Below are 57,671 nucleotides of genomic sequence, written 5' to 3'. Positions count from 1 at the left end.
CGTGAGGTGAGAGATATTAGTGATTCGAACTCAATGCGGAAACTCTGCAGGGAAGTCCCTTGAAGTGCGGAATGCCCTGTTCTCGATCCAGATAATCTTCATCATCGGGTAATAGGAGAGCGTCTGCGTGAATCAGCGCTCCGCTTAGCGTACCGTCGCCTTCTGGATGCTCAGGCAACCACCAGCCATGAGGGACACGCACAACGCCAACTGGCATGTCATCTCGGATCGTCGTTCGAAGCTCTATCGAACCGTGTGGTGTGGTTACCGATGCCCAATCGCCTTGTTGCAGGCCGAGCCGTTCTGCATCTTCTTTGCATAAAAACATGTGAGGGTCTGGCGAACGACGGCGCAAGGATTTGATGTGACGATGCCCAGTCTGAAAGAATTCGTCTTCACGCACGCCAGTGAACATCGTCAAAGGCCATTCGGACGTCCTCGGAGGGTCCCCTCGCCAATATGGGAGTGGGTCAAATCCGAGGCCTTCAAGTACGCTGGAATACAACTCCACCTTCCCAGACGGCGTGGCAAATCCAGTCCGATCGTATTTTCGGTGCGTGAGCTCCGGCATATGATACGGATGCTTCTCTGCAAAAGTCTCAAAGTCCATGCCCAGCCGAGAGACCCTCTTTTCAAGCACTTCCTCGTTTGTCTTCCACGGAAAGTGCGCACCGAATCCCATCCGGACAGCCAGGTCTCGCCAGAAGTCGAAAACTGACTTGCATTCACCGGGGGGCTCTACGGTTTTTTGAGAGGGTCGGTAAATTGCCGTCCAGCCAAATGAGTCTGAAATGCAATTGCGCTCAAGCCAGGCATCTCCCGGAAGAATGTAGTCTGCCAGCTGTGCCGTCGGCGTCCGGAAATGTTCCACAGCCACTACCAGATCTTGAGCACGCATCGCCCGCTCGATGAGCTGCATGTTCGCGAAGCTAAGCAAGGTGTTGTTGCCAATCGTAATGAACGCCTTTACCGGGTAAGGAGCACCATCCGCCATCGCGCGGAACACCGCGCTTGGGGTCGCCATGTAGTTGCCCGAGATGATATTCGGCCATTCATAGCCCCAAACGCGTTTTGCCGGCTCCCGGAGCTTTTCCATTCCTCTATATGTAAAGGCCGGATGATCGACGGAACCGAGTTGCTTCTTTCGTTGCTCATCCGCGAGCGCCTCGTGAAACTCCAGTTCGCTTTCGTGGATGATGTCGGGATGGAACCCATGCAGCATCTCACCGCCGGGAACATCTACATAGCCACAGACGGCTCGAAGGCTGCACATCAGGCGAATAGCTGATGTTGAGTTGCGCTGTTGGTCGGTGATAGGTGTCCACGGAATTACTGCCGGCCCTGATGTCGCATACATCCGCGCCGCTTGCGCAATAAGCTCCGCGTCAACGCCAGTAATTTCTGCTACACGGCTGAGCGGAAACTCATCGACGCGCCGACGGAATTCGTCGAATCCAACAGTCCATTTTTCGACGAAATCTTTGTCATAAAGCCCTTCGTCGAAAATGACTTTGAGCCATCCCATACACATGGCCGCATCTGTGCCAGGCCGAAGCGGAAGCCACAGATCCGCGCGCTCCGCACTCTCGCTGCGGCGCGGATCAAGGACAATGAGCTTGGCGCCCCTCTCCTGAGCACGCCGGATTGCGTTATAGATTGGCGTCCATGAATGCTGCTTCGGATTATGACCAAAGAGGACAACGCATTTCGTATTCGGGTAGTCCGGGTAGGGATACCAGCCATAAACCATGCGGTTAATTGCTGATGTATTCCCAGCGCAAAGAGCAACGCCGCTGATCCAGTTCGGCGAACCCAGCAGATTCATGAATCGTCGTCCCGAGCCGTTGTCGGTTTGGGTATTCCACTGCGAGGTGGATACCGCGAGCGCTTCGGGACCGAACTCTTGGACCACCGTCTTCAGCTTTTCTGCGATCTCGTCCATCGCCTGCGACCAGCTGATCTTCTCCCAAAGTCCGGAGCCACGCTCCCCTTTTCTCTTCAGCGGATGAATGACTCGATCAGGATGACTAAATCCCTCCGGCGCATGAACGCCCTTCATACAAATGTTCGCACGTAGTGGCCGGGTATCTAGCGCTTTTACACGAACGTCCTTAACGAGTCCGCTTTCAGGCACCTCCGTCTCTACCTGGCAGTAGATGTCACAACTTGAGCAAAGCGTGCGCTTTGTCGAACTCTTCTTATCCGTCATGGCTCCTCCGGTCAGCGTCAGTTACTGATCTATCGCAATGGCCTCGAGCCGCGACGAGTTGTGAAACTCAATCTCTGCAATCGCTGCAAAAGCGTTGGAATCAGCCGCGCCTCTTCGGCACAGCTAGTCACTTCCCTATGGGAAGTAATATAGGTGAAGCACTTGGGAGTGTCAAACGATGATTGCATCTGTTTTTTTAAGCAAATGCATACGTCAGAGTAGATCGGATGATTTTCAGCGGTTTGTAGCGAATAAAGGATTTGAACAATCGAGGAGGTGATGTGCTGCTGAAGCGGCAACGGTACATCCCGGGGGTGTATGTCGTTGCAATGCACAAATCCTGAGGGTCCTGCTATTGAGGGTCTGTCAGTAAATGTGACGCTGTGTGCGCCAAGCGGCTAAGCGCTAGCTTCCTCGAAAAACCGCGCACGCGATTTTTCCGGCGTTTCTTCGGTTGCTGCGGTCTCGGTATTGGAGCGTCTCTGGCGCCGAGATAAAGCATCGTGATGTCACGACATATGGGATGGCAAAATCGGGAACGCTATCGCTGTAACGTGCTCTCTTCGCCTATGAACGACGGAAAGCACAAGTCGAGACCGTCGAACTGGCGAGCTGGCCGCGTATCCGCAAAGGCGCGGCATCAGACCGAACCGTTATGCGTGGTATCTCCAGCACGCCATCGTCCTGCGTTATTGGTTCAAAAGCGAGGACAACCGCTGCCACAATGAGCGGGTCAAGATGCGGGTCGTGGCCGAGATGATTGTCGCGCGGCTCGATTACCGCGGTCTCGAGTCGAGTCGCTGGTTGAAGAGATTGCTCTCGAACGGTGGCGAGATGTCGTCAACGTCAAGCTGAACGAGCTCGAAGAACGTTTGAAATTAAATGTAGGAAAGTCACGCCGCGCATCTCTCTCAGGTAGGTTCGGCCTGCGGATACGCGGGGAAAAGAAAACTACAGAGACCAGGCGATATTTACGAGCCTGTGCTGTGATCACAAACAGCACACCAAGGTCTACGCGGCGCGTAACAAACCGTCTTGCCCGTTGCAGCAGGGGCCGCACCAGCCGCAGCCCGTACCGTGTCATGCTGATATCGGTGGTGCCCACCCATGGTTCGGCAGAAAGGCAAGAACAGTCCCTGCCGATGCCAGCGTCGCAGCGTGCCTACTGCAACGCCCAGCTGCGTTGCTGTCTCGCCAATTGATAAGAGTCGCATCCGATATCTCCCGTGTGATATCGGGTGTAGCCACCCTTTTTAAACGCGATGATCGGGTCTGTGCAGACTCAACGACTACTGCTAGAAACCGGAGGCTGCACAGCGCGCGTTTCGCACCGTGATGCAGACTCGGTGATGCTAACCAGACCTTAGGTCAAATATTTTGCGCACGTTAGTCCGGCTATCCCTCTCCGTTAACATCGGAAGTGTCTGCGTATTCAGGTTCCGCCCGCTTCCTGTGCAACTCGCTCTTCATCGATTCGCGCTCGGCAAGGAACGCGGTACTCTGTATCGGTTCAATCTCTTGCGGGTTGAAACCCTCCCCGCAGCAGCTGCAGATCAGCGCAGCTTCGGCAACGTGACCGCAAGTTTTGTGTCTGAATTGAAGCGGTGGTGTCTTCTCGCCGCGGGGTTTGCGCCAACGGTTTCCCCACTGCGTTATCGTCACCATCACGGGATGAAGCTCGACGCCCATGCGTGTCAATCGATACTCGTAGCGTTTCGGTTTGTCCATATACAAAACGCGCTTGACCAAGCCCGCGGCCTCGAGCTTTTTCAGCCTTGCTGAGAGCAACTTCGGCGCCATGCCTGTTACCGCGATAAAGTCGTCATAGCGGCGCGTGCCGAGAAACAGTTCCCGAACGATCAGCAACGTCCATGCGTCGCCAATAAGACTCAGCGAGCGCGCCAAAGAACAGGTCAAATCCCCGATCTCAGATTCTTTCATCGTGCGCCTTTCAGGTTTTCGCAATCGTCAAAGCTGTCACCTTCCGTGCCGTTCCATCAGCCAAGCACGTATGCAGCGGATCTGTCGCGAGCGATTGAGACCGAGACCGTCGGCTGGCCAACGCAGAGCAAGCTGTGCGCCTCGTCGCGAATGCAAGACCTTCACAGCCACTCGCGGCGAGGTCGTCCACTGTCTTCCCTCACCGCTGCGAGACCCGTACACCAACCCTTAACGTCTCGACAGTCAGCATTCCGCCATTGACAGAACGCCATCTGCTTCGTATATTAAGTTCCCAAAAGGAAGTTGTAAAGCGGTTCTGCAGACCAATGCAGATACGCCGGGCTTGTTCAGCGCGGCGACCAACCGCGCGACTCTTGGCACCTGGACGCGAGCAATTGGAGACGGCGATGGAAGCAGCAAAGAAGTATCTCGAAGACATGCGCATTGGAGACACCTTCGAGAGCAGGGAGTACCGGGTTGACCTTGATGAAATCCGCACATTCGCGCAGTCTTTCGACCCCCAAGTGTTTCATCTGGACGAGGCGGCGGCCGCCCAAACGGTATTCCGTGGACTCGCCGCTAGCGGATGGCACACGGCTGCAATCACGATGCGATTGCTCGTGGAAAGCGTGCCTATCGCTGGAGGAATGATTGGGGTGGGGGGTGAAATATCATGGCCGAGGCCGACGCGACCGGGAGACTCGCTACATGTCGTGACCCGGGTAATCGAAATTATTCCATCCCAGTCCAAACCAGATCGCGGCATTGTCGTGCTGCAAGGCGACACAATCAATCAAAATGGCGAGATCTGTCAGCAAGTGACTCCTCGCATGCTCGTCTTCAGGCGCCAACCCGCCGAACCTGATAGCAATCGGGCGGGCGCTGAAACGCTGGTCGGGAAGCAATAGTCGCAACCTGCTGATGGAGTCGTCCAACGAAGCAATCCGTTTTCTAGTAGCTCGGCATGGGCAACAAATCTTTACCGCGTGTAGCGCATGCGCTCCCCCGCCCTCCACGATGTGCCGCGGAAGGCGGGAACTTCATCACTTCACCCAGTTCGCAAACGAGTTGTAGCCGTCATCTGCGGACCAGCAGTACGTCTTAAATCCAAGAGACGATAACGATAGAGTTTTTCCCCAACGCTCGCTCTTTGCTACGTTTGCAAGTTTGTATTCGCCAAACTCACCAAACTCAACCCACTTGCCGTCTTTTGCTTCCATTGGTGTCGCCGAAGTCCCATCTGCACTGTACTTTAGCGCCAGGTAATCAAACGGATTGGGCCCGTTCGTCTTCGTTTTGCCGTCCTTCCCTTTGATCTGGTTGATGTGCACGCCAAACACATGATTGTGACGCCAGATGCTGTAAAAGATCTCGTACCTGACCCAAGGACGCGCATAGGTTTGCGAACCGATTAACACGCAGGTGTTCGATGTATTTTCGAGTCCGGTACGGATGAGCTTCCTGAGTTCAGAAGAACCTTTTTTCTTGCTCTCTTCCCAGATAGACGCATCAAAAAAGCCCGCATCCTCGCGGTCGTCCTTCGCTACCCAGTGATTTCGAACAACGTTCGCTCGAAAGTCGATCACATCTTGATAGTGGAAACTGAAAAACACTCGCTTCGCCACGAAATTTCTCCTCGGTGAGTTACATCTACTGTCGCCTGTATCAGAGTCGAATGTCGCGAATTCGACTCATACTGCTGCTTTGCATGCAGGGTCAGCCTTTCATGCGCCTGATCGCTCCAATCAGGTTAATAATCGTTGCGGTAAGCTCGTCCGGATCTTTCTTCGCTGAAGGACCGATTGCCGAAAAAAGCTTCCTCACAGCCTTTGTTGCCTGCGGAAAATACACGTCGAAATCGGCATCTACTCGCCGCCACAGTTCCTCAGCAGCATGCCCCGTTGCCCCAACAGGCACAACTTTCAATCCTTTTTCAACGGCAACTTCGAACTCGCGCAGCACACCGCTGGCATTTTTTGTTTCCTTGCCTTTCCGCTTGTTTCCAAAGATAAAGATTGCGATGCCACACGCATCCACCATCTGTTGGCGATAAGCTTCATGAACGCGTTCTCGTTCCCGCTTATCTTCAATCGCGAAAGGAAACGGTCTCGCGATCAACTGGGATTGCCGGAATTTCAGACGCTCGAGGAGAATCGGCTCTAAAGCGCCCGCGATGACGCTCGGGCCGATACCCAAACCGATTCCCGTAACGATTGAATAATGCTTCTCAATCAGCGACCGGCTAAGATTCGCCACGAATCGATTTGCATCACGCATCTCCCAAGGCTGAAAGTCGTCCGCACTGCCCGAAACCAGAATCGTCCGCTGCCTGTAATCGCTTTCGATGCGTCCAAGAATCCGCGTGATGTCGTCGTACTCGTCGACCAGCAGCGTATGCACACCAATCCGCTGAAGATCCTTGATAAGGAACGTCTGTTGATGTTTGCGGTATGCGAAGCTTTCTTTCTTCTCCTTCGCCGCCTTTTGCTCCCGTCGCATGATGCAATACTGTTGCTTCGGTGCGTTGTGCAACATCACACGAACCCGACTCATCACATAGTCGATGTTCGGATCACTGAAGCTGAAACCCAGAAACAGGAATGTTTTCGAAGTCAGATGGCCGCTCAGAGCCGTAACGAAAGGCTCATGTTTCCGGAAGTATCCCTCGTAGTCGTCTTTCGTAAGGACCGCCTCTTCCGCGTGGTCAACGTCCCCATGCATCTTGTAGAGTACGACATCCCGGTTAGGCAGCGTGGTCTTGAGCTGTGCAACGTCATATTTGACGTCAACAATCTTTCCGCCGTTCCGGAGAGACGTCTCAATCAGTTTGTCGTAGTTTGTCGTCCAGTACGTAGAAATCGGCAGCCGCGCCAGAATCCTGTGATTCTCAGACGGCTCGCGGGTATCACTAAACTCCGCGACAATGCGTCGGTTGAGCTCCGACCTGTTCCGCCGCTCGTTGAGATGAAACTGAGCGAGTGCAACGAGGTTCGTTTCCCGGTCTACGTCGAGATTCAGTCCCTCTGCAATTCCGCGAAGCAGCTCCTTCCAGTTGACGTACCCTCTGGATGCGGACAACCCGGCCCCTGCGAAGATTGCAGCGTTATCGTTAATCAGTTCCTCGACAAACGTTCGAATGAACGCTTCAATTTCCGACGAAAAAGCGGACTTATCCTTACGTCTTACGTTTTTACTCATGGCAGCGATAGCAAAACTTTCGAATGGGATACGTCTACTTCGTTTGATTCTTGAGAGGTTTGATTTGATACAACACGTCAAGCTTGCTCGCGACCTGAGCATTAGACGAATGTGCCTCCCACACCTCAAGGTCTCTAATAGATAAAGGGGTGAGAAGATTCAGTTCCTCGCCAACCGCGTAACGAATGGGGATTGTTCCAGCCGTCGCTTGCCGCTTCATGAGACCATCGTCGTATGATTCCGTGACCGGATGTCGTACTGGCTCTTTCTTTCGGATCAAGCGACTGGCCACCAGTTCAGCATAGATCCACGGTGAACCGGTTTTCTCGTCGCCAACCTCAGTTATCGCATCTTCGACGACGATGGATTCTGGAGTATTCAAGAAGATGATGCACTCAGTACGATCGATCATCTTCGACAACGCCGTCGACAGCATCATATGTACATGGCTTGTTGACCGATTCCGCGAGTCATAGTCGTAGGAACCTTTGTCATCCATCCAGCAATACTTCTTGTCGAGAATTTTTAGCAGTGTGTTTGCGTGCCCCCAAACCGAGGAGTCGACAAAAGAGCTCAGACCAAACTGCGAACTCAACCATCCCGCCACGGATAGCGCAAGATCAAGGTCGCTGTGCGAGTGGGAAATAAACACTTCTGCGTCGACCTGACCGAACCAATCACCCTGTATGGCCGCGGCATCAATCGTTTTCTGACTCAGATAGTTTGTCATTCTCGTTTTCAGCATGCTGGCTGATATCGAGTTATTTTGCTGTCCAATCCCATGATACTCACGAAATGGATTCTTCCCTTCCAGCCTAAGATTAAATCCCCGATACATCAAAAGCTCCAGATATTTATTTGACAGCAAAAACTAAAACGGCCACTGCGGGTGCTCAAAAAGCCAATTCCATGACATCGACCTGGCTGTCATGCCGTAGCACTTCTTTGAAAACACACCAGACCCGTCCAAGTGCGCAATTTCGAGGCGGTCTCATCAAGAGACGCTACCAACCGGAACTTCCGCGGGTGCGCGCATCAACTGGTGCCGCGACAGACCAGTCAATACATCCTGTCTTCAACGTTTGCAGGTTGGTCCGCGGGGCGTGCATACCGTCTCTCTTTCACCGAAATGTTGAGGTGCCGATGAAACAGCGATACGAAGTCGAAGTCTTGCGACAAGTCCTCGCTGTGCGATGGCATTTCCTTGACGATATCGAGAACCGCACCTCCTGTCGTTGCGACAGGAATTACGGTTGCGGCCGGCTGAGCCTGACGAAGGAGATGGAATTCGTCCACGATCCCTGCCATACCTCCGATAAACACTGCAGAATCAAACTGGTTTTCACCAAAAATGCGCTCCCGCATGTGCAACAGACTCTTCGGCAGATGGTGCTCAATGTCGTCGGTGTAGACCACGTTCTGGAAGCGGGCGTTGTCTTCAGGAAATTCGTCGACAAAGTAGTTTGACTGATAGAGTCGCACCCATGCCCCGTAGTCGATGCCGAGACTATCCGCAACTACCCAGATCATAGGCGTGATAGCCGGATGCCCGCCCCATACCAGGACTCGACGACCGAGCGTCACGTGAACTAACGCGGAAACCGCCGCCGTAATCGCAACGGAATCCGCTGTGGCCGCGAATTCTGGCCCTCTAACAGGATCGGGAATACCCGCCGACAGAAAGATCGCGTTCGTCATTCTTCGGTTTCCCATTCTGGCAACTTGTCTGCTGCATCTACCACCGCGACCGCACGAACGGAAGCAATGTTCGCGTCGAGCCATTCCAGATGGTCTCGCCATTGCTTACCTATGCCCAGGTGGTCGTAGACGAGCATAGGCGTTTCATCCTGATGTGCCTCGCGCGCTTTCGTCGCCACATCGTTCAGCAGTTCCGCCGTCGGCACCCCAACCACCGGGTATGCCCAGATGGTGCGCCCGTCTTCGAGCAGGATCGAGATCGCACGGTGTGCGCCTATTCCCGTAACCTTGGCCCCAACCCGCTCCACCTCTACGCGCAATTTTCCCGTAATAGACATATAGCGAGAGGCGATACTTCGACTGCGAAGACCTTCGACGGAACGCACGATCCTTTCCGCAGTTTCAGGGACGATCGGACCGTCGGCACCGCTCAAGTCCTCCGGAGCGAGATACACGGACTCCCCGAACTCCATCACGCGATGGGATTTGTGATCTGGCCATATGACTCGAAGCACGTGAATCTCTTTTGCTCGGGCGCGCCCGAGTTCTTGCCTCGTCCATTTGCTCGCGAAATAGGTGGGCGTATCGAGCATAACCATCACGTCAGAATCATAGAGCCGCTGCCAGAGCACCTCCTGAAAAGGCTCACCTGGTCGAACATCATGAGTATCGAGAAACACGTCGAATCCGCATGCACTCAGCAGGTCATGAAGCTGCATGGCAGCCGAGCGGGCCTCGATTCTCCGATAGCTGACGAATACGCGCCTCTGCCGACGCAGCAGACCAACACACTCCAACATCGCCGACGCAAGCTCATCCAGCTTTTTGTCGCCCGGTCGGAGATAAAACGCGTTCGCATGCTGAAGGAAATCTGGAATGCATGCAGGAAAATCGTCTCCCTTCGAAACGACGGGAATCACAGGGCTGCTGGCGCGCACCATCGCCCGAGCGATCTCCTTTTCAGGCTGATCGGGCGATCCAAAATAGACGCTCACGACAGCCGCATGACGATTCCGCTCCTTCACTTCAGCACCATAGCGAATCATAACGTCACGTCCGACTTCAAGGCCGAAATCCGTTACGAGCCCTGTGAGCGATACGCTCAGGGCTTCAGCCTGTGTTGGACTCACGTTCCCAATCACGCCAATCTCGTAAATGCTCACGTCATCACCCCAGTCGCTCTTCTGTCGCTCGCACGTCTCGAAACTGCGCGCAATTCTGCAATGAATGCCTCCATCGCGAGCTCGGTTCACGCCGCGCAGTGAAAGCCTTCCAGTTCACTTGAATAGACCAAGCTGTGACGGTCCGGTCACAACTCGCTCAACACCTCCAAACGGGCGTGAGTGAGATCTGAGCAGTGGACGGCCATCTGGACGATCACAGTGGCGCAAATCGCGCATCCGGAATGATGCCGATAATCACGCATAAAATCTATATCTTTTGCGCGAGGACAACGTACATCTGAATTGCAATACGCCTGCCTATCGAAAATCGCCCAGATATGCCACATCTGAGCGATCAGGCGCGCTCGCGAATTCGTAATCTTGCCGACTCCCCTTCTTGACCTCGCGCTCACCGCATCTCGCGGATGCCGGCCATGCAAACCGATGAATCTGTTCTTGAATTTTCTCCTGGATTAGCAAGAATGGAAGGAAGCTCTCTGCTAACGTCGCTCGACCGTAAGCTGCCGCATCCACGCCACTGCGTACTTGTTGAGCAGCGGTGTACTCATTATCATGGGGGCCCCCCCGAAAGAAAAGTCGCGTCGTGAAGGTCAGCAAAGAACAAAGTAACCAGAACCGTATTAAGCTAATCGAAGTCGCGTCACGCTTGTTCAAACTGCATGGATTCGATGGCGTGGGCGTAGCCGACATCGGCAAGGCTGCGGGGCTCACCCATGGCGCTTTGTACGCACACTTTAAGTCCAAGGACGAACTCATCGCGGCGGTTTGTCTACACTCGCAATCAACAAGTCTCGACCTGTTCCTGGAACAAATGAGAACCGGCGGCGACCCACTGAATGCGCTAATCGATCTTTATGTATCTGGGGAGAACGGGCAGCTCACGCCAGGCAGCTGCGCAATGCCAGTCTACACAGGTGAGATTGGGCGTCAGCAAGAAGCGGCGCAGCAGAATTACGCACAAGGCTTCGCACGCATCGTGAAGGTCGTCGAGGAATCGATGCCCTCCACATGGTCTACACAGGAAGCGCGTCGAAAAGCCGTCGTGCTGGTGGTCTCGATGGTGGGCGCCGTATCCATGGCCCGTGCAACCGCGAAGACATGCCCAGCCGTTTCAGCCGAGATCCTTGAGTCGGCGCGTGCCGAACTCAAGGCAATCGTGGGAGGGAGAAGGTAACGTTGCCCTTGTCTCGAGCTCGGGCCGTCTGGGACAAGCTCAATTCACGAAACGCTACCAGTCAGCGCCATTGAATGCGACACGCTCCGCATCAGGAGAAAAGCCAATCTTGTAGGGCAATGATTGGCTATCCAGGAAAGACTTGATCATTTCCCAGCGCAGCTGGGAAACCATCGCCTCCCATACGCCACTCCGATTCCCAGAAGGCCCTGCGGCACTGATAAGTCGGACGTCAATTAGCGCGTGCATGGTTCGAGATCTCATTTCGAGACTAATGAACTCTTCGTTAATCATCGCGTTCTTATACTCAGCGTCCGCCTTCATCAAGACCGATCAGAGATATGTCAACAACTCGCTTAACTGACCTTGACGAGAACTTTCCCGAAATTCTCGCCCTTTAGCATCCCGAGGAAGGCTTGAGGTGCATTCTCCAGGCCCTCGGTAATGTCTTCTTTGTACAGGATCTTGTTATCCCGCAGGTTTTGGGAAACGCTACCGTAGAACGTCGAAAAATGCTCCTTTTCGAACTCGTAATTGATGAAGCCGCGTAGAGTCAGACTTTTCGACAAAACGTCCATCATCGTCGATGACAGAAAGTCTTTCGACCGATCAAAATCCTCACTGAAGTACGAAACCAGTCCGCAAACAGGGATGCGTGCATAAGTATTAAGCAACGGCAAAACCATTTGCCATACCTGACCGCCAACATTTTCGAAATATACGTCAATGCCATCGGGACAGGCAGTAGCCAACAGCTTGGCCGCGTCCGCTGAGCGATGATCGACGGCCGCGTCGAACCCCAACTCCTCAACAAGATATCGACACTTTTCTGGTCCACCTGCGATGCCTACAGCGCGCGCTCCAGCAAGCTTGGCAAGCTGGCCCACCAATGATCCAACTGGCCCACTTGCAGCAGAGACCACGACAGTTTCGCCCGCCTTCGGCCGGCCAATTAAATGCAATCCCGACCATGCCGTGAAGCCCGGCATGCCCAACACGCCAAGCCTGGTAGTAACAGGGATATCGTCCACCTGAATTTTTCGGACTTCCGAGGCATTTGCAACTGCGAAATCGCACCAGCCAACACGAGATTGAACGAGGTCACCTTCCTTGAATTGAGCGCTATTGGTGCGCACAACCTCTGCGACGACCTCCCCGACCATCTTCTCTCCGACTTCGACCGACGGTGCGTACGACTTGCGCGCCGACATCCGTCCGCGCATATATGGATCAAGCGAGAGGTATTTCACCTTCAACAGCAACGAATCGGGACCGAGTTCGGGCAACTTGATGGTTTCCAGACGGAAATGACTTTCATCTGCGGGCCCGGTCGTCGGGCGGGAAGCCAGAACAATGGCACGTGCGGTCTGCTGACTCATGATACGAATATCCTTAAATTTTCAACTAAACGAATGCGAACAGGCCTTTCAGTCGCTCGCGTTGGATGGCCTTGTCGCGGCTGCGGGCCAGCCCCCAGAAAAGTCAACGATGGCACCCGTCAGGAACCTGGACTGGGTTGACGCGAGGAAGGTGATCAGTTCACCGATCTCCTCAGGATCACCCAATCGACCTGCTGGTACCGAAGCCTTCACATATTCCCGCCCCATCGGGTCATCGATGAAAATTGCCCGGGGATAATAGGCTTCGCTGTACAGGAAGTTCGGAGCGACTGCATTCACCGCGATATTGAGCGGTGCCAGCTCAATGGAAAATGAGCGAACCAACGCGTTGGCCGCGTCTCTAGCAGCGTCGGGAACCGCGCCGCCGTACATCGGAAGCTTGGTGCGGCATGAAGTGATCATCACGATATTCCCCCCGCCCTGTTCCTTAAAGCGGGGGATTGACGCCTTCACGAGCGCAAACGGATTGATTACCAGTTTCTCGAGGGTCGCTCGCATGTCGTCCAGCGATACATCTGCCGTCGCGCGGTGGACGGCCGGAAAATGGTCGTTACTGACGATGGCGTCCACTCGTCCGTGAACGGCCCAGGCCGCTTCAACTATCTGCTCGGGATTTTCGCCCCCGACACGTACTACTCCCGCGTGCTTTTCGAGAAATTTCGCCAATACAGACTCGTCGTTAAACGACTCGTCACCAACCAGCACGTGGTATCCAGCGCTTGTCAGCGCGGTAACCGCAGGCTGGCCGGCATAGTCCGAGGCATTTGTCACAAGCGCAACTTTTTTCTTTTCCTGCACATCCATCTCCTTGTCCAGCCTTCCTAAAGCGCACCCTTCGGATTTGCGCTCACACCCTTGATCTACAAAAATCCCCGACGCGACAGACGCCCATGACCGAAGGGATTCGAACAATTCCGTTGATCGCCAGCACATGAACAGGTTGAACTCTGTGGCCCCAGCTACTACGAAAAAGCCGACACTACTTATTTTTCGAACACAAGCAACGTCGATGAAGCTGAGGCGTACAGCTTGCCACTCTCGTCGCGAAGCGTGGCTTCGGCAAAGGCAACCCTTTTCCCAATGCTCACGACCTTGCCTTCCGAGCGCACTTTGCCCGTTGTTCCTGTGATTGCCTTGTGATACGCAACCTTTAAATCCAACGTTGTATAGCCTTGCGAGTCGGAGAGTAGTGAATGAGCGGCGCAACCGCATGCAGAATCGAGCAAGGTCGCAATGTATCCACCGTGCACCGTGCCGATTGGATTGTACAAACGAGATGTTGGCACGGATTCGAACGCAACAAAGCCTTCGCGAGCTTCAACGAGTGCAAAGTCAAGAGTTTCTCCGATTGGTGCTCGCCCACCCGCCCGGATGAACAGATGCAATTGTTCGAGCCCGGTCAGCTTCCTTGTATTCTGTTCATTGGTATTCATTCGCATCACCCAAATTGAAACGAGACTCGATCGATGAGCGAGCGCTTATCAGGAATGACTTCGCGGCCTTCCGATTGGGTTCCGCGCGAGCAAGCATCAGCGAGCCGACGAGCTCTGCCAGAAGCTTGTTCGCCTGCGGATCGGCATCGTCGCCCCCCATCCGCTCAAAGAGTTTCTCGAGCCGATCCTTGAGTCGATCCTTACCTTCCGAAAACGCCTCACGGACAGCAGCGGCACCCCGCGGGATATCAGAAAGCAGTGCGGCAACTGGACAACCTTTCGCCTTGCCATCGAGGTGTTCGAGAGACAGATAATATCGGACGAACGCCTGAAGCCCATCCGAAGGGCTACGCCCTTCAGTCCCTCGACCGAACCGACTTTCGCTTTCCAAGAACATGTGACCGATCGCCTCGACCACGAGTACCTCGCGAGATGCGAAGTGGCCATAGAATCCGCGATGCGTTAAACCGGCCTTAGACATGACCCCAGCAACGCCGACGTGCTGCAAGCCATCTTGCCTGATCGAATCGGCCGCAATCTCAAGTAGTCTGAGCCGCGTTTCCTGTTTATGACTCGCGCTGTATCTCACAAGGTCCTTCGCCGTAGCATGATGGTTATCATATGAAACCATGGGCCGTCTCGCAATGCAGATCAACAATCCATATTTTTCGAATTCGCGCTGCTTCTCGATGCAAACACGGGCCAAAACCTTGAGGGAGCAACGATTTCGACCTTTTTCAACCATCGATTCTGATTGTTGCTCGCGATCGCAATGATTCCTTGTTTGGAACGGCATTTATTGGCATCAACCGCTCGACTACACTCGCCCCGACGATGACGCTCGATTTCGAGTCGAGACTTCTACAAAACGGGATTAGGATGAAGCCCTTTCTTCATTTGGCAATCGTGGCCTCTGCCTTCGCCGCCTCGGCACATTCTTATTCGCAGGCTACCGATAGTTCGCTCACGCGAGCACAGGTTGAGGCGCAGTTGGTGCAGTACGTTCGGGCCGGTTATTCGCCAGCGAAAGACCATATCGACTACCCAAGCGCTGCCCAGGAAATTCAGGCACGCATGCTGGTAGACGACGAGATGGACGGTAGCGACACCGGGTACGGCGGTACGTCATCGTGGTCTCGTGATTTCAAGAACACAGTGTTCAAGCACGAGTAAGCGCGCTTCGGGTACCCGTAACCATTGGTCCGCTTCTCGCCCACCTCTATCCGAGAGGCCTTTCTGAAGCTCCTGCAGCCGCGAAAGCCGCGCTACACGGATATTTTGTTTTGGCGTGGTGCAGGTTGCGCAGAGCCGTAGGTTGCGATTCGCCCCAAGCGTCCAAGAGTCGGTAAAACGACCCTTCCGGGTCACATAAAATAATTGAAAAACGACGATTTCGTCTGGTGCAGCTCGTGAAATTACGGTCGACACACACCAGAATTAGCCTTGTGCGTTGGATTGGCAGGCTGTGCGACGCAACAATTCAGGCTCTCGACGTTCTGATCGACGCCGCATTGACGCGGCTTGATTCCGGCATACCCGCCGCATGCGAACGCGGACGACGAGGTACGCCGGCTAGTAGAGCTTCTCGTTCACGACCATCCCGGCTAAAGCGTGAAAGCGCCCGATCGTAATCAGGCGAGGAGCGTGAGACCGTCTCATTCTCCAGTCAAGCCCGTCGAATCTGAATCGCACGCGGCATGCGATTGGAACTCCAGCGGGGCCGCAAGAATCCCGTCGTCACGTTGGCTGATCAATATCGATCAAGAGTTGATGCGAGTCAACGGTAAGCGCCTTGCGCGGATCTCGTCAAAAAATTGAGTGGCGTGATCGATAAACGCCCGCACTCTGGCAGGCATCAAAGTCTTGTTGCTATACGCGAGCGTAATATCAATCTCGCCATCGATGATCTCGTAGTTTTCAAGCACCCGAACAAGCTTTCCACTAACCAGTTCCGATTCAAGGATCGCAATGGGTAACACGCCGATCCCGAACCCCTGCATCACTGCATCCTTTCTGAACTCGGCATTGTTCGAGGTGATGTCGACGTTGATCGGAATATGAATGTCGTCATTCTCAGTACGAAAGCTCATGCATGGTCGACGCAATGCCGGTAGATTGGATACAAATCTGTGCGGAACAAGGTCGGATGGATGTTCGATTACAGGATGGCTCTTGAGATACTCCTTCGTCGCGACGATCACGAGTGGAATACGCTCCAGCAGTTTGGTAACCGTCAGATCTGAACTCAGCATATATGGTAAGACGATACCAAGGTCAAAACCGTCGGCGACCAGATCAGTCGGGAGTTCAGTAAGCGTGAGCTCAAGCCGCACATCGGGATACTTGCGCTTGAAAGTCGAGACCAATGGCACAAGACGGTTAAGTGTGGCTGTGGTGTGCGCAACCAGTCGTAACATTCCGGTTGGCACGTGCATGTCACCCGCAGTTTCCGCCTCCAGAGTATCGAGCTCATCCAGTATCCGACATACGCGTTCGTAGACGCGGCCTGCGGAATCGGTAAGGGAAATCTGTCGTGTCGTGCGATGAAAGAGTCGGCTACCGAGCTGCTTTTCCAAGCCGGCGATTCCTCTCGAGATGATCGGAGGCGTCAAGCCCAGCATATCGGCTGCGCCTTTGAAACTGTTGGCCTCAACCACCGCCCGGAAAACCCGCAGCTTTTCGAAGTAGTCCATCGATCACTCCTTATTCTATATTGCTGCGCGTCCGTTGGGTCCGGCTATAGACCATCCCATCCTGGAGTTTTTAACACTTCACGGCAAGACTCGTCGACGCGCTTGGAGTCGGCGATTATACTTGCATATGCACACTTTTAATATCGGATTTACCTCAGGTATGACAGCGGTGTCCAGCGCGGGTAAATTTGATGCGTAGGGCCTCGAACGTGCAGGTCGGAATTACCTTCGGCACGGTGGATGACGGGAGTCGTAGTCAACTGCGCACACATTTATGTGCGAAACGCGACAGAGTCAGTCGGGACTCTTCACGATTGCAATTCGTGCGGTTGATTCGCCGAACGCATCAAGACCGTGACGTGTAACTGCCGGGCACGCCGAAATCCAAGCGCCCGGTACAAACGCATTGCAGATATGTTGGTCGTAAAGACATGCAGCAACGGAATTGCGCCTCGACGTTGAATGCTCGCGCCCAAATACTCCATCAAAATGCGTCCAAGTCCCTGCCCACGCCAGTTCGGGTGAGTGCAGACAGCGCTAATTTCAACATAGTTTCCTGCCATCATCCGCTCGCCCGCCATTGCGACGAGTTCCCCGTCAAACCAGATGCCGAAATAGTTTCCCATCTCGTGGGTGCGCGGTCCGAATGGGCCAGGCTCCGTCAGCTTTACTAGTCGCATCATGTCGACCGCATGCTCAGATCTTAGAGGTCGAACGAGTTGAGAGTCGTCTGGCGACGAGAATGCCTGCGTCGCGATCATCTGGACGGCGACAGCATCGCGCACCACGTCAAACCCTTCCGGTAAGCCTGGTCTTGATATTGTGAACATCGTGAGTCGCTCTCTGGCTTGCAGCATCTCTGCAATCTCACGCACGCTTTCAACGGAGTAATCTGCAGCGGCGCCAAATGGCGCAAAGTCCGGCGTGTACCGCGCACCACCGGCATTCCGCTGCGCCAACCCAGCTTGCGGCCCCGTCAAAGCAGTCCAGACGATATTGTCCAACTCAACACCAGTTTGGACTTCAACTTCGACTTGTGAGTCACGCTTGGCGGGCTCATTGGGTTGAGGCACGAATAGTCTCCCGATTCAATATCAAAACGCGGGCAAGTGCCGAGTTATCCTCAAGTCTTCCTTGTCACCATTGTGACTCGTGAGTAACATCGAAATCTCTCGTCTCGCCAGGAACAAACAATACATTCGTTCAAATATCGTTGTCAATGCTGTCTAAAATGACTATAGTGTCAACAATCGCACACATGTCCTGCTTTGATAAGTGCGTGTACACAAGTGCTTCGAAGTACGAGGAGATTCAACCGGTGAAACGATAGAGAGCGGTCGTCGCTGGCGGTCATCACCAATCATCTGACTTCTGACGAACATGGTCTATACGGTTTGATGCTTCACGGAACCGAGAGAACGCGGTTGGCGCCCGATCATCGATCGGGCGGTGGTCAACCTTTGATGTTTCGGCTGCTCCGCGCGCGGGTTGTCGGAGGAGACGGCAACTGTCCCCGCTCTCGCTGACTGGGTCTTAATTTTCACAAATGCGCCAGCATTGAGTGGATCTGTCGGTATGGTTTGCCCCGGTATCGATGACGGCATCGTGCAGACTGCCGGTCCAAGGCAAGCTCAATATCAGTTGCCTGCCCCTAATGAACTCGGTGGAGTTCGATCCAATGTAAGTACGAGGAGTTCCGCGCTTTCGCGATTTCGGGGTCGTGTTAGCCTCGTCCCGCGAAGAGCTTCTGGGTGCACGTCGTGTCGATCGTCACCGACCTTGATCACGAAGCGTCGAAGGCCGAGGTCCCTGTGGTACCTGAGCCATTGGCCGACGCGCGAGTCGCACAGTCTCAGCTTGCGTTGACAAACGCTGGAATTACTAACGATAGGATCAATCCTGTTCCTACTTTCCGCTGGTCAAAAATACCGAAGTCTCTTGCTTGGGGAGACCAAAATTGTTTTCCCTTGGCGCACACGATCTCTACGGCGGGCCACATTCCTACCGAGCCCGCTCCAAGGGCAATCAGACAGGCACCTGCCATGTACTCCGCATGAGCTCGCGGCATTTGACAGAGACACACCGCGAAGCAAGTTGGCGCACCGCAACGTTCTCAAATCATCCGTCGATGCATCGACCAGGAGAGCAAGGTCCCTCTGTGCAATTCCTTACCATCCTGAGCGCGCGATTGGATCAATACGGTATTCCCTCGTGAGGCGACCCGGGTTGCCTTGCCGGCAAATCATCCACTGAACACCGCTCTTTTAACCTCTGTTTCCAAAGGCGCGCGCAACCTTGTGTTTGCGCGAACAAGGGCATTTCGGCCAGCAATTACTATCATCGGCGACAACAAAAAGATGCCGTTGCGAGCATTGTTCGTGTGCCTCTACACTAATATATTGTGCGTATGCACTCAGAACAGCAAACCGAACTCTTTGTCGCGCTTCTTTCTCAAGCGTCTCGATCCGTGACACGGTTATATCGTCGCTACCTTACGGAAGCGGACCTTACACCCCGTCAGTTTCAGATTTTGATGGAAGTCGGACGCAATCCCAGCGCAAGAATGATTGAGCTGGCTGAAGCACTCTCTTTGGATAGAACAACACTTGTCCGAGAGACACAACCGCTATTGCGGCGCGGCTATATTGAGGCCTCTGTCGAAGCACGCCGTCGGCAACATATAAGTCTGACGCCGCAAGGAACTGAACGATTAGAAGAAGGACTTGCTCGATGCGCGCTGGCCGAGGAGTTCCTTGAAAGCAGCTTTGGTCAGGACCGCATGAGTCAGTTGATGATCGAACTCCGGGCCGTGATCTCGGCGACACATGATTGATATCCGTCACGTAACCAAATCGACGTTTTCGATTCGAGGATAACGATGCTTTTCGATGAACGAACGACCCGCTCTCTGGTGGTGGTATTCGGGGGCTACGTGGCCGTCCTGGCAGCGCTCTACACAGCGTTCCTGTTCGACCTTACCAATCCCTGGTGGGCAATGCTCACCGTGTTCCTGACACAACCTATCCAGCCACTTACGGGCGCCATCTGGGCCAAGGCCCTATATCGTGCTACCGGCACGGTGGTTGGCGGAATTGCATGTGTTGTGTTTATCCCGACGGTTTCAAGTTCTCCTGGGCTATTGTTCTTCGTGATTGCAGGGTGGCTAGCGCTTTGCGTATATCTCGGCGCGCTGGTCCGGTCACCACGATCCTACGCGTTTCTCCTTTCAGGCTACACGCTTGCTTTCGTTGGCCTACCGGCAGCACGAACACCTGAAAACATCTTCAACATCACCGTCTTGCGAGTCGAAGAAATCCTGATTGGGGTATTTGCCTTTGCGATCGTACAGAGCCTCCTTTTTCCAAAGCGCGTTGGACCGGTCGTATTAGCCAAGCTGGACGCAGTCATGAACGACGCGCGCGAATGGATCAACAGAGGACTTCAGGAACCCACGGAAGCAGGCCTTCCGACTGGCGCGGCGGCACGTCTTACCGAGATTAATCTGCTCGCGACCGATTGGTACTTCGAAGGCGAGTTTTCTCAGACGCGTAGACGTGCACTCTGGGCGTTGGAAGAGCGACTCGTTATGCTCCTCCCGACCGTCACCGCGGTCCATGACCGACTGGTCTCGGTTCAAGATAGCGGGGATCTCGACGGCAGGACTCTTCAGGTGTTGACCGATATCCGCAAACTGATGTCAGGTGGCGTCAACTCACGGCCTGAATCGATTGCTGTTATCGAATCTTCACTTGCGGATTTGACTCCGACATTGGACACCGAAGCGAGCTGGTCCGATCTCATTTCCGCGAGTTTGACCGCGAGATTGGCAGATTTGGTGAGACTGTGGAAGGAATGCGAGTTTTTAGCCGATTTTGTCCATTCATCAGGCGACCAACCGAATGACCTTGTACTTGAAATGATTGGCAGCGCAAAGCCGCGCGCGCTTCACGTGGACCATGGCGTCGCCTTACACTCCGCGTTAGTCGCGGGGGCTATCGTCACGGCTGCAGCCGTGTTCAGCATAGTGACGCAGTGGGAAAGCGGAACCTATGCGGTAGCACTCGCAGCGATGTCCTCGGCGTTGTTCGTGGCCTTCGACAATCCAACTCCAATCCTTTGGACAATCGTGCGGAGCTACTTCGCCGTTTTGCCAATTGGTCTACTTTACCAATGCGCCATTCTGCCCTCGATTGATGGATTTCCCATGTTGGCCGTTGCGCTATTTCCAGCCGTGGCTGTGATGCTTTGGCTGTACGGTAATTCAAAATACATGCTGATAGGTCTCGGTCTGCTCGCGGGTTTCTCGCTGATGCTAGGGATCCAACCGACATTCGAGCCGGACGTTGCTGCCATGTTGAACACCTTCCTTGGCTCCGGTGTGGGTTTTCTGTTTTCGTTGACTGGACTTTCGATTGCACGTGCAATCCCACTGAAGAAGGCAATCGACCGGTTACTGCGTGCCGGATGGAGGGAGCTCGCAGCATTGATCCGATCCCCTTTGAATTCAGGTGTCGTGCAAGCACGCAGCCGAGCATTGGACCGGGTTGGTTTGCTCATTCCGAGGGCGACCCGTCTGCAACCGGACGACGATAGCAAGATAAGGCAAATCCTTCGGGACGCGAAACTGATGACTGCCGTCGCGGAACTTAAATTCTTGCAAACGAACGCACCGGCCGCTGTCAGACGCGAGATCGACTCTTTCCTGACTAGCCTTGCACAGTATCTGGATAGCTTGCATACAGGCATGGCGGTCCATGTTCCCATCAGCATGGTGCACAGTCTCGATAGGACCATCTCAGGCGTTTTGAGTCTGGCGAATCGGGATGATCGCCAGGCCGGCGTAGACGCGGCCATCAATCTCAGGCGCGTCCTGTTTCCGGACGCACCTGCCTACAGTCAACCGGAGCATCAAAGATGATCGGCGAGTTCAATCTTTCCGGTGTTTACGTTGCCGCTGCGGTGGTTACGGCCTGTATCGCTGCCGGCCTTCTACTGGTACTAGCGCGGCTGATGCAGCACCTCAATCTCTACCGCTTTTTTTTAAATCGATATCTGGTCAACCTGACCTTATTCGTAATTTTGTGGGCAGGCGTAGCTCGATCGCTTGAACTCGTCTCATTTCTTTGGAGGATCTCGTGATGCGTTGGACAATTGGCGCAACACAGGCTGGACGTACCATCGTCACCATCATCATCGTTTGCGTGGCTTTGCTCGCCGCAGGGTGGTTGTGGCATTACTATCGTGTCGATCCATGGACACGCGACGGCCGTCTTCGTGCGGATGTCGCGAGTGTCGCACCTGATGTGTCGGGGCTCGTGACGGAAGTACACGTACAGGACAATATGCCTGTCCACAAGGGACAAATTCTCTTTGTCATCGATCGCGCCAGATTTGAGATTGCTCTGCAACAGGCAGAGGCGGCGCTGCAACAAAGCCAGGCAGGCGCAGAACGCGCCCAGTCGAACATTTCGGAGGCTGAAGCCAAGGTGCAGGCAGCGTCCGCCACGCTGCGAGCGCAATCGGCACTCCTCGCTGAAGCACAACGTGAAGACACGCGCAATCTCAAACTTGGGACGCTCGTTTCGACAGAAGCGGTTCAACAGGGCAACGCGAAAGTAGCGCAGCTGGAAGCCGCTGTCGCTGAGGCCCACGCATCGGTGATACAGGCGACGGCCGGGATCTCCCAGGCAAAAGCTTCGCTAACGCAAGCCAACGCAACCATCGCGCAGTCAGTGGCCGCGCGTAACACCGCCCGGCTCAATCTCCAACGGGCGTCCGTGGTAGCACCGGTCGATGGCGTTGCCGCAGATGTACAACTGCGCCCGGGTGATTACCTTACCGCCGGTCACGCAGCGTTCGGTGTCGTAGACGCGGCCTCGTTGCACGTCGATGGTTATTTCGAGGAAACAAAACTGCGCAGAATACATGTCGGCGACCAGGCAACCATCGAACTGATGGGAGATTCTCGACAATTGCACGGTCACGTCGACAGCATCGCACCTGGCATTACGGATCGTGACCGTTCCACTAGTGGCGAGCTCCTGGCAAATGTAAACCCGACGTTCAACTGGGTTCGACTCGCACAACGAGTCCCCGTCAGAATCCATATTGATCACGCGCCGAGCGATTTGCTTCTTATCGCAGGTCGCACCGCAACGGTAACCTTGGAGGAATCCGACTCCGACCGGCGCCACCCGGCTTCCCAGCCGCAAGCTGACGATAAGCAGAGGGAGCAGACACAATGACGCTACCTCTATCAGCTCGCCCGCTCGCACTTTGCACAGCACTCGTCGCCTCTATCCTCTCTGGCTGCGCGGTTGGCCCAGATTACAAACTGCCCGAGGCTGCGCAATTTAACAATACGGCGGCTCAGGGGACCTTTGTTGGTGCCAAAAACAATCCCACTTTCGACGAGACTCAGATTGCCGACCGTTGGTGGCATCTGTATCAGAGCGATGTTCTCGACCGTCTTGTCACAGAAGGCTTTGCCGCGAACACTGACTTGCGAGTAGCTGAGGCCAATCTCACGCGCAGCCAATCTCTGGTTCGGCTCGCCAAATCACAAGGTCAACCGCAACTGAGCTTTGGAGGCGGGTTCGAAAGGGCTTTGCTGTCTGCCGAATCGTATCTGTCGCCAGCCGAGAATCTTCCTGCTGACAACCTGTACGATATTGAACTGTCGGCTTCATACGAGGTAGATCTTTTCGGCCGGATTCAGCGCGGTGTCGAAGCGTCGCAGGCTGACTCGCAATCGGTTGCAGCGGCGCGCGACTGGGTGCGCGTCACCGTCGCGGCGAAGATCACTCGATTTTATGTCCAGGTATGTTCAGATGGTGACGAACTTGCCGTTGCACATCGGTCCGTTGACCTTCAGCAGCAAAGCCTTGACCTCACACGTCGCCTTCAGGAAAACGGCCGGGCGACACGCCTCGACGTGACCCGTTCACAAGCCTTGGTAAACCAGTTGCGCGCTGCCATTCCGGTCATCGAAGCCCGTCGCCAGAACGCCCTCTATCAACTCGCCGTTCTGACAGGTAAGCCACCGAGCCAGTTCGACGAGAGTCTCACTAGTTGTGTAGAGGTTCCCCCGATTGCATCGCCAATCCCTGTGGGCAATGGCGCTTCCCTGCTCAAACGGCGTCCTGACGTGCGTGCAGCCGAGCGCCAACTCGCTGCAGCGACTGCGAGAATTGGCGTAGCAACCGCTGACCTTTACCCCCGGATTGTGCTGCGTGCGTCGATTGGTTCGACAGGGGTGACCAGCGACTTTCTGGAGCACAGCACCAACGAATGGTCCGTCGGCCCATTCGTCCAGTGGCAACTGAACCAGAACCCCACACGCGCACGAATTGCAGCTGCGAATGCCGCACAACAGGCGCAGTTAGCCCGATTCGATGGAACCGTCCTGGGTGCGCTACGCGATGTCGAATCCGCAATGAACAACTACAGCCACGATCTCCAACAAGAGAGTACTTTAACGTCTGCACGCGACGATGCCGCGCGAGCCGCCCAAGACGCGCATGAACTTCAGTCCGAAGGACGGAGCGGTGATTTGGCAACGCTTGACGCCGAACGAACGCTCGCAAGCTCAGAAAGTGCATTGGCAGCTTCGCGTTCGCGAACATCCCTCGATCAGGTAAACCTGTTCATGGCGTTGGGCGGAGGCTGGGAATCAGCAGACTGACGTATTCGCGTATCTGGTTTCGACAAGCGCTCACTGCACGAGCGGAAGACTGGCAGCTATTCGAATTGGCGCGCCGCTTCCGCTCGTTTCGGTTTGCGCCCTGAAACTGCAATGCTTTCCTTCGATCCTCTGCTTCACTCCTCTGGGATTGGGTCAAGTCAAGGAGACCTTCGCTCGTCCAAGCTCCACGAGTAGCAACATCCCGTCCTTGACGCGCAGCCCGGAAGCTGCATCTTCACCTCACGCAATCTCACGATATCCGACTCTGCCCATCGTTCAGGCTACACAGGCGCCATCATCGTTCAATTTCCAGCGCACATTCAGGCATTCTCAACACAAAGCATTACTTGCGTGCCAACCGCTGCGCGCTATACTATCAATATACGGGGATATCCCCTCTTTTCTTTCCTCCCAGTTATTTGGAACCGAATTTATGTCTCTCGACCTTCCCACACCCTTGTCACACATTACGGCGATTGGCTATACGCACGCGCCGAACGGCCTGCCGCTCGAGACTTTTGAAGCCAAGATTCCGAATCCGGCTCCCAATGAATTGCTGGTTCATGTCGTGTCATCTTCGTTGAATCCTCTCGACCATAAATTGGCCGAACGCAACTTCTTGGGCCGCACTCCTCCCGTTCAACTCGGCTTCGATTTCGCCGGCATCGTCGTTGTGATTGGCGATAAGGTGACCAGTCACAAGGTCGGCGACGCGGTATTCGGCATGGTACCGAGCAACCAGGACGGCGTTTGGGCTACCGGAGGGGTTGGGAGCTATGCGCTCGTGCCAGAATTTCTGGCGGCACACAAACCTGCCGGCCTGAGCTTCGTGGAAGCCGGGACAATGGGAATCTGTTATCTGTCCGCGTTCCTGGCACTTAACGATGTAGTGACACATGGTTCAACCTTATATATCCCCGGTGGTGGTGGTGGAGTTGGCCATCTCGCGATACAAAAGGCGCGAGCTTTGGGGGCCAAACTTATTGTGAGTAGCGGTGGGAGCGAGACATCTCGTGCTCTTGCAAAAGCTTCGGGTGCCGACCACGTATTCGACTATCGGAAACGCAATGTCGTAGATGAGATTGCGAAGTTGACTGACGGCAAAGGTGTGGACGTCGTGTATGACGCTACTTACAACGAGGATTGCTACGTCGATTCAGCGAAGGCTGTTCGCTCGAAGGGAGACTGGGTAGTTCTTGGCGTTGGCCCCGGCAAAACAACACGAAATGTTGAAACCGAGAGTCCGGTTTCGAACATACTCGCCTCAAAGGACGCGCGTCTGGTTAACGTCAATCTGCTAAGCCTTTTCTCTGCGTCCGACGCGGACAAGGACGCGGGTTACGCACTACTGAACCAAGCCGTTCTTGATGCAGCGGCGACTACGGAAGCCGGTACAGTAAAGCCGCACGTCCCCGTGACGATCCCGTGCGAAGTCCCGGAAATCAATATGGCATTAGACGAAATGCGCGCCCAACGCAACGTTGCAGGAAAAATTGCCGTCATCATTGACGCGAGCCGCGCACGATGAACGGGTCACCCAAATCAGGGAGTCCTTGTATCGCGGCTGCAATGCGCGCGGCATCGCGTCGGCTTACGCATGCCTACGATGAAATTATGGCCCCCTCCGGCCTGCGCTTTACCCAGTTCAACCTTTTGTGCGAACTGGAGCGTCACGCTTCTAATCCCCCGAGCGTCAGCGAACTTGCGGATCTTCTGACAATGGAGCGTTCGGCGCTCGGACAAACTTTGCGGCCGTTAGAGCGCGCCGGCATGCTCGAACTTGGCCGCGATGAGCGGGACGGAAGGCGCCGACCGATTTTATTGACCACGAAGGGACGGACTGCTATAGCCAATACGCAGCCTTACTGGGAACAGGCACACTACAAATTCATCGAATTTTTTGGCATTCAGGCAACAGAAGGGCTCCGTGGGACTCTACGCGACATCGCTGAAGATCCGCGGCTCGACGAGATATTTCACGAGGGTCAGCAAGGCAGATAACTCAAGTGGATGACATGTTCCGCAGACGGAGTCAACGGAGTGATTCCGTTTTCTGTTGTCTATTTGCAGACCCTTCGCTTATCTGCGCACTCAGGCGCAGATGCCCTATCTTCACGATACAAGAAAGGAATCTGGAATGAAGTTTGTGAACCTTGCACGTTATGTGCTCGACGCCGACAAAGTGGCCTCAGCGCGTCCATCGCATCGTGCTTATGCGAAGCAATTGCTGGACACTGGAAAGCTTATCGCTGCAGGTCCGCTCGGTGATAACGTCGGTGGACTGTTTGTGTACGAGGCTTCGGACATAAACGAAGTGTGGCAAATGATAAGGCATGACCCTTATAACATCGCGGGAGTCTATGAAAAGTGCGAGGTGTATCAGTGGTCGATCGCAGGAGTGAACGTCGGACTGCTCTCTGCACACGATTGAAGCTGAACTATCATGGCTGGCACGCACCAAAGAGCGGAATGCCTGAAGTACAACATTGCAGCCGCTGCCGCGAAAGTCTTGCCCCGGACTCCAATGTGAAAGACAACTTCACATTGGAGCAGACCGTTGAACTTACGAGCTGAGCTGTGACTTAAAGCCCCGCAAGATTGATGTACTTCAGGTTTAGATACTCTTCAATTCCGTGTGCAGAGCCTTCGCGTCCAATTCCGCTGTCCTTTACACCACCGAACGGCACTTCAGACGTTGTAATTACCCCAGCATTCACGCCAACCATTCCACTTTGAAGTGCTCGGGAGACGCGGAAAATCCGGGCGACGTCTCGGGTAAAAAAATAAGAAGCAAGCCCGAACTCTGTTGAATTTGCTGCATCAATACCTTCCTGTTCGTCTTTGAATCTGAACAGCGCAGCGATTGGTCCGAAGGTCTCTTCATGGGCGATGAGCATGTCCGGTTTCGCGTCAACAATCACGGTCGGCTCAAAAAACGTGGCTCCGAGCTCGTGTCGCTTACCGCCTGTCAAAACACGCCCGCCCTTGGTCTTCGCATCCGCAACATGCAATTCTACCTTCGCAATGGCGGCCGAATTAATGAGCGGTCCCTGCTCTGCACCTTCATCGAAGCCATTCGCGACCTTCAGCTTCTGCACGCGTTCGGTGAGGCGACGTGCAAATTCATCGTACACGCCATCTTGAACATAAAAGCGATTCGTGCAGATGCAAGTTTGTCCACTATTACGGAACTTGCCGACCGTCGCATTTTCGACAGCGAGGTCGAGGTCGGCATCATCAAAGATGATGGTGGGCGCATTGCCGCCAAGCTCCATCGAAAGCTTTTTCATCGTGTCAGCAGATTGCCCGTAAAGAAGCTTGCCAACACGTGTCGACCCCGTAAAGGTGATCTTTCGCACAATCGGACTCTGGGTTAGCTCTGCGCCAATCGCAGCAGCTTCGCCAGTGACCACATTCACCACGCCAGCGGGAATGCCGACCTTCTCAGCCAGAACTCCATATAGCAGACCGCAAAACGGTGTGAACTCCGATGGCTTGATAACAATCGTGCAGCCAGCTGCAAGCGCGGGAGCCACTTTCCGAGAAAGCATCGAGAACGGGAAATTCCAAGGCGTAATCGCACCCACTACGCCCACAGGCTCACGGATCACGAGAATCTGCCGGTCCTTCCACGGCGAAGGGATGATCTCGCCGTTGATGCGACGTGCCTCCTCAGCAAACCACTGGATATAGTCCGCGCCAAGCTTCATTTCGCCCTTCGCCTCGGCGAGCGGTTTGCCTTGCTCCAGCGTTAGCATTTCCGCAAGGATATCCAGATTGTCCCTCACGAGCTGTGCCATGCGGTGGAGTTTGTCTGCGCGCTCGACTGCTGTCGTCATCGACCAATCATTGAAGGCAGTTTGTGCTGCGTCGATTGCGCGTCGGGTCTCCGAAACGCCCACCCACGGAATAGTTCCGATCCGGATTTCCGTGGCGGGGTCGGCTACATCGTACGTCCTCCCATCGTCGGCAGCGACCCATTCACCGGCAATGTAGTTTGCCTCTTTCAACCAGCCGGCACCTTTGATTTCTTCCAGCGTAAAAGCTTTCACAATGAATATATCCTTAGATTGGTGACTACCCGGAACTATTTTGTGGGCATCCTGTTTGAGGCACCGACAGGTTCACAGTTCAACAAATAGCGCGCCCAGAAGGTTGAGATAGTTGATGAACGGGTACCGTTACCCGGGCTCGCTTTGAGGCAAGCCTTGAACGATGCCGCCGAAGTGCCGGCAATGCTCTGCGGCAGAGCAATAACCCGTCAGTGGCGTCTCAGTTCTACCCCTTGCGACCACCCGCTCAAGCGTGCGACGCCTGATCTTCTCTCTGCGCAGGGGACCATCCAGTTCAGGAACGTCTTCAAACTGGAAAGAAACGCGTTCTCGCCATCGGTACGCATGCGTTCGTTGCAGCTACTCAAAGATTTGCGCGTCAAATGTCGTTCACGGTGTTATACCGGGCGTTTATCCGCCAGGGATACTGGACAGGAAGTCTGCCACCAGTTTTCCTGTGCGGACGGGTTGTTCCACATGGGGCCAATGACCCGAATCATCGATGGTTTCGAGGCTGGAATCCGGGAACCGCGTGGCCCTAATCTGTTGCACGAGCGCAAGCGGAATCGACGGGTCCGAGGTGGACGCGACGATAAGAGTCGCGCCTTTGAATTGGCTCGGCTCCTTGCCAAGTGGGTGCCCTTGGGAGAAAGCGTCGTAATATCCGTGGGCCGCATCCTTTCCCATCAGACCGTCGAGATCCGTCATCTGCTCTATCTGCTCGGGCGCCAGACGCAGCGAGAGTCGTTCGCGGATTAGTCGCTGTTGCCGCTGGTTTCCACCAGACTCGCGAAGGAGTTCACGCGTTTCCGCGGGGAGCTCAAGTCCGCCCAACGGTGTAGGAGTTAGCAGGACGAGCGCTGCCACCTTTTCAGGGATCGCCACCGCCACCAGTTCGGCAATGAGGCAGCCCATGCTATTGCCGACACGCGCGACGCGTCGCGCGTCCGCCTGCTTGATCACGTCAACGACGTCCTGCACCGCCTGCTCGAGTGAATACGGCCCCTCCGAGGTAGCGAGCCTGCCTGCCCCCCGGAGATCTAGCGCCCGTACATCCCAACTAGCGGGAAAGCTACGCGCGAGTGCACCCCACGAACGCCCCCGGTCGAGAAAACCGTGGATAAGTACACCCAGATCCGGGTGCTCCTGACCCCGTTCGACAACTGCTGCGCGTGTCATTTCTTCTCCGGTAACGATACAGACCCACGACTCGCGATAACGTGTAGTCGCGTTGCAGAAAGCGTCAAGCGTTTCAGTAGACTTTGTCTTCCGGCGAGACACGAATCTCAGATGCAGCTGCCCGGAAACCTGCAGGCGGATACGGATATCCCCCGATGCCCCAATGCGAGCGTGGATATTCGCGCACGATGACCCACACGCGACCAGCGTTATCGGGATTGTGCTCACTTCCCTCAATCTCAAGGACGAGCTTCGTGAGGTCACGCATGACTCCCGAGATTGCACCCTCGTCCATCAAACCCTGAATCGTGTGCACGCGAAAGCGATAACGCGGGCGCTCTGGAGGAAGGCCACCGACGACCATATGTCGCGAATCGACTTCGTTAACGGTGGCCCACGCGATATTGCGAGCTTCCGGGGTATCGGGAATTTTTTCCCAAAACATCAGCGTTTTGATAGCCCGATGCATGAGATCTTCCAGCTTGTCAGCGCTGAGCGCGCCACGCGGTAGGGTGAGGTCAATCATTGGCATAACAGTCTCCGAAAAAGGTCCGGTGCATCCACAGCACACGTTCCGGGAGGGTTGACAAGTCGAAACTCGGTACACTATATTTAATTCGAACCGACTGGTCAACTTTAGATAGAGGGCAGATTCACATGACAGCAGTGCGCAAACCTGGTCCCAAGCCCAAAGCCGGCACTCGCGAGAAGCTGTTGAGTGCTGGTTTGAGAGTGATCGAGGGAAACGGTTACGCGGCAACCGGTATTAGCGACATCTCGGATGCCGCTGAGGTTGCAAAAGGCTCGTTCTACCATCACTTTGAAAGCAAAGAGATCTTTGGAGCTGCAGCCGTCGACGAGTATTTTGAGAATCACTGGATTTTTCTTACAAGCATTCTCGAAAACCCGGAGATGGCCCCCGTTGCTCGCTTGCGCGCCTATTTCGCCGCAAGAATCGAAGCCTTTCGGACCGCAGGATTTAACCGCGGTTGTATGCTCGGTAATCTAGGCCTCGAAGTATCCGACCACAGTGACATGATTCGAGCCCGACTTGATGCTCACTTCCAGCGTTGGAGCGACCTGGTGACGAGTTGCATTGAAGAAGCTCAGCAGTTGGGCACGGTATCGTCCGCACAGCCAGCAAAGCAGCTCGGACGCTTTTTGGTCAGCAGTTGGGAGGGTGCGATTCTCCGAATGCGTGTTGAAAAAAGCGATCGCGCCTTGCTCGAATTTGTCGATTTCACGTTCGAACACCTCCTGAAACGGTAGCTAACACTTCAAAAATAATCAACATTACTGAGGCCAGCCAGTAGTGAATCAAATTCCAGCTGGCCAACAATCTCACTATTCATGGAGACAACAGTGAGTAATCCTAAAATTGTCGATGCTATTCGAAATGTCCTTTCTGGTCACTCTAAGAGTGCTCGAGACACCCTTATCGACCAGTTTCACCCCGACATCGTCTTCGAATTTCCCGAATCACTGCCTTACGGTGGTACGTTCAAGGGTGTCGACGGATACAAGCAATTTTGGGATCTCGTATTTGTGCACTGGAACTCCTTTGACTACGATCTCCACGAGATCATCGACACCGGTGATCGTATTATCGTCCCCGTCGTCGCACACGGTGAATCAAAGACGGGTCGCTCCATGTGGAATGAGCACCTTTTTTTCTTCAAGGTCGAAGGTGGAAAAATCGTCTATGGCCGCATCTACGCGGACTCCGCGAAGGGGCGCGATGCGATCTCGCCGTGGCGCACCTTCGCGGACGTGAAACAGTGATCTAGCAAGACGACTGGCCTGATTTTTCCCTGCCATTTCATGGCCATCTCGGATTAAGACCGCAGACGAGCGATTGGCTCTCATACCCGAGATGGCACGCGCAAACAGATCGCACTCGACCCTTGCGAGTTGCAGATTTTAGTTTAGTTATGCATATTTAATTGACAGATGCGCGGCCACCGCCCCTGCTGTTTTAAGACTAGGAGTATTTCAATGAGCATCTATCCTGGCGCCCAGGCCGGTGAGGTGGTATTTGGATCAGCAAAGGTCGGATATCACGACGGTGGCGATGCGCGTGAGGGCGAGATACCCATCGTTCTCATCCACGGAACCGGAGGCAAGGCAGAAACGCACTTTTTTACGCTGTATCCGATGCTGGCATCCCGTCATCGTGTGATCGCAATCGATCTTTCAGACAAGAATCATGATTGCAGGAACCAGGATGCCCCCCTTTCCGTTTCCAACCTTGCTCAGCAGGTTGTCGTAACTATCAATCAGATTGTTCCGGGACAGAAGGTCGCGCTCGTTGGGTACTCCTTGGGTGCCGCCGTCGCGATCGAAGTCGCAGCAAGCCATACTGAAAGTGTCGATTCTCTTGTACTGCTGAATGGATGGGCACGCACTGACAACGAAATTCGCCTGCGACTTACACTCTGGGAGCGACTCCGTAAAGCAGGCGACCTGCGTTTGCTTGCAGAGTTCATGTTGCTGAATGTCTACTCGCGCTCGTTCCTCAATTCGCGTAACTGGGATGAGCTTTGCCAGTTGGCGGAGGTATATGCGGTGGGCCCGGGAAGCGACAGGCAGATGGCGCTGAACCGGGTGCTCGACATCTCAGGCAGACTCGCCCACATCCAGCAGCGCACTCTGGTCATAGGTAGTCGCCTCGACCAGCTCATCCCATTTGCTCATAGCCTTGAGCTGGCTGGTGGAATTGCCGGTGCAGCACTGGCCGAGCTTACGTGTGGTCACGGTTCGGTGACGGAGCGACCAGCAGAGGTATTTCGATTGATTGACAAGTTCGTTCGGCGCATTGAAAGCAACCGTGCAAATGTCAGTATTTATGAGCACGGAAGCCTCAGCCAGCTCAATGATTTTCAGGTTTAGGAAGGCCTACATGAACACTCCCCTGCAACACGAAGAAGCGGTGACCGACGTCATCGTAATTGGAACCGGTTTCTCTGGAATCGGAATGGCGTCCCAGTTGCTGCGCCGGGGCGAAACATCGCTGATAGTCCTTGAGCGTGCGGATGATGTGGGGGGTACGTGGCGCGACAATCAGTATCCTGGCGCGGCGTGCGATCAACCCTCCCACCTCTACTCACTTTCCTTCAGACTCAATCCAGACTGGCCTAGCGTCTTCTCTTCGCAGCCGGCAATATGGGACTATCTTCGTATGGTCGCCCGTGAGGAAGGATTGTTGCCTTATATTCGCTTCAACGAGGACGTAAAGGAAGCACGTTGGAATGACGAGACCCAACACTGGGTGGTGCGAACGGGAGAAAATGTTTATCGAGGACGCTTCCTGGTAAGCGCCGCTGGTCTGCTGTCCGACCCGAAAATGCCGGATATTCAAGGCCTTGAAAACTTCAGGGGTGACGTATTTCACTCAGCACGCTGGGCTCACGAGATCCCGCTCGACGGCAAACGCGTCGGTGTCATCGGCACGGGAGCCTCAGCCATTCAAATCATCCCCGAGATCGCGAAAATCGCTGGTCACGTTAGCGTGTACCAGCGTACCCCGGCGTGGATTGTCCCGAGACTCGACCGCCAGTTCACCGAGGAAGAAAAAGGTGTGTTCCGCAAGTTTCCCGAAAAGATGCAGGAATTGCGTTCCGCTATTTTCTGGGAAAACGAGGAACGGTATGCGCAACGCGCGGCCGTACCAGCGCTTCTCGCGAAAGCCACCGCGATTGCTCTGAAGCATCTGGAAGATCAGGTTCCGGACCCCGAACTACGTCGAATGTTGACGCCCAACTATGAAATCGGCTGCAAACGCGTTCTGAAATCGAGCGACTTCTACCCTGCCATGTGCCGATCGAACGTTAGTCTCATTACCGACGGGATCGACCATATCGAGAGCTCAGCGATTGTCACAGTCGACGGGAAGAGACACGAACTCGATGCGCTGGTTCTATGCACAGGTTTTGAAGCTACCGAGCTCCCGATTTCGAAAAGAATCATCGGCACAAACGGGAAAAGTCTGTCCGAGCGCTGGAGTACCGGCGCAGAAGCGTTCGCGACTACATCGGTTAGCGGATTTCCAAACTTCTTCATCCTTGGTGGCCCGAACACAGGCGTAGGACATAACTCGCAGGTGTATATGTTCGAGGCGCAGATCCAGCACGTTATGCGCGCTTTAAAGCATCTGGCAAAAACTGGACGATCAGTAATCGAAGTACGCAGGGAAGCAGAGAACCGCTTTCGAGACGATCTTGCCTCACGCGCCGCGACAACGGTGTGGATGACGGGTGGCTGCACCGCATGGTATGTCGATCCGCGGAGCGGGCGCCTCACGACTATCTGGCCTGATTATTCGCACCTTTTCCAAGATGAAATCTCGCCTTTTGACGCGCAAGATTATGAGTTTGCAGACGCTGAAGTAACCAATACATGAGCGCACGTACTCGTGATAGCTAGACGGATGAGACGACCGTTGAACACCGCCCACCTCTTTTTGTGCGTTCACGGCGCCGCTCTCTTCCTGTGCACTAATCCCTACAAGGTTAAGGTCCCGCCGATCTCAGATATTATCTGACGCCGGCGGAATCCTCGGCAACTATTGCCAAGACTTAGCCTTCAACCCCCGCGACAATACGGGCATCTCTCTCAGCACCGTCTCCCAGCGCAGCCAACGCTTTTTGATAAGCCTCGCTTTTGTATGCAGTGACTGCCTGCTCAAAGCTCGGAAACTCGACCACGACCGTCCGTTCCTTCAGACCCGCTTCGAACGCCAGAACCTCACCGCCCCGCGCAAGAAACTTTCCGCCAGCAGCCGCCACCGCTGGTCCAGCGAGGGCACCATATGCGGCAAGCTTGCTCTCGTCGGTAATCGCACGATACGCCGCAACCCAATATCCTTTTGCCATTTCTCGTCTCCAGTAGAAATACATCCAATCACAGTAACGTCGTTAACGTGAACTTCTGTAGAGGCAAAATCCCTCTTCTCTTATTTTTCGATGACAACGTCACGCCTTTCTCAAACTCTCTCCAAGAAGAGTATCGTTTTCGATACCCGAATGCCTACACTTCTCCCCTTCAAGCCAAGACATTTGGGCATCCGTCCGACATCAGAAACTGGAGCACGCTCAAGCCTTTGAAAAGCCAGACGGAATCGGCCGTTTCTCCTGTCTTCGGAGTCTTCAGCAGCATATACCGGCGGAGCGACCGCATAATCTGGGTCGACTATATGGGAGCGGCCTAGTCATAACCCGATCAAGTCATTCACGGTGGGTTCAGCGAATCACTCAAGACTCAAGTTGAAATGCGTTGGCGGGCACCAGCGATCTTCAACCTGCCTTCGGCTTACCGAAAACAGGATTACCTGCAGGCTCAGTCGTAACCAATTTTTTGTTCACAAATTCGTCGAAGCCGGCGAGCGATAGCTCGCGACCAAAACCAGAGTTTTTGACACCTCCGAATGGAAGCTGGGGGGTCGTAGCGAAAGGACGGTTGACGAAAATCATTCCCGTGTCAATTCGATCGGCAACCCGCTGGCCACGTTCAATGTCCGCAGTCAGAACTGAGCCACCAAGACCATATTGCGAGTCATTCGCAAGGCGAATCGCTGCTTCTTCATCTTCCACAACGAAAAACGCCGCCACAGGTCCAAACAGCTCTTCGCGATAAATCGGATTCTCTGGCTGAACGTTGGTCAGAATGGTCGGCTCAATGTAGAAACCTTCGCGATCGATTCGGTTACCACCGGCTTCGACAAGCGCTCCTGCTTCTGTTGCACGCCGAACCTGGTCGAGCAGGTTAGTCAAGGCTCTTTCCGAGGAAAGCGGTCCCAGCGTGGTGCTCGAGTCGGCAGGATCTCCTGCTTTGAGTGCGCCCATCGCATTCTTGAAGCCGTTCAGGAAATCCTCGCCGCGCTCCTTGCCAACAACGATGATCCGCTTCGACCCGACGCAAACCTGTCCGCAATTGAGCGTCCGACCGATCACGGCTGACGTAATTGCCCAATCCATGGGCGCGTCTTCGAGAATGATCATTGCGTCATTCCCACCAAGCTCAAGAACAACCTTTTTAAGGTTCCGGCCGGCGCGCTCTGCGACCGACGCTCCCGCCCGCTCGCTTCCAGTGAGCGTGACGCCTCGAACTCGCGGATCGTCGATTATCTTGCCCACCTGTTCGATCGTGGCGAAGACGTTCGTATAGACGCCGTCTGGAGCACCTGCTTCTTCGAAAAGTCGAGCGAATGCTAGTGCCGACTCAGGAACACTCTCGGCGTGCTTCAGAATGAGCACATTGCCCACCATAAGTTGGGGACCAGCAACGCGGGCAATCTGATAGTAGGGGAAGTTCCAAGGTTCAATACCGAGCAACACGCCGTCCGGATGGATCTGCACTTCGGCGTTTTCCACCTCAGGCACCTTCTTCGGTTTCAGATACTCGCTGGCGCGCTCAGCGTAGTATTCGAGGATATTCGCCGACAGTGAGACTTCATATCGCGCCTCATCAATCCGCTTGCCCATCTCACGGGTGATGATTTGCGCGTAGTCTTCTGCTCTCTCTCGAAGAATCGTCGCGGCACGACTCACGATACGGGCTCGGTCGGCGACTGGACGATGTCGCCAATCCGACTCAAACACCTCATGTGCCCTCTTGACGACCGCTTCGATCTCACCGTCGCCTGCGCTTTCGAAAGTCTTGAGGACCTTCCCGGTCGCAGGATTAACTGTTCGATATTGCATTAAAAACTCCTTGTCTCTTACCTTGTTTGACAATCTCAGGCGAGAAAACCAGCTCCGCAAAAAAGCTGACGCTAGACGAGAATTTCACCTCATCCATCCGCGAAGCGGTTCTACCTAGGGGTCAATGTTGCGCTTCTCGACACCCATATCTTTTCAATGCCTGATCTATCAATCGCGATAGTCGATTCTCCGTTGGAGCCGGTGCGTGCGTCGGTGCAGATATCGCGCCGCGCCATAGCAGCAGCAGCGTATCGGTCAATGCCTCAGCATCATCGGCACCAGACGACATCGCAAGACTGACGATCAGGCTCCGAAGCTCCTTCTGGTGTTGCTCGAAGATCCGTCGTACTGGGGGCACCTGGTCGCCGAACAGAAAATCAAGCTTGAACAACCTGACGCTTGCCGACGAGTTTGTCTGAAGCCGCTGTTCGAGATCTTCGAAGAAGCTTGAAAGGCCACCTTTCGACGCGAGCAAGCTGCTCTTTTGAACTTCGTACCAGTTCGCGCGTTCATTTTCGCGGAGCCAATCGCCATATCGTTCGAACAATCCATCGCGCGATCCAAAGTTCCGGTAAATGGTCATCTTGTGGAATCCGGCCCGCTCTGCAACCTGATCGACGTTGATGTGCCCAGCGGCGCCCTCACACATGAGATCAGACGTCGCTTGCAAGATTGCCTTAATTGCGTCATCGGCTGACGTTCTGCGACGACGTTGCGAGACTTCAGTCTTCGCATTTTCAAGAGCCGTATCCGCGTGTACCCCGGGTATAGTTGTATTTTCGCAATTCATGACGATTCGTTCGTTTTCCATCTCAACTTCTTTCCGTTTATGCACCGCTGACATTACCCGCCGTCGATCTCATTTAACGAGAGGCACCGCGATTGCGACGACTTCAGTAAGAGCTTGATCGCGTGCCGCGAATACAAATCCACTTGCACAAGTTCGGCTTGTTGCGCGAAGGTATTCCGTCAATGATGGCGCAAGGAATGCGCCGATATTCACCGGCAAGTGAGTTACGCGAACGCCAGTAGTGAACGCTCAATCCGACAGGTACCAAGACGAATTGCACAAACGGCGCTCTACCTTTCCGGTCACACTACGGCGATGCGCAATCGTCAAGCAAGTTGTGACCAGACTGCTATGACAGACACATGCTTTCCATGACCGTCTGCCTGAACCTGGCCAGAAAAGCGGACGTTCGCTCGGCGTGTCCGCGAGTTTGTTCTTGAACTCGCCGTCAAACGTGCACATTCCTGAACAACTCGAACCCGTAACGTACGTGCGCAGCCTGTTGAATATGGCCTTGCGGACATTGGAGCTTCCGATTGCAACCTCGAAACAGTTCCAACACAGCCATCGAAACATCATTCGTCGTTCCATTCCTGCACTGTTACCCGCCATCACGGATGGAGCGACTGAATCGACCTCAACACCACAACATGTTGAAAGAAAGAGATTCAACAGGTCGCACATGACAACCTAACGACAGCCGAAATCCGGCAAAGCCCGGTCGGTATCAGCGGATCCTGCTCCGCATTCCGTCGCACACTTACCCGTCCCAAGCAAACGATCGCTTCGACTCGCCGTCGAAACAACTGCCCTAGAGCCATGAATCTTGATATCACGGTACCGGCTTTCTTCACCCGTGAGCCCCTGCCGATGCATCCGATAGAAACAGAGCTAACATTTAATTAGACGCCTTAGTCTAGTACGAGTAACTGCCTTCCGCAATAGATTGATCCAACCTCCGTTCGATTGCTGAAACATATAGACTATCTGGTCTACAATACGCTGCACACGCCGGGATCCATACCGCGATCACGCTTACGTTGAAGGACGGAGGCTCCAATGCATTCGAGGCGAGCGCATCGGGACTACACTGGCCGACGCCAAAAACACTCCTTCCATCAGAACACTCCGCATCGAAGCGGTACGATGCATCTTTCAGGGCTATGCAATCGTGAACGAAGCTTTTATCTGCGACGCTATCCGGACGCCAATCGGACGCTATGGCGGCCTTCTTTCACCTGTCCGTACCGATGATCTTGGTGCGATTCCAATGCGCGCGCTCATGTCGAGAAATCCCGAGGTCGACTGGGAGGCAGTGGACGACGTTATCTACGGTTGCGCAAACCAGGCCGGCGACGACAATCGCAACGTTGCTCGCATGTCACTACTACTTGCGGGCCTTCCCGAGGGGGTACCTGGCTCAACAGTGAACCGCCTGTGCGGGTCCGGAATGGATGCGATCGGCATTGCGGCACGTTCGATCCGTGCGGGTGAAAATGGTTTGATGATTGCCGGCGGCGTAGAAAGTATGAGCCGTGCGCCATTCGTCATGGGCAAAGCGGCGTCGGCCTACTCTCGCGATATGCAGTTGTTTGATACCACCATCGGCTGGAGATTTATCAATCCCCTGATGGAGGAGGAATTCGGAGTCGATACAATGCCCGAGACAGCAGAAAATGTCGCGGACGAGTACGGCGTGAAGCGCGCTGACCAGGATGCATTCGCTTTGGCAAGCCAGCAAAAAGCTCTTCGTGCTCAGCAGGATGGCACGCTCGACGAAGAGATCGTCTCTGTAACAATTCCCCAGAAAAAGGGTGACCCGGTTGTCGTATCGAAAGACGAGCATCCGCGCGAGACAAGCCTTGATGCGCTTGCAAAGCTCAAAGGAGTGGTGCGGCCAAATGGCTCAGTCACTGCTGGCAACGCTTCGGGCGTAAACGATGGCGCTGCAGCGCTGTTAATCGCGGACGAAGACAATGCAAAACGCTTTGGATTGAAGCCGCGGGCGCGAGTGCTCGGTATCGCCACCGCCGGCGTCGCTCCGCGCGTTATGGGCATCGGCCCCGTTCCGGCAACAACCAAGTTGCTTTCGCGCCTTCGTATGACCGTCGATCAATTCGATGTTATCGAACTAAACGAAGCATTTGCGGCGCAAAGCTTGGCGGTTCTACGTTCCCTCGGCATCCACGATGCCGACCCTCGTGTGAATCCGAACGGCGGCGCAATCGCACTTGGGCATCCGCTTGGCATGAGTGGTGCCCGACTGGTAACAACTGCCACCCGGCAACTGCACCGAATCGGCGGACGCTTCGCCTTGTGCACTATGTGCATCGGCGTTGGGCAAGGAATCGCCATTGCGATTGAGCGCGTTTAACCGAAAACGCACTGCATCGATCTCGGCTCTGGCTTAAACTAGCTTGTGGAGAAATGAGGGCGCTGACGTAGGCAGTGCCCTCCCCTCTTTACAACGAACTTGCGCTAAGGCTGCCCCCGAAGGTCGCGTCACGATGTGTGTCGCGGCTGTGGTCTACCGCATTACAACGTCATTACAAAGCTCCGACGAGCAGACTCGCTCCAGCTAACATGGCGAACGCAAATCAGTGAAATTTCCGCTCGTTAATGGATATATCAGTCGTGGCTGATCTGATCACGAACTGCTTGGAGAGCTTGAATCCATCGCCGCTTCGTTCTACGCTTTGAAGCGCTTGAGGCAAATAGAACGCGCCTGGCTGCTCGTTGGAAAACAATGGCACAGCCAAGATGGCAGGGAAATACTCCCCAACCATTTGAGCACCATCAATATCGGACCGCACAGCAGAGAGGAATCCGTCTCCCGGTCTATCGCTGGTTTGTGCGAAATCGATATTTCCAAACCCCTTCGCCCAATCAAGCAAAAATCGTTCACCGCACTCCGGCTCTTCCAAAGCGATACGAGCCGATTTCCAAAGTGCTCTCAAAATTTGCGCGTCTTCATCTAGACGCCTTTCTCTGAAGCGCAATCCTTTGTAAATTCCGTTAAGAATGTTGCCGGCGAAATTTGTATGCTGACGCGCGAGCGAGACGAGTCCTATCACACAATCAAACACTCCGAACGGCGTCCCAACACTGACCAGACGGTCAAGGTAGCGGTCAATCGCAACCACTCCAAATGCTGAGGCTACCGTTGCTCCCTGCAACGTACTGAGTAAGCTACGTTCTCGCGAAAGTACTAGAGACGGGGTCCAGTTTCCCCAGGGCACCTGCTCCGCCATCACTTCGAGCCATCGATTATCCGAGCCAGCGCAGGCTAGACACATGAAGGCACCCATTGAATGGACAAGAGACGCATACTCCTTTATTACGAATCGTTGTCGGATCCCGCCCGCCTTTATCTGCTTCTTGAGCGATTCCCTCTTCGAATCAAGGAGCATCCCCGCGAGCGTCACCCAAGTATACGCATTCGTAGCAAAGAGACTCTTCCAGCGCTGCAATTTCCCAATGGTCTCTCGAGGTAGATTGATTGACTCAGCGAGCATTTCACGCATCAGCGCCTGAGCATCACGCAACGAGCCCGTTTTCTGGCACGACTGCCATAACTTCTCTTTCAGAACTCCATCGTCCGCAAGATATTCTTTGTAGCGACCCGAAGCGGCAGGCCGATCAACAACCGCTTCGCACGCACCTAACTGGTTCACCAATATCGCTGGACCATTTTCTCCAAGGACAATGCTATGTTGCTTCAAACTATCTATGCCTGGCTCGATAATTCCGAGAGCGGCGGGTAACGAGGCATCCCGTTCAAACGCGAGACCAATCGCGATTCTTTCGACAATCAAGGAAGTCATCTCATCAAAGCGCCCCGCTAGATCGCCGGATGCAATTCCACCTTCCTCGCGTAGTTTATATCGCATACTGCCTTGACCGCCTTCGCATCATTGAGACATCCAGTTGTGACACCGAATGTGGAGTTCAATCAATTTAATCATTGGTCATCGCTGAACGGACAACGCTATGAGCGCACTTAGCAACGGTTGTCAACGTTGAGTAATCGGTCTTCGAGTCGAAATGAAGCGATAGTCTGCAAGCCATCCTTTAACGGATCCCCTCCGGTCCCGAAATGCTACTCTTTCCCGAATACCTGCTCAAAGCCATTCTGCCTCAGTCAAACGGCAAGTCGCAGCACGAGTTTCGACTACGCAAAGCCATGCTTCGATCTTCGGCAATTCATAGCGGTAGAAATACTCCAGAGCAGCGAGCTTTCCTTTGCAAAGGTCTTGCTCCATGCGACCCGTATCTAACTGGAAACACGCGCACAAACCTACATCAAGCCACGTCCACGCGAGCACCACGTGGCCAAAAGCCTGAAGGTAAAGGGTAGCGTTCGCGAGTGCATCGTCCGGAGATCCCGTGGCCCAGGCATTGCGCGTTGCGAAATTCAGGCGTTCCAACGCATTGCTCAGTGCTCCGACCTCCACAGCAAATTTTTCTGCACGTTTCGCTCTGTCAATTGTTTCCTGAATTTTTCTCGTGAGCAGCGCGAGGCCGGCACCTTGCTGCATCACGACCTTTCGTCCGAGCAGATCGAGGCCTTGAATTCCGTGCGTTCCTTCATGAATCATGTTCAGCCGGTTGTCTCTCCACAACTGCTCCACAGGGAAATCACGGGTGTACCCGTATCCACCTAGAATCTGTATTGCTAGATTGTTGGCTTCAAGGCACCATTCGCTCGGCCAGGCCTTCGCCACTGGAATCAGTACCTCCAGCAACAGCGCCGCTTCGCTGGAAGCCTCGGGAGTTCCTGTTCGTTGCTCGTCAATCAGCTTGGCGCAGTAAAGTCCAAGTGCAAGTGCCCCTTCGCAGTAGCTTTTCTGGGCGAGCAGCATTCGTTTTATGTCGGCGTGCTGGATGATCGGAACCTGAGGCTTGCTGCAATCCTTACCGCCCGGTCCGACCGGCCTTCCTTGCAGGCGACCTTTCGCATATTCCAGGGAAGACTCGAAACCGGCGTACCCGAGCATCGTTGACGAGACACCCACCGCGAGCCGGGCCTCATTCATCAAATGAAACATGTACCGCAACCCCTCGTGGGGGTTGCCAACAAGGTAACCAATCGCCCCGCTCTCTCCTCTAGCCGGAAACGCTCCTTCGCCAAAGTTAAGCAACGTATTTGGTGCTCCCCGATATCCAAGCTTGTGGTTCAGGCCCGCGACCACAACATCGTTTCTCTCGCCGGTAAGCTCGCCGTTTGCATGAACGAGCTTTTTAGGGACAACGAACAGCGAAATTCCTTTAGGACCTGAGATAAGCTTCCCGTCTGGACTAGGAATCTTCGCCAACACGAGATGAACAATGTTTTCGGTCAACTCGTGATCTCCGTTCGAAATCCACATCTTGTTACCGCGGAGTCGGTAACGAGGACCAAGCGGATCGTGTTCGTAATCCGTTCCATCTGGCGTTGCGCGCGTCGCAATATCAGACAGGCTCGACCCTGCCTGAGGCTCGCTCAGGCACATCGTTCCACCAAACTTCCCCGAGAACTGTGGAATCGCGAACACCTGCTGCTGCAACGGTGTACCGTGCGCAACAAGGACTCTGGCGTTACCACTTGTCAACATTGGCACGCTGCTGAGGCTAACGTTGGCTCTGGAGAAAAAGGAATTCGCCGCTATCTCAACGGTGCACGGGAGTTGCATGCCGCCGACCTCGTAGTCGTCTGACGCTGCCAGCATCCCGGAGTGAGCATACGCCTCGAAAGCCTCCGCACACCCCTCAGGCTGCCGGACCGTTACGCCATCGAGCCAAGGCTCCTGCTCATCCATCAACCGGTTACATGGCGCAAACTTATCACGCGCAATCTTTTCGCAAGTATCGAGGACTGCCGAGAACGTCTCGCGAGTGTGATCCGCGAAGCGCGAGCGCGACTGAAGGGAACCCACGTCAAGCCAATCATGAAGCAGGAAATCCAAAGTCTTCCGATAATCCATAGTTCTTTCCTGCTTCTGGGGTAGCAAAAATGTAATTGAAAGGTTAGCGTAAGAAGATGCCGTTGAGCCAACAGCCTCGACGACCTTACCGGGTCATTTGCGGAACACAGGCGGCCGTTTCTCAGTGAAAGCGCGGAAAGCCTCGCGAGCATCCTCCGATACGATTTGTGCCGAGAACTGTTCATCTTCCAACATCATCTGCGCAAGGATCGCTTCCTCCTTCCGCATCAGCTTCTTGGTAGCAACCACCGCACTCGGTGCCCGATTGGCAAGGGACTTTGCGGCCGCAAGCGCTTGCTTATGAACGTCCGCCTTACCCACAGCCTCGTTGGCAATCCCCCACGCTACCGCTGTGTTTCCGTCGATGGGAGTCGCTAGGGTGAACATCGAAAACGCCCTCGCGTGGCCAATGCGCGCAACAAGCAGGATCGTTGAAGCAGCTTCCGGCACTAATGCGAGATTTACAAAGGGCGTCTGGAGCGTTGCGTCGTTGGCAACAACAACGTAATCGCAATGCATAAGCATCGTCACACCAACTCCGACCGCGCGCCCTTGGACACCAGCAATCAAGGGCTTGGTCGCACGCCCGATACTCCGCAGAAACAGTTGACCGGGATTCAGTGCGTCACTACTCGCACCCGACTGCTCCGAGCGCTGGGCGAATGTGGAAATGTCATTACCAGCGGTAAAGTTGTCCCCGTCGCCTAACAGTACAACAACGCGGACGGCAGGATCGGTCTGCGCCGCAGTGATCTCTTCCGCCAGAAACGTGTACATCGCGTCGGTGATCGCGTTCATCTTGGAGGCCCTGTTGAGGGTCAAAACTTTCACTCCATCCTGAATCGAGACCGAGATATGTTCTGTCATGGTTTTCCTTTCATTGATGTGAGCCACTTACGGAGCGTCTTGATCTCTGTCGCTGCCAACGGCAGCGGGAAGCAGATCTGAGCAGCCCCGCAAACAGAGCTGAAGGTGTTTCCAAAACGACTGCTCTGCCCGCGCCCTTTCGGCTGCATCACACTCTGGGACAGAACCGCCATGAATCGTGATATAGACCAGATAGTCTATTAATGAACCAGGATCACTCATATGCTCGTTTGTACCTACGTCTGATGTTTCCATACATGTGGGACAACAATCGGCGTCTTAGCTGTGTGATCCCGGCCGCATTCGGACCATATGCAGACGTCCCACACACAGTGGGACAAAATTTTGCTAACATATTGACTGAACGGTCTAATTTCACTTACGACGCGCCAAGGGTCATCTCGAAATGGTTACGAAAGGCAAGTCTTCGCCACCATCGCACCGCGAAAGCCTCCTGAAGGAAGGAATGCGGATGTTTTACGCTACGGGATTTAATGGCACTAGCGTTGACGATGTGCTAGCGGCAGCTGGCGCGCCGAAGGGGTCGTTCTATCATCACTTTGGTTCGAAAGATGATTTCGCCTTCGCCGTTCTCGAGGAATACACCAAGCAGCAACTTAAGACTGTTGAGAAATGCGCCAATGCCGACCACCTGTCGGCATACCAGAAAATCGAATCGTATTTCGATACGTTGATCAATAGGATCGAGCGCTCCAGATGCAAGATGGCATGTCTCGCGGGTAAATTCTCCTCCGAACTCGCCCCCAATTCCGACGCTGTCAGCTCGGCAGTGTCTGCATCTCTGGAAACCTGGCGACTGGCAATAACTGAACTGGTGGCCGCGGGACATCAAGATGGCTCAATCCGGAAAGACATGGCGCCCGAGCAACAAGGCTTCCTGCTGCAGGCGTTAATGCAAGGGTCTCTGGTTATGGTGTTGGCCGACCGCTCGACCGACAATCTGATCACAATCCGGAATATGCTTCCGCAACTCCTCAGCGTCCCCGGAGTTGCAAAAACGCGTTCAACTCTAAATTAGAAAGACACAGCGGGACGGATGCGTCTCTCTGCTGAGCGCGAGCGAACGCCTGCCGAAGACCCGATCTTGTGCTACCAGATGGAGCCGCGCGCGTCTCGACCGTAAAAAACTGGTCGAGCTTGGTCTTGGCGGCATTCGCCTCCAGGTGTGCCTCCTCTAGGGGGCGAAAGCACGCGAGTCCATAGTGATAGAAGACGATTCCTTCGACTTAACAACAAGCGTCAAGGCCTTTGGGAATATGTGCGAGAAATAGAATCGAGCAGTCACGAGTTTGGCATCGTAGAATGGGTCCCCTGCTTTCTTACCCGAGATAATCGCTGACTTCAGCCAAAGATGGCCGAACAGGAGCAGTCCGGCCAGTTCGAGGTAGTCACAAGCCGACGCAGATGCCTGATACACGTCGCTCACGGCCGACTCGACAAGTTCAGCGGTGAGAATTCGCACCTCCTCGATCACTTCAACCAGCGGCTTCACCATCCGCGAACAACAATCGTCAGCGCCATCGCGCGGTTCTGAATTCACCAGCTCGAGTAAATCGCTCCGCAGGTTGTCGAGCAATGCAAACATCGAGCTGCCCCCGTCTCCAATCACTTTTCTTACGAGAAGATCGTTCGCCTGAACGCCGTTAGTGCCCTCATAGATTGGAAGAATTCGAGCATCGCGAAGCAACTGCTCGGCACCGGTTTCGCTTATGTATCCTGCGCCGCCGTGTATCTGAATACCACTGCTTGTTACATCGATGCCATTGTTGGAGAGGAATGCTTTCACCACGGGCGTCAACAGCGCTAGTTGACCTCTAAGGTTCGCCTGAAAATCCGGATCGTGGCTATGATGAAGTTGGTCGATCTGCAAGGCAACCCAGTATGCAAACGCCCGCCCACCCTCCACCAGCGCACGCTGCGTCAAAAGCATCCGCCGTACGTCTGGGAGTTCGATGATCGGCCCTGAGCCGTCACTGGAACGACGTCCAGGCGCCCGACTCTGAATACGCTCACGCGAGTAGTTCAAGGCACGTTGGTAAGCGACCTCGGAGATGCCCATCGCTTGAGTGCCTGTCCCCAGCCGGGCGTTGTTCATCATCACAAACATCGCCGACAAGCCGCGATTTGGTTCACCGGCCAAGAAACCCGTTGCTCGGTCGAAGTTCATCACGCATGTCGAGTTTCCGTGAATTCCCATCTTCTTCTCGATGGAACCACAGATTACAGAATTGCGGGCGCCTAATTTGCCATCAGACTCAGGAATGAATTTCGGAACGACGAAAAGAGAAATGCCACCCGTACCATTCGGCGCATCTGGCAAGCGCGCCAGGACCAGATGCACGATGTTCTCCGTGAGATCGTGTTCTCCGGAAGAGATGAAAATCTTGGTTCCCGTAATTGCGTAGGAGCCGTCTTCCTTCGGTACCGCACGAGCCTTCAGCAGCCCGAGATCCGTGCCACAGTGTGGCTCAGTCAAACACATTGTGCCCGCCCAGACACCCGTCGCGAGCGGCTTCAAATACGTTTTCCTGAGTTCAGGAGGCGCACTCGTCCGCAGGCACTCATAGGCTGCCTCAGATATCTTTGGATAAAGTGAGAAGGCACAGTTACTGGCCGCCATCATCTCAAAGACAGCAGTTCCAATCACTTGCGGTAGTCCTTGGCCTCCGTCCTCCACGTCACAGATCACTCCGTTCCATCCCCCGTCCGCGTACTTCCGATAGGCTTCTCGGAAGCCTGGAGGGGTCGAAACGGCACCCTCATTGAATGAACAGCCATGTGCATCGCCAATGCTGTTCAGAGGCGCGAGAACGTGTTCACAGAGATCCCCTGCTCCTTCGAGAATCTGGTTGATTGTGTCCCGGTCGACCGCAACCTCTGGGCAGGTTTCGCCCAGCACTTTTTCCACTTCCAGGAGTTCGTGTAGAACAAAGTGCATGTCACGCAGAGGAGGTACATAGATACCGCTCATCGGATCTCCGACTTGTTTTTCGATTGCTTCAGCGCAATTTCGAGGATGGACAACGGGTGTCCAGTCATGGCAGACCGTCGAGTGCGATCGCTCTGAGCCTAGCCTGATCGTCGTTAGCTCTTTCTTGACGATCGACCGCGACGCGTGGCAGTGACACACGACGCTCTGCTTTCACTTCCAACCTGTTGAAAACCCCGAGGTCAAGCCGGGATGATCGTCACATTTCGAAACTTGATCTCGACCTTTGGTCTGCCCGGAACGAGAGTGTCGTCCTCATTGCGAGGAAGCGCGATCCGGTGAGTGGGAACAACAATCCCATCAAACGACTTGTGTTCGGTCATCAGATGTCCAGTTGGTCCCGATTTTGTGGCGGTTGCAGAATAATCCAGCCGCGTCAACAGACGATCCTTGTTCACGTAGTAGATTTGGTCGGGACAGTGCGTGGCCAGATTTTTCGGAAACTTCAACTTCAATCTACTATCGTGGTCGGTTTCACTATCGACTGGCCCAAGCTCTTCGACTTCAACACCTTTCCAAGCGAAGAAGAACGGCGCATTGAGATAGTTCCACATCGCATAGCCGCAAAAGTATGCTAGATGCAGCGGGTCCCACTGCGACAGATAGACGTGTTCCGCATAAGCCTCGGTGGGGTTTTCACGTTCCAGAAGAGTTTCTCCATCAAACGTCTCGACCGCGACTCTCTCTGGAGTGAAAATCCCACGCTGATTTCCCATAACAAATGGGCTAATCGTGACACGTTGATCGCGAACATCAGCCGCGACCGCGACGCAGCTTAGAATATCCTTAAACCCCTTTGCTTCCCACGTCGATCCCGTTATCGATACGTCCGCGAGTACCTGCTTTACCTTTTTCCACCTATCCATACCACCGTGTGCTTCGATTACCTCGTCCAGAAGTTTCACAATGTCTCCTGTATCTCAGAATCAGAACGATGCGTATTCATTTGGTCAATTCAAGGACGGCACGTACCCCGGATTCTTATCGAGGCTTAATCAATGGTCCGCGCCGAGACCGGAAAGTCCGGTCAACGGTAGGTCGACCGGACTTCTTCCCTGATTAGACGTTGTAGACGTGACGCTTATCGGCGATGAACTCTTCAATCGTCTGTGGCGGGCGGCCGATGATACGTTCGACGACGTCGTTCATTCCTGAGAAAACGCCGTTCTGGTAGTCGACAGCCGTCTCAAGGAAATGCTGGATCATATGCTTGCTCAGCGGATAAGTTTGCAGGTGCGTGTGATACTCCTCAATTGTCGAGGGGCTGTAAACGACATCAATACCCAACGCTTTACCTACCGCCGAAGCAATCTCTGCCTGACTCAGTTCCTTGATGCCATAGAGAGGATAGGTCTTGCCGATGTGCTCTGCCGGGTTCCCGAGAATCGCAGCGAGTACCCGGCCCTGATCCGAGGCCGATAGAGGTGCGTGCCGTCCGTTGCCAAAAGGGAGTGTGATCTTGCCTTGTTTAAGAATGGTGTCTCGCACCCACGGATACGTGATCCACTCTGCCATGTAAGTAGGACGAACATGAACCGTGGGCACGCCCGACCGATCGAGAAGACGCTCGGAAAGCCAGTGATCCCGTGCAGCATTACTCGATGCTCCTTCGCGGGCCGGCATCTGCGACATGTTCAATACAACGTCCAGACCAGCGCGACGTGCGGCGTCCGCGAAGTAGACAGTAACTTGAATCAAACCGGGCTGCACCGGATAGCAGAGATAGGCGCCTTGCATTCCCGCGGTTGCACGAATTACATCATCGTGATTGAGCAGTTCTCCCACCATCACCTCTGCGCCGGCCGCTTTCAGTGCCTCGCTGCGCTCGTCTTCCCTGTGCACCATTGCCCGGACAGAGTGACCTGCTTCCCGAAGGTATTGAACCGTGCGCGAACCCGTCTTTCCGGTTGCACCAGTCACGAGAATTTTGCGTTGCTGCATTGTCTCCACTCCAGTTGAAATTTATTCACACGATTTCTGTGCGATAGATACCCGCAATCTAATCACGACGACGCACTAAGACTTCCAGTTCAATCATTTCATACGTCGAATTCACACCATGACGTATTTCATCCTCATCAACGTCATTCCTCTCCCAGCTATCTTTACGATATGCAACGACTCTCTGCATCAACCCCAAACCAATACTTGTAAATGACGCTCGGAGTTCGAGCCGTCCATGGATCGACGATGGACGTCCGACAGCACTCGTGCCAGTAGATCTGCCGTATGCGCACATCTGAACGCGTACGCAGCGCGTGCCGTATAACTACGTGATTGCGCATCCACAACAGTTTCGAGTTCCGCGTGCGCGTCAATCCGCCAAAAATCACTGCCGTCTGCCTACATCGCTGGCCTGTTTTATAGAGTAGATGGTCTAGTATGGGCAGTCAACTGAATTGGTGTCCGTATAAACCCGAAAAATTTGCAGACTCGGATGAGCAAGACCAGTTCGGTTTCTCGCAATAGCTCAATCTCACGTGGCGGTGATTCGATCGAACGATCGATGCAGGCCGATCGGTGGCGCGTGACGATGAAACCATGGGAGCACTCAAATTTCGCCGCCTCGGAGAATCCGCCGTTTGTGCTATCGAAACAGGCCGAGCGAGCAGATTTGTGCACAGCAAAATGAACGACAAGCCTTTACAACAGCGCTCTTGACTACCCCGACTAGACTAGTTAGTCTATCTAGTGTCTTGTATTGTCCCGTTCGCTTATGTTCGTGTGACGCATGAGATGGGCGGCCCGTGTGCCAAGTCTGTCGGACGGTGCGCCGCCTTATCCAAGGTTTGAAGTCGAGGCCGTATCGACAATTGGCTTCGCCCGGCCAACAGACAGGCAAAACCGAACATACATTTTGTGCGCCATGCGCGAAGGAAACCAACCAATGATCGTCGTCTTAGCAACAGTCCGTATCAAGCCCGAAACGGCAGCGCCGTTTTTGTCGACGGCACTAGAACTTGTTACCGCGACGCGCAGCGAGCCAGGTTGCATTAGCTATGAATTGCTCCGTGGTCAGACAGAGTCTACATATTCCTTTCTCGAACGGTATCGCGATGAGGACAGTGCTGCAGCGCATCGAAAGACAGAGCATTTTCGCACCCTTGGAAAGCAGCTTGGAGACTACCTGGACGGCAAGCCAGAAGTCGTCGTCCTGCAAGGCCTCGACTGAGTTTTTTCGGCAGCACCGCCGTATCGTCTCGCCACCTGCACCCGTGCATACCGCCTGCCGGCGGCATTCATCGCAGTGAGAATCTGACGTATGCGCACTTCCAACAAATGTTTTTAAAGAGACAGGAATCTATATCATGGCCAGTATCAAGGAAGCATTCAATCTCAAGGGAAAGGTCGCTCTCATCACTGGCGGCTCTCGAGGCTTGGGTCTGCAGATTGCCGAGGCGCTCGGCGAACAAGGTGCGCGACTGATCCTCTCGGCACGGAAAGCAGATGAATTGAAGCAGGCGCAAGCGCATCTGGCCGGGATGGGCATCGACGCCGAATGGATCGCGGCCGACGGTCAGAAGACAGAGGATATCGACCGCCTGGTCAAGGATGCGCTCGCACTCAACGGTCGCATTGATATTCTCGTGAACAACGCTGGTGCAACATGGGGGGCGCCGACCGAGGAACATTCGCTCGAGGCGTGGGACAAGCTCATGAACCTCAACGTACGTGCGGTGTTCTATCTCACGCAGCAGGTTGGCAAGCTGTCGATGATTCCGAATGGGTATGGCCGAGTCGTCAACATAGCTTCGATCGCTGGCCTTAAGGGGAATCCTCCTGACGGAATCGCTACCCTGGCCTATAACACAAGCAAAGGCGCCGTCGTCAGCATGACCCGAGCGCTGGCAAGCGAATGGGGAAAATACGGCATCACAGTCAATGCTCTGGCACCTGGCTACTTCCTCTCCAAGATGACCAAAGGCGTTTTCGACACTGTCGGCGTCGAAACGCTGACCAAAGACGTACCGCTCAAGCGTATCGGTGATGAAGACGATCTGAAAGGTGCGGCGCTTCTTTTCAGCAGCCCCGCCGGTAAGCACATCACCGGTCAGATTCTCGCCGTCGCCGGCGGGGTGATGGCTGTCTGATCGAGCGACTTGTAAACCCACCCAATCAATGAAGGAAGTCGACCATGAGTAACAACGAAGCCGGAAAAGTCACTATGCGCTCGGAAGGGCACATCTGTGTCATCACAGTCGAAAATGAAGCAAAGAAGAACTCGTACACGCCCGCTATGATGGATCAGCTGGCAGAGCATCTCACCGCGTACGAGGAGAACGCCGACCTTTGGGTCGCGATCCTATGTTCGGCTGGCGAACACACAACTGCCGGTCTTGATCTCCCCCGTTTCTTCGGCCCCGAGGCCGAGCCGAACCGGCGCAAACCCGGGTTGGTGGATCCCTTCGGATTGGAGCGTCGCTGCACTAAACCCGTTATCGCTGTCGTGCAGGGCATCACTTTCACCGTCGGTATCGAAATGATGCTGGCCAGCGACATAGTTGTCGCGGCAGACACGGCACGCTTCCAGCAACTGGAAGCCCGCCGCGGAATCGCCCCTTTGGGTGGAGCACATTTCCGTTATCTGAGCCGTACCGGCTGGGGAAATGCGATGTACCACCTCTTTATGTGCGAGGAATTTGATGCGGCCCGCGCACTCCAGCTGGGATTTGTGCAGGAAGTCCATCCCTTTGGTCGACATATGGAACGGGCGATGGAAATTGCCAAGATCATTTGCAAGAATGCACCCATCGGGATCCAGGCAACCAAAGTCGCTGCGCTAAAATACATTGAAGCAGCAGAAAAAACGGCTGTTGCCTCAATACCTGAGATCGAAAAGAAAGTCTTCTCAACCGAAGACTTTAAGGAAGGTATCGCGTCTTTCAAGGAACGCCGAGAAGCAAAGTTCATCGGACGTTGAACGATTACGACGCAGTTGGGACGACGTCGCGATGGGTGCGTTTCGTACCTTGTCGCGGCGAACTCACAGTCGCTGATGATAGTTGGTTTCTATTCCAGAGAAAGTTGGTTCCCCCTTCTTCTGGTTATAATTCTATCCTGTTTTCTTCATTGCGCTTACGTATCGGTCAATGCAACGTGGCCTGCAATCCATTTGCTTACGTCACTGCCATAGCTATCTCACCCCGCGAACTAACCGCGTGATATGACTCGGTTTGTGCATGCCGAGACACGCGCACCAAGATCCACTGCATCCTCCAATGCACGCCCAGGTTCTGCCACTCGATTCACCGCGCCGAGTTCGAGCATACGCACTCCGGCTACGTAATCATTGGTTAGGCACGTCTCGCGCAACATTTGTCTAGACAAAAATGCTGAGAGGAAGGTAGCTACACCACTGTCTGGCGTACTGCCCGCCCTGACATAAGAAACGGAGAATCGAGAGTCTCGAGCCACCACAACCAGGTCACATGTAAGTGCGATGGTCATCCACGCACCGGAGGCTACACCTTCAACTGCGGCTATCACGGGCTTACGGCTCTCTCGGATAGCCCGAATCACGCCGGGTAATTCGTCGATTTTTGGATTTCGCTCGCTGACAGAATTGTCACATTGGATTGCTGACTCACCGAAATCCACGCTCGAGCAGAATCGGTGTTCAGTCGCCGTGAGCACAATCGCTCCTACGTTTGGATTGCGCATTGCATTCTCAAGCGTTACGGGAAGCGTCACATGTAGCTGCGCCAAAGAGCTACGATCCAATTCATTAATTGTCAGAATCAGAACAGACCCCTGTCGGCTCTCAAGCAGAGAGAAATTCATCATCAGCGACTCATTCATGTCCACCACCCGGCACCAATTGGCAAGTCTTTAAGGAAAAAATTAATAGACTATTCAGTCTAGTGCGACCGCTCGAATTGTGCAATAGGTAGATCACAGTCGCAGCAGATACGTCCATTTCGGAATCGCGTGTACAACATCTCGTCAAACGCCGCGGCAAAAGGTTTCCAGCAATTCAGTCTGCCGTTCGACTTTCGCGACGAAGCATTCGTAGGGAAAACGCCTATACGGATTCACAATCTCCTTAACTAGACTATATAGTCTAATAGACTACTGGCTAACGCTGGTATTGGTGGCTGTTTGCATGCCGCATAACGCGTTGCTCGCACGACCAGAGAGAGCTGCGAAACAGACGCGCCTGAAGTGACCAACGGTGTAGCGTAGCTCACCATTGATCGGGGACACATCGGGAGCGATTGATTCCTCTATCGTGCATGCGTTGCCGGACTCAACAAACAGACTTGCTACCAATCGACTCAGGCGCTCGCGCTCTGGTGACCTATTGAACATTCTTTCTTCAGGAGTCTGACGCCATGCCCTTCAATACTGAACCGTTCGCGGCGAAGAAATTCAAGACCATCCTCGGGCGAAAAATGGCCTACATCGACGAGGGCGAAGGCGATGCGATTGTCTTTCAGCATGGCAACCCTACATCGTCATACCTGTGGCGTAACGTCATGCCTCACTGTCGCGGACTGGGACGGCTGATTGCGTGCGACCTGATCGGTATGGGCGATTCGGAGAAGTTGCCGAATTCCGGTCCAGATCGGTACAGTTTCGCCGAGCAGCGCGAACACCTCTCTGCACTGCTTGATTCGCTTGACCTCGGAAACCGTGTCATCCTCGTCATTCATGACTGGGGCTCCGCACTCGGTTTCGACTGGGCAAACCATCATCGGGACCGAGTGAGTGGGATCGCATATATGGAGGGAATCGTCAAGCCTCTCACCTGGGACGACTGGCCTGAGGCCGGCCGGAAAATCTTCCAGGGCTTCCGTTCGCCACGCGGTGAAGAGCTGATCATCAAACAGAACTCGTTCATTGAACGGGTTCTTCCTTCATCCATCATTCGACCACTCGTGGAAGCAGAGATGAACGCCTATCGCGCGCCCTTCGCAAATGAAGGTGAAGACCGTCGCCCCACCCTGAGCTGGCCTCGCCAGCTTCCGATCGAGCAAGAGCCCAAAGATGTGGTCGACGCTGTCACGTCGTACGGAAAATGGCTTTCTGAGAGCGACGTACCCAAGCTCTTTGTCAATGCAGAACCGGGATCCATTCTTGTCGGTGAGGCGCGAGAATTCTGCCGTAAGTGGCCGAACCAGCGTGAAGTCACGGTTAGCGGTCTTCACTTCATCCAGGAGGACAGCCCTGACGAGATTGGCGAAGCCGTAGCCGGCTTCGTTCGGGAAATCAGAGGCTGATTCCTCGAACGAGGATGGGAGGTCAAAAGTACCTCCCGCTCACATCAGCGCAATCGATTTCAGTATGGCATGCCCGTTAGTTTATTTTGACGAACAGGAAGGCAATAAATTGTGAAAACCCAGATCACCGAATTATTTGGCATCGAGCATCCCATCATCCAGGGCGGAATGCATTACGTGGGCTTCGCAGAGCTGGCCGCCGCAGTGTCGAATGCAGGTGGTCTGGGAATCATCACCGGACTGACGCAACCCACGGCCGAAAAGCTCGCACACGAAATCGCCCGATGTAAAGACATGACCGACAAGCCTTTCGGCGTCAACCTGACGTTTTTGCCGGCGGTAACTCAACCGGACTATCCTGGCTACGTGCGCGCGATTATTGAAGGCGGCGTAAAAATCGTGGAAACCGCAGGCAACAACCCGTTGCCGTGGCTAACGTCTCTCAAGGAAGCAGGCGTCAAAGTAATTCATAAGTGCACCTCGGTGAGGCATGCGCTGAAGGCAGAGTCGATTGGATGCGATGCTGTAAGTGTCGATGGTTTCGAATGCGGTGGACATCCGGGAGAAGATGACATCCCTAATTTCATTCTCCTGCCTCTGGCGGCCGAGGCACTCAAAATTCCATTCGTCGCCTCTGGGGGTATGGCGGACGGTCGGTCGCTTGTCGCAGCACTCGCAATGGGAGCCTCTGGGATCAACATGGGCACACGCTTCATCGCGACGCAAGAGGCGCCTGTTCACCAGAACGTCAAAGATGCCATTCTCCGCGCAAGCGAACGGGATACCCGTCTTGTAATGCGCCCGTTGCGAAACACTGAGCGTGTCCTTTCCAACGCCGGTGTAGAGCGCCTTCTGGAGAAAGAGCGGACCATCGGAGCCGAGATCACGTTCGATGACATCCGTGATGAAGTAGCGGGAGTGTATCCAAAAGTAATGCTGCAGGGGGACATGGACGCCGGCGCGTGGAGTTGCGGCCTCGTCGCGGGTCTGATTCACGACGTCCCCACCGTCAAAGAGCTCGTCGATCGCGTGATGAAAGAAGCGAATACCCTCATCAGAGACCGTCTGGCAACTATGGCAGCGTAGCGCGAAACGTAACGTCGATCCGGCGCGACCATTCGCGCTGGAGAAGTTTGCCACTGATACTTAAGATGCGAATAAGCTGCGGTCTGAAATCAGGCCGATGAAGGCCCGTCAAGCGACGCCAAGATGCCATCTAATGGCGCATCTTCGCCACTGGCCATCTCAGTCGGCGCACCAGACCGCAGCCAGCATCCGAAACATCCCTACACGCAATCCTTCTACAGGTCGCTCCCGACCTTGCGCAGAAGGCTGTCGACCGCTTCCAAGACCGTGCGTCTACACTGGAATTTCGGGCGGTCCATGACTGAAGTCCACGCATCTTCTTGATTAACAAGCGTGGCACCGACTCGCGTCTGTCGCCAACCTCTCCGGAAAGACGAAACCTCCTTATAACGGGCACTGGCTGCGTAGATTCGCCTCAAGCGTCCAGCGTTCTGCATCGGATCCATCGTGTATGTCGCCGATAACTGCAGCGTGGAGCCGGAATTTCCCCACCCGGACCATGACCCGACGTCTCCGAATGCCATCTCGATCGTATCTTGATTTGAGTTCCCCTCAGCTTATTGATGCAAGAAAAACAACAAAGAGTTGTCATTTGCGCACTCGATTCAAAATTGAGTTAAACTGGACCATATAGTCTATTCGTTCGAGGAATCGAACCCGGTTAATCACCTATGAGCAAAGCCGCAATCTCAATACCGCTCTCCCATCGAGATCGTATGCTAAAAGAGGGGATGCGTATTTTCTACGCGACCGGATTCCACGGAACCAGTGTTGACATGGTCCTCACGGCAGCAGGCGCTCCGAAGGGGTCGTTTTATCATCACTTTGGTTCCAAAGATGAGTTCGCACTTGCAATCATTGACCGTTACTCGAGTCAACAGCTGGGCGACATCCAAAAGTATGCAAGCCGCGATGATCTAAACGGCTATCAACAGATCGCCGGTTACTTTGAGTTCCTTTTCACGCGCATTGTTCGAGCACGGTACAAGGTCGCATGTCTTGCCGGTAAGTTTTCGTCCGAGCTTGGACCGCTATCCGACTCGTTCAGTACCGCGCTATCCGCTACGTTCGCGGAATGGAGGAGTGCGATAATCGAGCTGGTCGCGAATGGGCAGGATGACGGTTCGATACGTACCGATATCTCTTGCGAGAAGCAGGCATTCCTGCTGCAATCGCTGATGCAGGGCTCACTGGTCATGGCGCTAGCTGACCGTTCGGACGAAGGTCTGTCCACGATAGTAGGTATGCTACCAGCGCTCCTCGGTCCGCCCTCGATGGATTCAACCCTGCAAAAGTCCTGACGCTAGGGCATAGAAACAAAGTCGTTCAATGTACCCATCGACCGAGACTATCGCTCAGATCTCAGGTGGCTCTCTGCACTGAATCATCATTCAAACCCGGCCACTCGACTGCTGATGTACACAAATCGAACCTGTTCGTAAACGTACGACCAGTCAGTACCTAAGCCAGCAGTATCACGCAACAACACAACGCGGAATTGAGGCGCAAAACGGTCGTGCGGCCGGATGGGAGGATTTTCGCGCTACGGATATTTGTTGTTAACGTCAGACGGTGGTACCGACGAAAAAGCGACCAAGCGATTCGCAAAAGCACACTGGCTTTTCACGTCCTTCAATTTCCATTGTGACCTCAAAGGTCAATTGAGCTCCGCCTGTCAACTCTTGATATTCCTGCAGCTTGAAGGATCCGCGAACCTTTGAATTTACAGGTACCGGAGACGGGAAACGTACTCGATTGAGACCATAGTTGACCGCGGTCGCTATACCCTCGATCTTGAACGCAGATTCCATCATTGCCGGAACAAGAGATACGGTGAGAAAGCCGTGCGCAATCGTGGTCCCGAACGGCCCTTGTTTCGCGCGCTCGACGTCCAGATGAATCCATTGATGATCGCCCGTGGCATCCGCAAACTGCTGGATTCGCTCCTGGTCGACAAGCGTCCACTCGCTGACACCGATGACTGTCCCTACGAGCGACTTCAGCTCGCCAAGCGAAGAATAGCTATTCATGTCCGTAGATTGAAGTTAACAGCATACTCACCAGATCCGCTGTTTATGGTTATCGGCAAGTACAAGGCGACGATAGTTTGATGCATTGGAGCTGAGCGCCGTAACGTGAGCCTTACGGCGCTCTCTTCATGGTTCGATCTGATAGCCGGTCGCTATCCAGAC

General features: G+C 54.3%; 52 protein-coding genes. 24 read left to right on the top strand and 28 right to left on the bottom strand.

Features of this window, described 5'->3' with window-relative positions:
• Positions 1-16 precede the first annotated feature (16 nt).
• From DK391_RS12085 to DK391_RS12075, 3 genes are all read right to left on the bottom strand, one after another.
• Complete coding sequence (locus DK391_RS12085; protein ID WP_109478231.1) at positions 17-2,209, bottom strand: molybdopterin-dependent oxidoreductase; 2,193 nt, start codon at positions 2,207-2,209, stop codon at positions 17-19.
• Positions 2,210-3,180: 971 nt separating this feature from the next.
• Positions 3,181-3,423 carry a MerR family transcriptional regulator gene (locus DK391_RS12080; RefSeq protein ID WP_109478230.1) on the bottom strand — a complete coding sequence of 81 codons (243 nt, stop codon included), beginning with the start codon at positions 3,421-3,423 and terminating at the stop codon, positions 3,181-3,183.
• A gap of 181 nt (positions 3,424-3,604) precedes the next feature.
• Positions 3,605-4,150, bottom strand: a complete 546-nt coding sequence (locus tag DK391_RS12075) for a helix-turn-helix domain-containing protein (RefSeq protein WP_109478229.1) — start codon at positions 4,148-4,150, stop codon at positions 3,605-3,607.
• A gap of 407 nt (positions 4,151-4,557) precedes the next feature.
• Between DK391_RS12075 and DK391_RS12070 the strand changes: the two genes are divergently transcribed.
• Positions 4,558-5,058 carry a MaoC family dehydratase gene (locus DK391_RS12070; RefSeq protein ID WP_109478228.1) on the top strand — a complete coding sequence of 167 codons (501 nt, stop codon included), beginning with the start codon at positions 4,558-4,560 and terminating at the stop codon, positions 5,056-5,058.
• Between the two features lie 135 nt (positions 5,059-5,193).
• Here DK391_RS12070 and DK391_RS12065 read toward each other — a convergent pair whose 3' ends face one another.
• From DK391_RS12065 to DK391_RS12045, 5 genes are all read right to left on the bottom strand, one after another.
• Entirely contained in the window at positions 5,194-5,775 is a 582-nt protein-coding gene (locus tag DK391_RS12065) for a TIR domain-containing protein (protein WP_109478227.1), read from the bottom strand.
• A gap of 91 nt (positions 5,776-5,866) precedes the next feature.
• Entirely contained in the window at positions 5,867-7,348 is a 1,482-nt protein-coding gene (locus DK391_RS12060; protein ID WP_109478226.1) for an SIR2 family protein, read from the bottom strand.
• Positions 7,349-7,382: 34 nt separating this feature from the next.
• On the bottom strand, positions 7,383-8,078 hold the full coding sequence (locus DK391_RS12055; RefSeq protein WP_204117347.1) for a hypothetical protein: 696 nt from the start codon (positions 8,076-8,078) through the stop codon (positions 7,383-7,385).
• A 329-nt stretch (positions 8,079-8,407) separates the two neighbouring features.
• Positions 8,408-9,046: a hypothetical protein gene (locus tag DK391_RS12050; protein ID WP_109478225.1), complete on the bottom strand. Its 639-nt coding sequence runs from the start codon at positions 9,044-9,046 to the stop codon at positions 8,408-8,410.
• On the bottom strand, positions 9,043-10,209 hold the full coding sequence (locus tag DK391_RS12045) for a toll/interleukin-1 receptor domain-containing protein (RefSeq protein ID WP_109478252.1): 1,167 nt from the start codon (positions 10,207-10,209) through the stop codon (positions 9,043-9,045). Before DK391_RS12045 ends, DK391_RS12050 begins: the two co-directional genes overlap by 4 nt.
• A gap of 604 nt (positions 10,210-10,813) precedes the next feature.
• Between DK391_RS12045 and DK391_RS12040 the strand changes: the two genes are divergently transcribed.
• On the top strand, positions 10,814-11,404 hold the full coding sequence (locus DK391_RS12040) for a TetR family transcriptional regulator (protein WP_162600800.1): 591 nt from the start codon (positions 10,814-10,816) through the stop codon (positions 11,402-11,404).
• A 356-nt stretch (positions 11,405-11,760) separates the two neighbouring features.
• Here the strand turns inward: DK391_RS12040 and DK391_RS12030 are convergent, their stop codons facing one another.
• The 4 genes from DK391_RS12030 to DK391_RS12015 form a co-directional block, all read right to left on the bottom strand.
• Positions 11,761-12,783 (bottom strand): NADP-dependent oxidoreductase, encoded by a 1,023-nt coding sequence (locus tag DK391_RS12030; protein WP_109478222.1) that lies wholly within the window; start codon positions 12,781-12,783, stop codon positions 11,761-11,763.
• Positions 12,784-12,831: 48 nt separating this feature from the next.
• Entirely contained in the window at positions 12,832-13,608 is a 777-nt protein-coding gene (locus DK391_RS12025; RefSeq protein ID WP_109478221.1) for an SDR family oxidoreductase, read from the bottom strand.
• A 179-nt stretch (positions 13,609-13,787) separates the two neighbouring features.
• Positions 13,788-14,237 carry a PaaI family thioesterase gene (locus DK391_RS12020; protein ID WP_109478220.1) on the bottom strand — a complete coding sequence of 150 codons (450 nt, stop codon included), beginning with the start codon at positions 14,235-14,237 and terminating at the stop codon, positions 13,788-13,790.
• Positions 14,224-15,033: a TetR/AcrR family transcriptional regulator gene (locus DK391_RS12015; protein WP_109478219.1), complete on the bottom strand. Its 810-nt coding sequence runs from the start codon at positions 15,031-15,033 to the stop codon at positions 14,224-14,226. Before DK391_RS12015 ends, DK391_RS12020 begins: the two co-directional genes overlap by 14 nt.
• An 83-nt stretch (positions 15,034-15,116) precedes the next feature.
• Between DK391_RS12015 and DK391_RS12010 the strand changes: the two genes are divergently transcribed.
• Complete coding sequence (locus DK391_RS12010) at positions 15,117-15,410, top strand: DUF4148 domain-containing protein (protein ID WP_162600799.1); 294 nt, start codon at positions 15,117-15,119, stop codon at positions 15,408-15,410.
• Positions 15,411-15,997: 587 nt separating this feature from the next.
• Here the strand turns inward: DK391_RS12010 and DK391_RS12005 are convergent.
• Complete coding sequence (locus DK391_RS12005; protein WP_109478217.1) at positions 15,998-16,930, bottom strand: LysR family transcriptional regulator; 933 nt, start codon at positions 16,928-16,930, stop codon at positions 15,998-16,000.
• A 308-nt stretch (positions 16,931-17,238) separates the two neighbouring features.
• A complete protein-coding gene (locus DK391_RS12000) occupies positions 17,239-18,003 on the bottom strand; it encodes a GNAT family N-acetyltransferase (RefSeq protein WP_109478216.1) in 765 nt (254 codons plus the stop codon).
• Positions 18,004-19,337: 1,334 nt separating this feature from the next.
• Here DK391_RS12000 and DK391_RS11995 point away from each other — a divergent pair.
• The 8 genes from DK391_RS11995 (at position 19,338) to DK391_RS11960 (ending at position 27,045) form a co-directional block, all read left to right on the top strand.
• Entirely contained in the window at positions 19,338-19,763 is a 426-nt protein-coding gene (locus DK391_RS11995) for a MarR family winged helix-turn-helix transcriptional regulator (RefSeq protein ID WP_109478215.1), read from the top strand.
• 45 nt (positions 19,764-19,808) lie between these two features.
• Positions 19,809-21,848 carry an FUSC family protein gene (locus tag DK391_RS11990; RefSeq protein ID WP_109478214.1) on the top strand — a complete coding sequence of 680 codons (2,040 nt, stop codon included), beginning with the start codon at positions 19,809-19,811 and terminating at the stop codon, positions 21,846-21,848.
• On the top strand, positions 21,845-22,069 hold the full coding sequence (locus DK391_RS11985; RefSeq protein WP_109478213.1) for a DUF1656 domain-containing protein: 225 nt from the start codon (positions 21,845-21,847) through the stop codon (positions 22,067-22,069). Before DK391_RS11990 ends, DK391_RS11985 begins: the two co-directional genes overlap by 4 nt.
• Positions 22,069-23,175, top strand: coding sequence for an HlyD family secretion protein (locus tag DK391_RS11980; RefSeq protein WP_109478212.1), 1,107 nt, complete (start codon positions 22,069-22,071; stop codon positions 23,173-23,175). The genes DK391_RS11985 and DK391_RS11980 overlap by 1 nt, the downstream gene beginning before the upstream one ends.
• Positions 23,172-24,614, top strand: a complete 1,443-nt coding sequence (locus DK391_RS11975; protein WP_109478211.1) for an efflux transporter outer membrane subunit — start codon at positions 23,172-23,174, stop codon at positions 24,612-24,614. Before DK391_RS11980 ends, DK391_RS11975 begins: the two co-directional genes overlap by 4 nt.
• Before the next feature lie 433 nt (positions 24,615-25,047).
• Entirely contained in the window at positions 25,048-26,142 is a 1,095-nt protein-coding gene (locus DK391_RS11970) for a zinc-binding dehydrogenase (RefSeq protein WP_109478210.1), read from the top strand.
• A gap of 41 nt (positions 26,143-26,183) precedes the next feature.
• On the top strand, positions 26,184-26,615 hold the full coding sequence (locus DK391_RS11965) for a MarR family winged helix-turn-helix transcriptional regulator (protein ID WP_162600797.1): 432 nt from the start codon (positions 26,184-26,186) through the stop codon (positions 26,613-26,615).
• Positions 26,616-26,751: 136 nt separating this feature from the next.
• A complete protein-coding gene (locus DK391_RS11960; protein WP_162600796.1) occupies positions 26,752-27,045 on the top strand; it encodes a YciI family protein in 294 nt (97 codons plus the stop codon).
• 151 nt (positions 27,046-27,196) lie between these two features.
• On the opposite strand, the gene DK391_RS11955 is transcribed toward DK391_RS11960, so the two are convergent.
• From DK391_RS11955 to DK391_RS44275, 3 genes are all read right to left on the bottom strand, one after another.
• Positions 27,197-28,666, bottom strand: a complete 1,470-nt coding sequence (locus tag DK391_RS11955) for an NAD-dependent succinate-semialdehyde dehydrogenase (RefSeq protein WP_109478207.1) — start codon at positions 28,664-28,666, stop codon at positions 27,197-27,199.
• Between the two features lie 411 nt (positions 28,667-29,077).
• Entirely contained in the window at positions 29,078-29,845 is a 768-nt protein-coding gene (locus DK391_RS11950) for an alpha/beta hydrolase (protein ID WP_109478206.1), read from the bottom strand.
• Between the two features lie 73 nt (positions 29,846-29,918).
• Positions 29,919-30,377: a hypothetical protein gene (locus DK391_RS44275; protein ID WP_162600795.1), complete on the bottom strand. Its 459-nt coding sequence runs from the start codon at positions 30,375-30,377 to the stop codon at positions 29,919-29,921.
• Positions 30,378-30,502: 125 nt separating this feature from the next.
• Between DK391_RS44275 and DK391_RS11940 the strand changes: the two genes are divergently transcribed.
• From DK391_RS11940 to DK391_RS11925, 4 genes are all read left to right on the top strand, one after another.
• Positions 30,503-31,114: a TetR/AcrR family transcriptional regulator gene (locus tag DK391_RS11940; RefSeq protein ID WP_109478204.1), complete on the top strand. Its 612-nt coding sequence runs from the start codon at positions 30,503-30,505 to the stop codon at positions 31,112-31,114.
• Positions 31,115-31,207: 93 nt separating this feature from the next.
• Positions 31,208-31,627: a nuclear transport factor 2 family protein gene (locus DK391_RS11935; protein ID WP_162600794.1), complete on the top strand. Its 420-nt coding sequence runs from the start codon at positions 31,208-31,210 to the stop codon at positions 31,625-31,627.
• Positions 31,628-31,840: 213 nt separating this feature from the next.
• A complete protein-coding gene (locus DK391_RS11930; RefSeq protein ID WP_162600793.1) occupies positions 31,841-32,734 on the top strand; it encodes an alpha/beta hydrolase in 894 nt (297 codons plus the stop codon).
• A gap of 10 nt (positions 32,735-32,744) precedes the next feature.
• Positions 32,745-34,244 carry an NAD(P)/FAD-dependent oxidoreductase gene (locus DK391_RS11925; RefSeq protein WP_109478251.1) on the top strand — a complete coding sequence of 500 codons (1,500 nt, stop codon included), beginning with the start codon at positions 32,745-32,747 and terminating at the stop codon, positions 34,242-34,244.
• 175 nt (positions 34,245-34,419) lie between these two features.
• On the opposite strand, the gene DK391_RS11920 is transcribed toward DK391_RS11925, so the two are convergent.
• The 3 genes from DK391_RS11920 to DK391_RS11910 all read right to left on the bottom strand — a co-directional run bounded on the left by DK391_RS11920 (position 34,420) and on the right by DK391_RS11910 (position 37,354).
• Positions 34,420-34,716 carry a DUF1330 domain-containing protein gene (locus DK391_RS11920; RefSeq protein WP_109478201.1) on the bottom strand — a complete coding sequence of 99 codons (297 nt, stop codon included), beginning with the start codon at positions 34,714-34,716 and terminating at the stop codon, positions 34,420-34,422.
• A gap of 420 nt (positions 34,717-35,136) precedes the next feature.
• Positions 35,137-36,543 (bottom strand): NAD-dependent succinate-semialdehyde dehydrogenase, encoded by a 1,407-nt coding sequence (locus DK391_RS11915; protein WP_109478200.1) that lies wholly within the window; start codon positions 36,541-36,543, stop codon positions 35,137-35,139.
• 121 nt (positions 36,544-36,664) lie between these two features.
• A complete protein-coding gene (locus tag DK391_RS11910; protein ID WP_162600792.1) occupies positions 36,665-37,354 on the bottom strand; it encodes a TetR/AcrR family transcriptional regulator in 690 nt (229 codons plus the stop codon).
• A gap of 1,150 nt (positions 37,355-38,504) precedes the next feature.
• On the opposite strand from DK391_RS11910, the gene pcaF reads away from it, so the two are divergent.
• Entirely contained in the window at positions 38,505-39,707 is a 1,203-nt protein-coding gene (gene pcaF / locus DK391_RS11905; RefSeq protein WP_109478198.1) for a 3-oxoadipyl-CoA thiolase, read from the top strand.
• Between the two features lie 223 nt (positions 39,708-39,930).
• Here the strand turns inward: pcaF and DK391_RS11900 are convergent, their stop codons facing one another.
• The 3 genes from DK391_RS11900 to DK391_RS11890 form a co-directional block, all read right to left on the bottom strand.
• Positions 39,931-41,148, bottom strand: a complete 1,218-nt coding sequence (locus DK391_RS11900; protein ID WP_204117346.1) for a hypothetical protein — start codon at positions 41,146-41,148, stop codon at positions 39,931-39,933.
• 306 nt (positions 41,149-41,454) lie between these two features.
• Positions 41,455-43,296 carry an acyl-CoA dehydrogenase gene (locus tag DK391_RS11895; protein ID WP_109478196.1) on the bottom strand — a complete coding sequence of 614 codons (1,842 nt, stop codon included), beginning with the start codon at positions 43,294-43,296 and terminating at the stop codon, positions 41,455-41,457.
• Positions 43,297-43,389: 93 nt separating this feature from the next.
• On the bottom strand, positions 43,390-44,163 hold the full coding sequence (locus tag DK391_RS11890; RefSeq protein ID WP_109478195.1) for an enoyl-CoA hydratase-related protein: 774 nt from the start codon (positions 44,161-44,163) through the stop codon (positions 43,390-43,392).
• Positions 44,164-44,569: 406 nt separating this feature from the next.
• Between DK391_RS11890 and DK391_RS11885 the strand changes: the two genes are divergently transcribed.
• A complete protein-coding gene (locus tag DK391_RS11885; RefSeq protein ID WP_109478194.1) occupies positions 44,570-45,202 on the top strand; it encodes a TetR/AcrR family transcriptional regulator in 633 nt (210 codons plus the stop codon).
• 156 nt (positions 45,203-45,358) lie between these two features.
• On the opposite strand, the gene DK391_RS11880 is transcribed toward DK391_RS11885, so the two are convergent.
• The 3 genes from DK391_RS11880 to DK391_RS11870 form a co-directional block, all read right to left on the bottom strand.
• Complete coding sequence (locus DK391_RS11880) at positions 45,359-47,155, bottom strand: acyl-CoA dehydrogenase family protein (protein ID WP_109478193.1); 1,797 nt, start codon at positions 47,153-47,155, stop codon at positions 45,359-45,361.
• 200 nt (positions 47,156-47,355) lie between these two features.
• A complete protein-coding gene (locus DK391_RS11875; protein ID WP_109478192.1) occupies positions 47,356-48,078 on the bottom strand; it encodes a hypothetical protein in 723 nt (240 codons plus the stop codon).
• A 154-nt stretch (positions 48,079-48,232) separates the two neighbouring features.
• Entirely contained in the window at positions 48,233-49,114 is an 882-nt protein-coding gene (locus DK391_RS11870; RefSeq protein ID WP_109478191.1) for an NmrA family NAD(P)-binding protein, read from the bottom strand.
• A 496-nt stretch (positions 49,115-49,610) separates the two neighbouring features.
• On the opposite strand from DK391_RS11870, the gene DK391_RS44270 reads away from it, so the two are divergent.
• The 4 genes from DK391_RS44270 to DK391_RS11855 all read left to right on the top strand — a co-directional run bounded on the left by DK391_RS44270 (position 49,611) and on the right by DK391_RS11855 (position 52,094).
• A complete protein-coding gene (locus DK391_RS44270) occupies positions 49,611-49,805 on the top strand; it encodes a hypothetical protein (protein WP_162600790.1) in 195 nt (64 codons plus the stop codon).
• Between the two features lie 255 nt (positions 49,806-50,060).
• A complete protein-coding gene (locus DK391_RS44265; RefSeq protein ID WP_162600789.1) occupies positions 50,061-50,345 on the top strand; it encodes a putative quinol monooxygenase in 285 nt (94 codons plus the stop codon).
• A gap of 136 nt (positions 50,346-50,481) precedes the next feature.
• Positions 50,482-51,264, top strand: a complete 783-nt coding sequence (locus tag DK391_RS11860) for an SDR family oxidoreductase (protein ID WP_109478189.1) — start codon at positions 50,482-50,484, stop codon at positions 51,262-51,264.
• A 44-nt stretch (positions 51,265-51,308) separates the two neighbouring features.
• Entirely contained in the window at positions 51,309-52,094 is a 786-nt protein-coding gene (locus tag DK391_RS11855; protein ID WP_109478188.1) for a crotonase/enoyl-CoA hydratase family protein, read from the top strand.
• A 230-nt stretch (positions 52,095-52,324) separates the two neighbouring features.
• Here the strand turns inward: DK391_RS11855 and DK391_RS11850 are convergent, their stop codons facing one another.
• Positions 52,325-52,972: an enoyl-CoA hydratase-related protein gene (locus DK391_RS11850; RefSeq protein WP_109478187.1), complete on the bottom strand. Its 648-nt coding sequence runs from the start codon at positions 52,970-52,972 to the stop codon at positions 52,325-52,327.
• A 533-nt stretch (positions 52,973-53,505) separates the two neighbouring features.
• On the opposite strand from DK391_RS11850, the gene DK391_RS11845 reads away from it, so the two are divergent.
• The 3 genes from DK391_RS11845 (at position 53,506) to DK391_RS11830 (ending at position 56,780) form a co-directional block, all read left to right on the top strand.
• Positions 53,506-54,393 carry a haloalkane dehalogenase gene (locus tag DK391_RS11845; RefSeq protein ID WP_109478186.1) on the top strand — a complete coding sequence of 296 codons (888 nt, stop codon included), beginning with the start codon at positions 53,506-53,508 and terminating at the stop codon, positions 54,391-54,393.
• A 111-nt stretch (positions 54,394-54,504) separates the two neighbouring features.
• Positions 54,505-55,479, top strand: coding sequence for a nitronate monooxygenase family protein (locus DK391_RS11840; protein ID WP_109478185.1), 975 nt, complete (start codon positions 54,505-54,507; stop codon positions 55,477-55,479).
• Between the two features lie 671 nt (positions 55,480-56,150).
• Positions 56,151-56,780 (top strand): TetR/AcrR family transcriptional regulator, encoded by a 630-nt coding sequence (locus DK391_RS11830; protein WP_109478183.1) that lies wholly within the window; start codon positions 56,151-56,153, stop codon positions 56,778-56,780.
• A 264-nt stretch (positions 56,781-57,044) separates the two neighbouring features.
• Here DK391_RS11830 and DK391_RS11825 read toward each other — a convergent pair whose 3' ends face one another.
• Positions 57,045-57,509, bottom strand: a complete 465-nt coding sequence (locus DK391_RS11825; protein WP_109478182.1) for a MaoC family dehydratase — start codon at positions 57,507-57,509, stop codon at positions 57,045-57,047.
• Positions 57,510-57,671 lie beyond the last annotated feature (162 nt).

The sequence above is a fragment of the Paraburkholderia sp. C35 genome, from assembly GCF_003121405.1.
GTDB lineage: Bacteria > Pseudomonadota > Gammaproteobacteria > Burkholderiales > Burkholderiaceae > Paraburkholderia.
This window is presented reverse-complemented; position numbering and strand designations above follow the sequence as displayed.

Excerpts from the sequence above, each read along its gene's own strand:
- DK391_RS12085 (WP_109478231.1), bottom strand. The coding sequence starts at position 2,209 with ATGACGGATAAGAAGAGTTCGACAAAGCGCACGCTTTGCTCAAGTTGT.
- DK391_RS12080 (WP_109478230.1), bottom strand. The coding sequence starts at position 3,423 with ATGCGACTCTTATCAATTGGCGAGACAGCAACGCAGCTGGGCGTTGCA.
- DK391_RS12075 (WP_109478229.1), bottom strand. The coding sequence starts at position 4,150 with ATGAAAGAATCTGAGATCGGGGATTTGACCTGTTCTTTGGCGCGCTCG.
- DK391_RS12070 (WP_109478228.1), top strand. The coding sequence starts at position 4,558 with ATGGAAGCAGCAAAGAAGTATCTCGAAGACATGCGCATTGGAGACACC.
- DK391_RS12060 (WP_109478226.1), bottom strand. The coding sequence starts at position 7,348 with ATGAGTAAAAACGTAAGACGTAAGGATAAGTCCGCTTTTTCGTCGGAA.
- DK391_RS12055 (WP_204117347.1), bottom strand. The coding sequence starts at position 8,078 with ATGACAAACTATCTGAGTCAGAAAACGATTGATGCCGCGGCCATACAG.
- DK391_RS12050 (WP_109478225.1), bottom strand. The coding sequence starts at position 9,046 with ATGACGAACGCGATCTTTCTGTCGGCGGGTATTCCCGATCCTGTTAGA.
- DK391_RS12030 (WP_109478222.1), bottom strand. The coding sequence starts at position 12,783 with ATGAGTCAGCAGACCGCACGTGCCATTGTTCTGGCTTCCCGCCCGACG.
- DK391_RS12025 (WP_109478221.1), bottom strand. The coding sequence starts at position 13,608 with ATGGATGTGCAGGAAAAGAAAAAAGTTGCGCTTGTGACAAATGCCTCG.
- DK391_RS12020 (WP_109478220.1), bottom strand. The coding sequence starts at position 14,237 with ATGAATACCAATGAACAGAATACAAGGAAGCTGACCGGGCTCGAACAA.
- DK391_RS12015 (WP_109478219.1), bottom strand. The coding sequence starts at position 15,033 with ATGCCGTTCCAAACAAGGAATCATTGCGATCGCGAGCAACAATCAGAA.
- DK391_RS12010 (WP_162600799.1), top strand. The coding sequence starts at position 15,117 with ATGAAGCCCTTTCTTCATTTGGCAATCGTGGCCTCTGCCTTCGCCGCC.
- DK391_RS12005 (WP_109478217.1), bottom strand. The coding sequence starts at position 16,930 with ATGGACTACTTCGAAAAGCTGCGGGTTTTCCGGGCGGTGGTTGAGGCC.
- DK391_RS11995 (WP_109478215.1), top strand. The coding sequence starts at position 19,338 with ATGCACTCAGAACAGCAAACCGAACTCTTTGTCGCGCTTCTTTCTCAA.
- DK391_RS11990 (WP_109478214.1), top strand. The coding sequence starts at position 19,809 with ATGCTTTTCGATGAACGAACGACCCGCTCTCTGGTGGTGGTATTCGGG.
- DK391_RS11985 (WP_109478213.1), top strand. The coding sequence starts at position 21,845 with ATGATCGGCGAGTTCAATCTTTCCGGTGTTTACGTTGCCGCTGCGGTG.
- DK391_RS11980 (WP_109478212.1), top strand. The coding sequence starts at position 22,069 with ATGCGTTGGACAATTGGCGCAACACAGGCTGGACGTACCATCGTCACC.
- DK391_RS11975 (WP_109478211.1), top strand. The coding sequence starts at position 23,172 with ATGACGCTACCTCTATCAGCTCGCCCGCTCGCACTTTGCACAGCACTC.
- DK391_RS11970 (WP_109478210.1), top strand. The coding sequence starts at position 25,048 with ATGTCTCTCGACCTTCCCACACCCTTGTCACACATTACGGCGATTGGC.
- DK391_RS11965 (WP_162600797.1), top strand. The coding sequence starts at position 26,184 with ATGCGCGCGGCATCGCGTCGGCTTACGCATGCCTACGATGAAATTATG.
- DK391_RS11960 (WP_162600796.1), top strand. The coding sequence starts at position 26,752 with ATGAAGTTTGTGAACCTTGCACGTTATGTGCTCGACGCCGACAAAGTG.
- DK391_RS11950 (WP_109478206.1), bottom strand. The coding sequence starts at position 29,845 with ATGACACGCGCAGCAGTTGTCGAACGGGGTCAGGAGCACCCGGATCTG.
- DK391_RS44275 (WP_162600795.1), bottom strand. The coding sequence starts at position 30,377 with ATGCCAATGATTGACCTCACCCTACCGCGTGGCGCGCTCAGCGCTGAC.
- DK391_RS11940 (WP_109478204.1), top strand. The coding sequence starts at position 30,503 with ATGACAGCAGTGCGCAAACCTGGTCCCAAGCCCAAAGCCGGCACTCGC.
- DK391_RS11930 (WP_162600793.1), top strand. The coding sequence starts at position 31,841 with ATGAGCATCTATCCTGGCGCCCAGGCCGGTGAGGTGGTATTTGGATCA.
- DK391_RS11925 (WP_109478251.1), top strand. The coding sequence starts at position 32,745 with ATGAACACTCCCCTGCAACACGAAGAAGCGGTGACCGACGTCATCGTA.
- DK391_RS11920 (WP_109478201.1), bottom strand. The coding sequence starts at position 34,716 with ATGGCAAAAGGATATTGGGTTGCGGCGTATCGTGCGATTACCGACGAG.
- DK391_RS11915 (WP_109478200.1), bottom strand. The coding sequence starts at position 36,543 with ATGCAATATCGAACAGTTAATCCTGCGACCGGGAAGGTCCTCAAGACT.
- DK391_RS11910 (WP_162600792.1), bottom strand. The coding sequence starts at position 37,354 with ATGGAAAACGAACGAATCGTCATGAATTGCGAAAATACAACTATACCC.
- DK391_RS11895 (WP_109478196.1), bottom strand. The coding sequence starts at position 43,296 with ATGGATTATCGGAAGACTTTGGATTTCCTGCTTCATGATTGGCTTGAC.
- DK391_RS11890 (WP_109478195.1), bottom strand. The coding sequence starts at position 44,163 with ATGACAGAACATATCTCGGTCTCGATTCAGGATGGAGTGAAAGTTTTG.
- DK391_RS11885 (WP_109478194.1), top strand. The coding sequence starts at position 44,570 with ATGGTTACGAAAGGCAAGTCTTCGCCACCATCGCACCGCGAAAGCCTC.
- DK391_RS11880 (WP_109478193.1), bottom strand. The coding sequence starts at position 47,155 with ATGAGCGGTATCTATGTACCTCCTCTGCGTGACATGCACTTTGTTCTA.
- DK391_RS11870 (WP_109478191.1), bottom strand. The coding sequence starts at position 49,114 with ATGCAGCAACGCAAAATTCTCGTGACTGGTGCAACCGGAAAGACGGGT.
- DK391_RS44270 (WP_162600790.1), top strand. The coding sequence starts at position 49,611 with ATGAGCAAGACCAGTTCGGTTTCTCGCAATAGCTCAATCTCACGTGGC.
- DK391_RS44265 (WP_162600789.1), top strand. The coding sequence starts at position 50,061 with ATGATCGTCGTCTTAGCAACAGTCCGTATCAAGCCCGAAACGGCAGCG.
- DK391_RS11860 (WP_109478189.1), top strand. The coding sequence starts at position 50,482 with ATGGCCAGTATCAAGGAAGCATTCAATCTCAAGGGAAAGGTCGCTCTC.
- DK391_RS11855 (WP_109478188.1), top strand. The coding sequence starts at position 51,309 with ATGAGTAACAACGAAGCCGGAAAAGTCACTATGCGCTCGGAAGGGCAC.
- DK391_RS11850 (WP_109478187.1), bottom strand. The coding sequence starts at position 52,972 with ATGAATGAGTCGCTGATGATGAATTTCTCTCTGCTTGAGAGCCGACAG.
- DK391_RS11845 (WP_109478186.1), top strand. The coding sequence starts at position 53,506 with ATGCCCTTCAATACTGAACCGTTCGCGGCGAAGAAATTCAAGACCATC.
- DK391_RS11830 (WP_109478183.1), top strand. The coding sequence starts at position 56,151 with ATGAGCAAAGCCGCAATCTCAATACCGCTCTCCCATCGAGATCGTATG.
- DK391_RS11825 (WP_109478182.1), bottom strand. The coding sequence starts at position 57,509 with ATGAATAGCTATTCTTCGCTTGGCGAGCTGAAGTCGCTCGTAGGGACA.